Annotated in this window: 56 protein-coding genes and 1 riboswitch (1 of these 57 cut by a window edge); of the genes, 16 read left to right on the forward strand and 40 right to left on the reverse strand. The window is 55.1% G+C overall.

Going from position 1 to position 56,968, the window contains the following annotated elements:
- The first annotated feature begins 545 nt into the window (after positions 1-545).
- Positions 546-2,135 (forward strand): bifunctional phosphoribosylaminoimidazolecarboxamide formyltransferase/IMP cyclohydrolase, encoded by a 1,590-nt coding sequence (purH, locus tag INT84_RS14125; protein WP_194207299.1) that lies wholly within the window; start codon positions 546-548, stop codon positions 2,133-2,135.
- Between the two features lie 15 nt (positions 2,136-2,150).
- Positions 2,151-3,440, forward strand: coding sequence for a phosphoribosylamine--glycine ligase (gene purD, locus INT84_RS14130; RefSeq protein WP_194207300.1), 1,290 nt, complete (start codon positions 2,151-2,153; stop codon positions 3,438-3,440).
- Between the two features lie 67 nt (positions 3,441-3,507).
- Here purD and INT84_RS14135 read toward each other — a convergent pair whose 3' ends face one another.
- The 6 genes from INT84_RS14135 to nudC form a co-directional block, all read right to left on the reverse strand.
- Positions 3,508-4,206, reverse strand: a complete 699-nt coding sequence (locus INT84_RS14135; protein ID WP_194207301.1) for a DUF1481 domain-containing protein — start codon at positions 4,204-4,206, stop codon at positions 3,508-3,510.
- 6 nt (positions 4,207-4,212) lie between these two features.
- Positions 4,213-4,485, reverse strand: a complete 273-nt coding sequence (hupA, locus tag INT84_RS14140; RefSeq protein ID WP_159762011.1) for a nucleoid-associated protein HU-alpha — start codon at positions 4,483-4,485, stop codon at positions 4,213-4,215.
- A gap of 186 nt (positions 4,486-4,671) precedes the next feature.
- A complete protein-coding gene (locus tag INT84_RS14145; protein WP_176916979.1) occupies positions 4,672-5,262 on the reverse strand; it encodes a YjaG family protein in 591 nt (196 codons plus the stop codon).
- 42 nt (positions 5,263-5,304) lie between these two features.
- The gene (gene nfi, locus INT84_RS14150) at positions 5,305-5,976 is read right to left on the reverse strand and encodes a deoxyribonuclease V (RefSeq protein WP_176916980.1); all 672 of its coding nucleotides are present in this window, start codon (positions 5,974-5,976) and stop codon (positions 5,305-5,307) included.
- Between the two features lie 9 nt (positions 5,977-5,985).
- A complete protein-coding gene (gene hemE, locus INT84_RS14155; RefSeq protein WP_194207709.1) occupies positions 5,986-7,050 on the reverse strand; it encodes a uroporphyrinogen decarboxylase in 1,065 nt (354 codons plus the stop codon).
- A gap of 41 nt (positions 7,051-7,091) precedes the next feature.
- Entirely contained in the window at positions 7,092-7,865 is a 774-nt protein-coding gene (gene nudC / locus INT84_RS14160) for an NAD(+) diphosphatase (RefSeq protein WP_176916995.1), read from the reverse strand.
- 98 nt (positions 7,866-7,963) lie between these two features.
- On the opposite strand from nudC, the gene rsd reads away from it, so the two are divergent.
- The 7 genes from rsd to thiH all read left to right on the forward strand — a co-directional run bounded on the left by rsd (position 7,964) and on the right by thiH (position 14,069).
- Positions 7,964-8,467, forward strand: coding sequence for a sigma D regulator (gene rsd / locus INT84_RS14165; RefSeq protein WP_176916981.1), 504 nt, complete (start codon positions 7,964-7,966; stop codon positions 8,465-8,467).
- Positions 8,468-8,519: 52 nt separating this feature from the next.
- Positions 8,520-8,629, forward strand: a riboswitch (TPP riboswitch).
- A gap of 81 nt (positions 8,630-8,710) precedes the next feature.
- Positions 8,711-10,606, forward strand: coding sequence for a phosphomethylpyrimidine synthase ThiC (gene thiC, locus INT84_RS14170; RefSeq protein ID WP_194207302.1), 1,896 nt, complete (start codon positions 8,711-8,713; stop codon positions 10,604-10,606).
- The gene (thiE, locus tag INT84_RS14175) at positions 10,603-11,247 is read left to right on the forward strand and encodes a thiamine phosphate synthase (RefSeq protein ID WP_194207303.1); all 645 of its coding nucleotides are present in this window, start codon (positions 10,603-10,605) and stop codon (positions 11,245-11,247) included. The genes thiC and thiE overlap by 4 nt, the downstream gene beginning before the upstream one ends.
- The gene (gene thiF / locus INT84_RS14180) at positions 11,234-11,989 is read left to right on the forward strand and encodes a thiazole biosynthesis adenylyltransferase ThiF (RefSeq protein WP_194207304.1); all 756 of its coding nucleotides are present in this window, start codon (positions 11,234-11,236) and stop codon (positions 11,987-11,989) included. Before thiE ends, thiF begins: the two co-directional genes overlap by 14 nt.
- Positions 11,973-12,173 carry a sulfur carrier protein ThiS gene (thiS, locus tag INT84_RS14185; RefSeq protein ID WP_194207305.1) on the forward strand — a complete coding sequence of 67 codons (201 nt, stop codon included), beginning with the start codon at positions 11,973-11,975 and terminating at the stop codon, positions 12,171-12,173. Before thiF ends, thiS begins: the two co-directional genes overlap by 17 nt.
- A gap of 1 nt (position 12,174) precedes the next feature.
- The gene (gene thiG / locus INT84_RS14190) at positions 12,175-12,945 is read left to right on the forward strand and encodes a thiazole synthase (RefSeq protein WP_194207306.1); all 771 of its coding nucleotides are present in this window, start codon (positions 12,175-12,177) and stop codon (positions 12,943-12,945) included.
- Positions 12,942-14,069 carry a 2-iminoacetate synthase ThiH gene (gene thiH, locus INT84_RS14195; RefSeq protein ID WP_194207307.1) on the forward strand — a complete coding sequence of 376 codons (1,128 nt, stop codon included), beginning with the start codon at positions 12,942-12,944 and terminating at the stop codon, positions 14,067-14,069. The genes thiG and thiH overlap by 4 nt, the downstream gene beginning before the upstream one ends.
- A 159-nt stretch (positions 14,070-14,228) precedes the next feature.
- Here thiH and INT84_RS14200 read toward each other — a convergent pair whose 3' ends face one another.
- Positions 14,229-15,374, reverse strand: coding sequence for an SIS domain-containing protein (locus INT84_RS14200; RefSeq protein ID WP_194207308.1), 1,146 nt, complete (start codon positions 15,372-15,374; stop codon positions 14,229-14,231).
- Position 15,375: 1 nt separating this feature from the next.
- Between INT84_RS14200 and INT84_RS14205 the strand changes: the two genes are divergently transcribed.
- Positions 15,376-16,200: a GntR family transcriptional regulator gene (locus INT84_RS14205; protein ID WP_194207309.1), complete on the forward strand. Its 825-nt coding sequence runs from the start codon at positions 15,376-15,378 to the stop codon at positions 16,198-16,200.
- Here INT84_RS14205 and INT84_RS14210 read toward each other — a convergent pair.
- On the reverse strand, positions 16,190-17,503 hold the full coding sequence (locus tag INT84_RS14210) for a 6-phospho-beta-glucosidase (RefSeq protein WP_194207310.1): 1,314 nt from the start codon (positions 17,501-17,503) through the stop codon (positions 16,190-16,192). The genes INT84_RS14205 and INT84_RS14210 overlap by 11 nt on opposite strands.
- Positions 17,503-18,843: a PTS sugar transporter subunit IIC gene (locus tag INT84_RS14215; protein WP_194207311.1), complete on the reverse strand. Its 1,341-nt coding sequence runs from the start codon at positions 18,841-18,843 to the stop codon at positions 17,503-17,505. The genes INT84_RS14210 and INT84_RS14215 overlap by 1 nt, the downstream gene beginning before the upstream one ends.
- 331 nt (positions 18,844-19,174) lie before the next feature.
- On the opposite strand from INT84_RS14215, the gene INT84_RS14220 reads away from it, so the two are divergent.
- On the forward strand, positions 19,175-19,480 hold the full coding sequence (locus tag INT84_RS14220) for a PTS sugar transporter subunit IIB (protein WP_049842128.1): 306 nt from the start codon (positions 19,175-19,177) through the stop codon (positions 19,478-19,480).
- A gap of 4 nt (positions 19,481-19,484) precedes the next feature.
- Positions 19,485-19,802 carry a PTS lactose/cellobiose transporter subunit IIA gene (locus INT84_RS14225; RefSeq protein WP_194207312.1) on the forward strand — a complete coding sequence of 106 codons (318 nt, stop codon included), beginning with the start codon at positions 19,485-19,487 and terminating at the stop codon, positions 19,800-19,802.
- Positions 19,803-19,924: 122 nt separating this feature from the next.
- On the opposite strand, the gene rpoC is transcribed toward INT84_RS14225, so the two are convergent.
- From rpoC to fkpA, 17 genes are all read right to left on the reverse strand, one after another.
- Complete coding sequence (rpoC, locus tag INT84_RS14230; RefSeq protein WP_176916992.1) at positions 19,925-24,148, reverse strand: DNA-directed RNA polymerase subunit beta'; 4,224 nt, start codon at positions 24,146-24,148, stop codon at positions 19,925-19,927.
- Positions 24,149-24,223: 75 nt separating this feature from the next.
- Positions 24,224-28,252: a DNA-directed RNA polymerase subunit beta gene (gene rpoB / locus INT84_RS14235; RefSeq protein WP_194207313.1), complete on the reverse strand. Its 4,029-nt coding sequence runs from the start codon at positions 28,250-28,252 to the stop codon at positions 24,224-24,226.
- Between the two features lie 321 nt (positions 28,253-28,573).
- A complete protein-coding gene (gene rplL / locus INT84_RS14240) occupies positions 28,574-28,939 on the reverse strand; it encodes a 50S ribosomal protein L7/L12 (RefSeq protein ID WP_049842133.1) in 366 nt (121 codons plus the stop codon).
- Positions 28,940-29,005: 66 nt separating this feature from the next.
- Positions 29,006-29,503 carry a 50S ribosomal protein L10 gene (gene rplJ, locus INT84_RS14245; protein WP_015966390.1) on the reverse strand — a complete coding sequence of 166 codons (498 nt, stop codon included), beginning with the start codon at positions 29,501-29,503 and terminating at the stop codon, positions 29,006-29,008.
- 293 nt (positions 29,504-29,796) lie between these two features.
- Positions 29,797-30,501 carry a 50S ribosomal protein L1 gene (gene rplA, locus INT84_RS14250; protein ID WP_194207314.1) on the reverse strand — a complete coding sequence of 235 codons (705 nt, stop codon included), beginning with the start codon at positions 30,499-30,501 and terminating at the stop codon, positions 29,797-29,799.
- Between the two features lie 3 nt (positions 30,502-30,504).
- Positions 30,505-30,933: a 50S ribosomal protein L11 gene (gene rplK, locus INT84_RS14255; protein ID WP_176919487.1), complete on the reverse strand. Its 429-nt coding sequence runs from the start codon at positions 30,931-30,933 to the stop codon at positions 30,505-30,507.
- A gap of 157 nt (positions 30,934-31,090) precedes the next feature.
- The gene (nusG, locus tag INT84_RS14260) at positions 31,091-31,636 is read right to left on the reverse strand and encodes a transcription termination/antitermination protein NusG (protein ID WP_002438628.1); all 546 of its coding nucleotides are present in this window, start codon (positions 31,634-31,636) and stop codon (positions 31,091-31,093) included.
- Position 31,637: 1 nt separating this feature from the next.
- Positions 31,638-32,021 (reverse strand): preprotein translocase subunit SecE, encoded by a 384-nt coding sequence (secE, locus tag INT84_RS14265; protein WP_003033128.1) that lies wholly within the window; start codon positions 32,019-32,021, stop codon positions 31,638-31,640.
- Positions 32,022-32,264: 243 nt separating this feature from the next.
- Positions 32,265-33,449: an elongation factor Tu gene (gene tuf, locus INT84_RS14270; protein WP_194207315.1), complete on the reverse strand. Its 1,185-nt coding sequence runs from the start codon at positions 33,447-33,449 to the stop codon at positions 32,265-32,267.
- 68 nt (positions 33,450-33,517) lie between these two features.
- The gene (gene fusA, locus INT84_RS14275; protein WP_176916734.1) at positions 33,518-35,632 is read right to left on the reverse strand and encodes an elongation factor G; all 2,115 of its coding nucleotides are present in this window, start codon (positions 35,630-35,632) and stop codon (positions 33,518-33,520) included.
- 95 nt (positions 35,633-35,727) lie between these two features.
- Positions 35,728-36,198 carry a 30S ribosomal protein S7 gene (gene rpsG / locus INT84_RS14280; protein WP_004106370.1) on the reverse strand — a complete coding sequence of 157 codons (471 nt, stop codon included), beginning with the start codon at positions 36,196-36,198 and terminating at the stop codon, positions 35,728-35,730.
- A 95-nt stretch (positions 36,199-36,293) separates the two neighbouring features.
- Positions 36,294-36,668 carry a 30S ribosomal protein S12 gene (gene rpsL, locus INT84_RS14285; protein WP_003023654.1) on the reverse strand — a complete coding sequence of 125 codons (375 nt, stop codon included), beginning with the start codon at positions 36,666-36,668 and terminating at the stop codon, positions 36,294-36,296.
- 125 nt (positions 36,669-36,793) lie between these two features.
- Entirely contained in the window at positions 36,794-37,081 is a 288-nt protein-coding gene (tusB, locus tag INT84_RS14290) for a sulfurtransferase complex subunit TusB (RefSeq protein WP_194207316.1), read from the reverse strand.
- A 7-nt stretch (positions 37,082-37,088) separates the two neighbouring features.
- Positions 37,089-37,448: a sulfurtransferase complex subunit TusC gene (tusC, locus tag INT84_RS14295; protein WP_194207317.1), complete on the reverse strand. Its 360-nt coding sequence runs from the start codon at positions 37,446-37,448 to the stop codon at positions 37,089-37,091.
- Positions 37,448-37,834 carry a sulfurtransferase complex subunit TusD gene (tusD, locus tag INT84_RS14300; RefSeq protein ID WP_194207318.1) on the reverse strand — a complete coding sequence of 129 codons (387 nt, stop codon included), beginning with the start codon at positions 37,832-37,834 and terminating at the stop codon, positions 37,448-37,450. Before tusD ends, tusC begins: the two co-directional genes overlap by 1 nt.
- The gene (locus INT84_RS14305; RefSeq protein WP_176916738.1) at positions 37,834-38,556 is read right to left on the reverse strand and encodes a transcriptional regulator; all 723 of its coding nucleotides are present in this window, start codon (positions 38,554-38,556) and stop codon (positions 37,834-37,836) included. Before INT84_RS14305 ends, tusD begins: the two co-directional genes overlap by 1 nt.
- Before the next feature lie 253 nt (positions 38,557-38,809).
- The gene (gene fkpA / locus INT84_RS14310) at positions 38,810-39,658 is read right to left on the reverse strand and encodes an FKBP-type peptidyl-prolyl cis-trans isomerase (protein ID WP_194207319.1); all 849 of its coding nucleotides are present in this window, start codon (positions 39,656-39,658) and stop codon (positions 38,810-38,812) included.
- A 230-nt stretch (positions 39,659-39,888) separates the two neighbouring features.
- Here fkpA and INT84_RS14315 point away from each other — a divergent pair, with 230 nt between their 5' ends.
- Complete coding sequence (locus INT84_RS14315; protein ID WP_176916740.1) at positions 39,889-40,107, forward strand: protein SlyX; 219 nt, start codon at positions 39,889-39,891, stop codon at positions 40,105-40,107.
- Positions 40,108-40,281: 174 nt separating this feature from the next.
- Here INT84_RS14315 and slyD read toward each other — a convergent pair whose 3' ends face one another.
- The 4 genes from slyD to kefG all read right to left on the reverse strand — a co-directional run bounded on the left by slyD (position 40,282) and on the right by kefG (position 43,521).
- Positions 40,282-40,860, reverse strand: a complete 579-nt coding sequence (gene slyD / locus INT84_RS14320; protein ID WP_194207320.1) for a peptidylprolyl isomerase — start codon at positions 40,858-40,860, stop codon at positions 40,282-40,284.
- 94 nt (positions 40,861-40,954) lie between these two features.
- Positions 40,955-41,155, reverse strand: a complete 201-nt coding sequence (locus tag INT84_RS14325; protein ID WP_103677285.1) for a YheV family putative zinc ribbon protein — start codon at positions 41,153-41,155, stop codon at positions 40,955-40,957.
- Between the two features lie 3 nt (positions 41,156-41,158).
- The gene (kefB, locus tag INT84_RS14330) at positions 41,159-42,970 is read right to left on the reverse strand and encodes a glutathione-regulated potassium-efflux system protein KefB (protein ID WP_194207321.1); all 1,812 of its coding nucleotides are present in this window, start codon (positions 42,968-42,970) and stop codon (positions 41,159-41,161) included.
- The gene (gene kefG, locus INT84_RS14335; RefSeq protein ID WP_176916768.1) at positions 42,970-43,521 is read right to left on the reverse strand and encodes a glutathione-regulated potassium-efflux system ancillary protein KefG; all 552 of its coding nucleotides are present in this window, start codon (positions 43,519-43,521) and stop codon (positions 42,970-42,972) included. Before kefG ends, kefB begins: the two co-directional genes overlap by 1 nt.
- Before the next feature lie 170 nt (positions 43,522-43,691).
- Here kefG and INT84_RS14340 point away from each other — a divergent pair, with 170 nt between their 5' ends.
- A complete protein-coding gene (locus INT84_RS14340; RefSeq protein WP_194207322.1) occupies positions 43,692-45,596 on the forward strand; it encodes an ABC transporter ATP-binding protein in 1,905 nt (634 codons plus the stop codon).
- Between the two features lie 25 nt (positions 45,597-45,621).
- Positions 45,622-46,554 carry a LysR family transcriptional regulator gene (locus INT84_RS14345; RefSeq protein ID WP_194207323.1) on the forward strand — a complete coding sequence of 311 codons (933 nt, stop codon included), beginning with the start codon at positions 45,622-45,624 and terminating at the stop codon, positions 46,552-46,554.
- A 159-nt stretch (positions 46,555-46,713) separates the two neighbouring features.
- Here INT84_RS14345 and mdcH read toward each other — a convergent pair whose 3' ends face one another.
- From mdcH to prs, 10 genes are all read right to left on the reverse strand, one after another.
- Positions 46,714-47,616, reverse strand: a complete 903-nt coding sequence (gene mdcH / locus INT84_RS14350; RefSeq protein WP_194207324.1) for a malonate decarboxylase subunit epsilon — start codon at positions 47,614-47,616, stop codon at positions 46,714-46,716.
- Complete coding sequence (locus INT84_RS14355) at positions 47,613-48,233, reverse strand: malonate decarboxylase holo-ACP synthase (protein WP_194207325.1); 621 nt, start codon at positions 48,231-48,233, stop codon at positions 47,613-47,615. The genes mdcH and INT84_RS14355 overlap by 4 nt, the downstream gene beginning before the upstream one ends.
- Before the next feature lies 1 nt (position 48,234).
- Positions 48,235-49,194 carry an AEC family transporter gene (locus INT84_RS14360; RefSeq protein ID WP_194207326.1) on the reverse strand — a complete coding sequence of 320 codons (960 nt, stop codon included), beginning with the start codon at positions 49,192-49,194 and terminating at the stop codon, positions 48,235-48,237.
- Between the two features lie 163 nt (positions 49,195-49,357).
- Entirely contained in the window at positions 49,358-50,158 is an 801-nt protein-coding gene (mdcE, locus tag INT84_RS14365; protein WP_176916769.1) for a biotin-independent malonate decarboxylase subunit gamma, read from the reverse strand.
- Positions 50,158-50,991 (reverse strand): biotin-independent malonate decarboxylase subunit beta, encoded by an 834-nt coding sequence (locus INT84_RS14370; RefSeq protein WP_194207327.1) that lies wholly within the window; start codon positions 50,989-50,991, stop codon positions 50,158-50,160. The genes mdcE and INT84_RS14370 overlap by 1 nt, the downstream gene beginning before the upstream one ends.
- Positions 50,984-51,283 carry a malonate decarboxylase acyl carrier protein gene (gene mdcC / locus INT84_RS14375; protein WP_176916749.1) on the reverse strand — a complete coding sequence of 100 codons (300 nt, stop codon included), beginning with the start codon at positions 51,281-51,283 and terminating at the stop codon, positions 50,984-50,986. The genes INT84_RS14370 and mdcC overlap by 8 nt, the downstream gene beginning before the upstream one ends.
- A 9-nt stretch (positions 51,284-51,292) precedes the next feature.
- Complete coding sequence (locus tag INT84_RS14380) at positions 51,293-52,147, reverse strand: triphosphoribosyl-dephospho-CoA synthase (RefSeq protein WP_194207328.1); 855 nt, start codon at positions 52,145-52,147, stop codon at positions 51,293-51,295.
- Positions 52,147-53,802: a malonate decarboxylase subunit alpha gene (gene mdcA / locus INT84_RS14385; protein WP_176916751.1), complete on the reverse strand. Its 1,656-nt coding sequence runs from the start codon at positions 53,800-53,802 to the stop codon at positions 52,147-52,149. Before mdcA ends, INT84_RS14380 begins: the two co-directional genes overlap by 1 nt.
- A 403-nt stretch (positions 53,803-54,205) precedes the next feature.
- Positions 54,206-55,696 (reverse strand): nicotinate phosphoribosyltransferase, encoded by a 1,491-nt coding sequence (locus INT84_RS14390; protein ID WP_194207329.1) that lies wholly within the window; start codon positions 55,694-55,696, stop codon positions 54,206-54,208.
- Between the two features lie 12 nt (positions 55,697-55,708).
- Positions 55,709-56,569 (reverse strand): ribose-phosphate diphosphokinase, encoded by an 861-nt coding sequence (gene prs / locus INT84_RS14395; protein ID WP_194207330.1) that lies wholly within the window; start codon positions 56,567-56,569, stop codon positions 55,709-55,711.
- A 199-nt stretch (positions 56,570-56,768) separates the two neighbouring features.
- On the opposite strand from prs, the gene INT84_RS14400 reads away from it, so the two are divergent.
- Positions 56,769-56,968: the start of an NUDIX hydrolase gene (locus INT84_RS14400; protein ID WP_194207331.1), read on the forward strand. Its footprint extends 520 nt past the window's final position; the window shows 200 of its 720 coding nt (coding positions 1-200); it begins with the start codon at positions 56,769-56,771; its stop codon lies beyond the right edge, outside the window.

Raw genomic sequence — 56,968 nt, forward strand, 5'->3', positions numbered from 1 at the left:
GAATTAAACTTCGTAATGAATTACGTGTTCACTCTTGAGACTTGGTATTCATTTTTGCCTTTCGGCATTTAAGAATCCGTATCTTCGAGTGCCCACACAGATTGTCTGATAAATTGTTAAAGAGCAGTTGCGACGCGGCTTACAGCTCACCGTCGCGAGGTGGCGTATATTACGCTTTCCTCTTTCAGAGTCAACCCCGAATTTCAGGATTTTTCTCTTCAACCGGACCGGCTGTTTGTGTGAAGTGATTCACATCCGCCGTGTCGATGGAGGCGCATTATAGGGAGTTCTCGAGCGCCCGCAACCCCTAAATTACACAAAAATGACTGACTGCTGCATTCCACAGCAAAACCCCTGGTTATACCCATTTACACACAGAATTATCCACAGATCGTTAAAAGGACGAAAATTCGCGAGCGTTGCGCAAACGTTTTCGTTACAATGCTCGCGCAAAATGAAGGATGCCCCGCCTGGGGCGTTAGCTGAGTTTTTACGAGAAAATTCACCTAACGCTCTCTGTAATTTGCAAATCCAGGGGATTTACCATGCAACAACGTCGTCCAGTCCGCCGCGCTCTGCTCAGTGTTTCTGATAAAGCCGGTATCGTCGAATTCGCCCAGGCACTTTCCGCACGCGGTGTGGAGCTACTGTCTACAGGGGGTACCGCCCGGCTGTTAGCAGAGAAAGGTCTGCCGGTGACTGAAGTTTCCGATTACACCGGTTTCCCGGAAATGATGGATGGACGCGTAAAGACCCTGCATCCAAAAGTACACGGCGGTATCCTTGGCCGTCGCGGTCAGGATGATGGCATTATGGAAAAACACGGGATCGCGCCTATTGATATGGTGGTCGTTAACCTTTATCCGTTTGCCGAGACCGTTGCTCGTGAAGGGTGTTCACTGGAAGACGCCGTAGAGAATATTGATATCGGCGGCCCGACCATGGTGCGCTCCGCTGCCAAGAACCATAAAGATGTCACTATCGTGGTGAAGAGCAGCGACTACGAGGCCATTATTCATGAGATGGACAGTAATGAGGGTTCATTAACCCTTGATACCCGTTTCGACCTCGCTATCAAAGCCTTCGAACACACTGCCGCCTACGACAGTATGATTGCCAATTACTTCGGCAGCATGGTTCCGGCCTATCATGGCGACAGCAAAGAAGCATCAGGCCGTTTCCCGCGCACCCTGAATCTGAACTTCATTAAGAAGCAGGATATGCGCTACGGCGAGAATAGCCATCAGCAGGCTGCCTTCTATATAGAAGAGAGTGTCAAAGAGGCCTCCGTGGCGACCGCGCAGCAGGTGCAGGGTAAGGCACTCTCCTATAACAATATTGCTGATACCGACGCGGCGCTGGAGTGCGTCAAAGAATTCAACGAGCCTGCCTGTGTCATCGTTAAGCACGCCAACCCGTGCGGCGTGGCGGTCAGCACCTCTATTCTGGATGCTTACGATCGCGCGTACAAAACCGACCCGACCTCGGCGTTCGGCGGCATCATCGCGTTCAACCGCGAGCTGGATGCCGACACGGCGCAGGCCATCATCTCCCGTCAGTTTGTGGAAGTGATCATTGCCCCTTCGGCTACCGACGAGGCGCTGAAAATCACCGCCGCCAAACAAAACGTGCGCGTCTTGACCTGCGGTCAGTGGGCGGAGCGTGTGCCAGGCCTGGATTTCAAACGTGTTAACGGCGGTTTACTGGTTCAGGATCGCGATCTGGGTATGGTGAGCGAAGGCGAACTGCGCGTAGTCACCAAACGCCAGCCGACCGAACAAGAGCTGCGCGATGCGCTGTTCTGCTGGAAGGTGGCGAAGTTCGTTAAATCCAATGCCATTGTTTACGCTAAAGAGAAGATGACCATCGGCATCGGCGCAGGCCAGATGAGCCGCGTCTACTCTGCGAAAATCGCCGGAATTAAAGCCGCCGATGAAGGTCTGGAGGTGAAAGGTTCCGCCATGGCCTCTGATGCCTTCTTCCCGTTCCGCGATGGTATTGATGCCGCGGCGGCCGTAGGCGTAAGTTGCGTGATCCAGCCTGGCGGCTCTATCCGTGATGAAGAGGTGATTGCCGCCGCCGATGAACACGGCATAGCGATGATCTTTACCGATATGCGCCATTTCCGCCATTAATCCACGGAGCAGACGATGAAAGTATTAGTAATTGGTAACGGCGGACGCGAGCACGCGCTGGCGTGGAAAGCAGCGCAGTCGCCGCTGGTTGAAACCGTATTCGTTGCGCCGGGCAATGCGGGCACGGCGCTTGAGCCAGTGCTGCAAAATGTCGCCGTCAGCGCGACGGATATTCCTGAACTGCTGAATTTCGCGCAAAACGAGAAAATTGATCTGACCATCGTCGGCCCGGAAGCGCCGCTGGTGATCGGCGTAGTCGACGCCTTCCGCGCCGCCGGTCTGAAGATCTTTGGCCCAACCGAGGGTGCCGCCCAACTGGAAGGCTCCAAAGCCTTTACCAAGGATTTCCTCGCCCGTCATGCTATCCCGACGGCGGAATATCAGAACTTCACCGACATTGAGCCTGCGCTGGCGTACCTGCGTGAAAAAGGCGCGCCGATCGTGATTAAAGCTGACGGTCTGGCGGCAGGGAAAGGCGTTATCGTTGCAATGACGCTTGAAGAAGCGGAAGCCGCCGTTCACGACATGCTGGCAGGCAACGCGTTTGGCGACGCCGGCCACCGGATCGTGATCGAAGAGTTCCTTGATGGCGAAGAGGCCAGCTTCATCGTGATGGTTGACGGCGAGCACGTGTTGCCGATGGCCACCAGCCAGGATCACAAGCGCGTGGGCGATGGCGATACTGGTCCCAATACTGGCGGCATGGGAGCCTACTCTCCCGCGCCGGTGGTGACCAGCGACGTTTACCAGCGCACCATGGAACGGATCATCTGGCCAACGGTGAAAGGCATGGCGGCGGAAGGCAATACCTACACCGGCTTCCTCTACGCCGGGCTGATGATCGACAAGCAGGGCAACCCGAAAGTTATCGAATTTAACTGTCGCTTTGGCGATCCGGAAACCCAGCCCATCATGCTGCGTATGAAGTCCGATCTGGTGGAACTCTGCCTTGCAGCCTGCGAAGGCAATCTGGACGAGAAAACCTCAGAGTGGGATGAACGCGCTTCGCTGGGCGTGGTGATCGCGGCGGGTGGCTATCCGGGTGATTATCGCACCGGCGATGTGATCCACGGTCTGCCGCTGGAAGAAGTGGCCGACGGCAAAGTCTTCCATGCCGGAACGAAGCTTGCGGATAACGATCAGGTTCTGACCAGCGGTGGGCGCGTGCTGTGCGTCACGGCGCTGGGCCATACCGTCGCCGAAGCCCAGAAACAAGCGTACAAGCTGATGGCGGATATCCACTGGGACGGCAGTTTTAGCCGTCAGGATATTGGCTATCGGGCGATTGCTCGCGAACAGCAATAATACTCTTCCAGGCTCCCCTCCTCCGTCCGGCGGGGAGCTTTTCAGCTACGTTTACCTGTCCTTTAGCTCAGAACTCATCTTCTTTCGGCTGCCACGTGCAGAAGTCTTCATTTGCCACCAGCAGTAGCTGAGAGCCTTCCGGTGCTTCCAGCCACGCCACGCTCACGTCAACGGATGAATGGCTCTGGCGGCGCTCAATATGGCGTAGCGCCCGCGCGTCAAAGTCTGGCTTAATCGTCTCGCCCGCGCAGGTGGTAATGGTGTGGTTCTGATGCCAGCGCCCCTGATACAGCATGACGCGCCCCTGACGCAGCGCATCGCTGGTCTGGCGAATTTGCTGAGCGCGGTAGCGATACAGCTCAATGCGGTCACTGGAGAGCTGCTGTTTCTCGCCATTCACTTCATGCTGCATAAAGCTGAGTTCACCGCGATCGTCAAAGCGGACCCGAATATGTTCGGCAGGCGTGTCATACAGATTGAGTTCAATCAGCGCCAGGGTATCGCCCTGCCAGCGATACTCGCTGGTAGACGTCGTCCCACTGCGCCACGGGCTGAATACGGAAAGGAGATGCACCTCCCCGTCGATATCTTTGCGCCATATTCGCACCGCGCCCCGGTCGTCAGCGTAGCCGCTGGCGGTGAACGGAGGCAGGGACGAATGATGACCGCAGGCCGACAGCAACAGCACGCCTGCCAGCGTCAGGACCCGACGCCAGACAGACAAAAGGGGCGAGAACGCCCCTTCGTTAAAACTGTTCGCTGTCACGCAATATTACTTAACTGCGTCTTTCAGAGCTTTACCAGAGACAAACGCCGGCACGTTAGCTGCGGCAATTTTGATCTCGTTACCGGTCTGCGGGTTGCGGCCAGTACGCTCAGCGCGGTGGTTTACCTTAAAGGTACCGAAACCAACCAGTTGTACAGCATCACCTTCTTTCAGAGACTCAGTAATAGCAGCCAGGGTGGATTCCAGAGCAGATTTTGCCTGTGCCTTAGACAGATCAGCCTTGTCCGCAATTACATCAATCAGTTGAGTCTTGTTCATAAGTTATCCTTACAATGTGTTTATCGCTTGCTAAGCATCGAGTGCGATGGAAATGCCTGAAAAGCACTCTCCTGCATACACGCACCGATAGCCACTTTTTTTCGCCCTCCAAATGTAGACCAGACGGGGGGCTAATGGGAAGCCTCCAGGCATGACAAATCAGGCGTTAAATCACGTTTTATTGTCTCATTGCTGCAAATTTATACCGATATTGCTCTCACCCGCCTCTCGCAGGTCCGCACGCAGCCCTTTTATCAGCTCAATGTCGCGCTCTTCGCAGTCGGCCAGAAGGCGGAAAATCTCCCACTGAATGTCCCATTCCTGTTCCACTGCCGGGTTCACTCTCAACTCTTCATCGGTCATTTCCCGACCGGCCTGAGACATTTCCAGCATCGCAACGGTAGTGATTGAGGCCTTGCTGACCTCAATGGCATGTTCCAGCGTTTCACCGCTCAGACGGGAATGAATGAGTTCGCTCAGGGCAACACAGGCATCAATCGCCGGATAGACACCGTAAAGGTCAAAGTCGTCTGCCGACGGGATCGCCTCTTCCAGCTTCTCCAGTTGGCTGTCGAAATTCACCTTCGCATCTTTTACCGTCAGCGTTTCCCAGATGAGGTCGACAATACGGCGGTAAAGCTGCGGGTCGGCAAACTCGGTTTGCTGGCAGAACATGGCGTAGTTAGGGTACATACGCTCGCACAGACAGGCCATAAAGGTGGTGTGCTGCCAGCTTTCCAGCTTCTCCAGCCGCAGATGGATCGGGTTTTGTAGCATGATGAGATCTCAAATTCGGAAATTAGCCGCAGTTTACCTGAATCAGCCGTTAATTTCCTGCCATCGCACAAAGGCGGTGCGCCGTGACGCGACGGCATCTGCCCAACGGGTTGGCTCCGGCAGGCGGTAGCCCTTCATACAGCGCTGTACCCACGCCAGGGCGGTATCCGTGCTAACCCGGTGGCCGGTGGCCACAAACAATGGGTTGCAGCGCGTCTTACTGCGCCACACCCAGGCAAGCTGCTCGCCTTTGTCCATCAGCGGAGCCAGCGCGCCCGGTTCGTCGGAGAGCGGCTCAAATTTGCCGCACAGCCGCTTTTTCGCCACGCCAATGGTCGGCACGTCTACCAGCAGGCCAAAGTGGCTGGCAACGCCCAGACGGCGCGGATGCGAAATGCCGTGACCGTCGACAAACAGCAGGTCGGGCTTCTGCGACAGCATCTCCCACGCCGCCATCAGCGCGGGATACTCGCGAAACGAGAGAAAACCGGGAATGTACGGCATGGTGGTAGGGATGCGCGCGATCTGGTGCTCGACCAGTTCCAGCGAGGGATATTTCAACAACACCATCGCTGCCCGCGTTACTTCGCCACCCTGCTCGAATCCGACATCCGCCCCGGCGATCAGCTGAGGCGGATCTCTGTCCAGGCGATCCTCGCGGATCACTGATGAAGCCAGTTCAAATTGTTGAGCGCGTAGCGATGCAAGATCCATAACAACTCCTTACAGATGGTAAGGCGCAGAGAGACGATGAACCGCCTCGACAAATACGCCTGCATGTTCCGGTGGGACATCCTGATGGATGCCGTGACCAAGGTTGAAGACGTGGCCTTCACCCTGGCCGAAACCTGCAAGTATAGTCGCCACTTCCTCTTCGATGCGTTCAGGCGCGGCATAAAGCATTGACGGATCCATATTACCCTGTAGCGCGACTTTATCGCCGACCCGTCGACGCGCGTCGGCAATATCGGTGGTCCAGTCGAGGCCCAGCGCGTCGCAGCCGGTCTCCGCGATAGCTTCCAGCCACTGACCGCCGCCCTTGGTGAATAATGTCACCGGCACGCGACGGCCGTCGTTTTCACGCAGCAGGCCATCAACGATTTTATGCATGTAGTAGAGCGAGAATTGCTGATAATCGCGCCCGGTCAGCACGCCGCCCCAGGTATCAAAAATCATCACTGACTGCGCGCCCGCACGAATTTGCGCGTTCAGATAGAGCGTCACACTTTTCGCCAGCTTATCCAGCAGCGTATGCAGGGTTTGCGGCTCGGCATACATCATCTTTTTGATGACGGTAAAGGCTTTGCTGCTGCCGCCTTCCACCATATAGGTCGCCAGCGTCCACGGGCTGCCGGAGAAGCCAATTAACGGGACTTCGCCTTTCAGCTCGCGGCGAATGGTGCGCACGGCGTTCATCACATAGCCCAGCTCCAGTTCCGGATCGGGAACCGGCAGTTTATCGACGTCCGCTTTGCAGGTAATCGGGGAGGTAAAGCGCGGACCTTCTCCGGCTTCAAAGTAGAGGCCCAGCCCCATCGCATCAGGGATGGTCAGGATGTCAGAGAAGAGGATCGCCGCATCCAGCGCATAACGACGCAGCGGCTGCAATGTGACTTCACAGGCCAGTTCGGCGTTTTTGCACAGCGACATGAAATCGCCCGCTTGGGCGCGCGTCGCTTTGTATTCCGGCAAGTAGCGCCCGGCCTGTCTCATCATCCAGACAGGGGTGACATCCACAGGCTGACGCTGTAGCGCGCGCAGGTAACGATCGTTCTTCAATTCGGTCATCATGATTTCCTTTTACGTTATGCCCGACAGTATATAGGAAATTACGCGTCCTCTGCCCGACACAAGGCAACAGTATCTTCAATCAGTCGTCGTGCCACGGTACCTGCTTCCGGTAACAGCGGCAGGTTGTCGTAGCGATACCAGCCCGCATCCAGCAGCTCTTTCGGGTCGATGACAATCTCGCCGCTGTCGTACTCCGCCATAAACGCGGTCATCAGCGACTGGGGGAACGGCCACGGCTGGGAGGTGACATAGCGCAGATTTTTTACCGTAATCCCGCTCTCTTCCATCACTTCACGAGCTACCGTCTGCTCAAGGGTCTCGCCGACTTCAGTGAAGCCTGCCAGTACGGTATATACACCGTTACGGTGACGGGTGTGCTGTGCCAGCAGGATCGAATCGCCGCGGCGGATGGCGACGATAATGCACGGCGCAATTTGCGGGTAGTAACGTTCACGACAGTGGCTACAGAGCATCGCCCACTCGGTCTTGCTTGGATGCATGGTATGGCCGCAGTAGCCGCAGAATTTATGTGAGCGATAGAATTCGGCTAGCTGAACGCCACGCCCGGCGAGCTGGAATAATCCGGCATCCTGGGTAATGACCTGGCGCACCGATCCCATCTCCCGGTGACGCTGTTGCTGCACTAACCAGACCGGTTCGCCTTCCCATTCGCCGATGTGGAGTGCGCTCTGCCCCACAAGATCAAAATTTACCGCCTCGCCATGTGGTAATTCCCCAGCGGGCAGCCATAATTTTTGTTCATGGCTGACGATCCACCAGCCACGATCGGACTTCTCAATAATACGGACCATAATCACTTGCACAACCTTAGTTTCACTGGCATGTTGATAACATTATTTTTACATTTTTAGTGAACAATTTTTCTAATCTACATTTTACGGGGTCATTTATGCTAAACCACCTGGAAAGACTGACAGAGCGCGTTGGAGGAAGTAATGAGCTCGTCGATCGCTGGCTACAGGTGCGCAAGCAGCTGCTGGTGGCTTACTACAATCTTGTTGGCCTCAAGCCGGGTAAAGAATCAGTTACCCAGCTTGACGAAAAAGCCCTTGATAACTTTTGCCATAGCCTGGTTGAGTACCTTTCTGCCGGTCATTTCAGTATTTATGAACGCATTACCAGTGAAATGGAAGGGGCAAGTCCACTTATCGCCGCGACTAAACTTTATCCGCTGCTGGAAGCCAATACTCAGGATATTATGGCTTATTACGATTCCAGCCTGGAAAATGCCATCGACCATGATAATTATCTCGAATTCCAGCAGGCGCTTTCCGGTATCGGCGAGTCGCTGGCCGCACGCTTTACGCTGGAAGACAATTTGATTCAGCTTGCTTTTGAAAACAATCTCAAAGATAGCGCCAATGACGAAGCTAACGTTGCGCGCCCGGCTTGAGTTCTTAACGATTAGCGCGTAATTTATTCACATTGCCCCTCTGCGGAGGGGTTACATCTTGTCGGAGTGCCTTGTGTGAAAGCACAGGCTGAGACCGTTAATTCGGGATCCGCGGAACCTGATCAGGCTAATACCTGCGAAGGGAACAAGAGTAATTCTGCTTTTGACCTGCCGTTACGGGCACGTTCATCCATTACTCCATCCGTCGTCTGACAAGCCACGTCCTTACTTTTGGAATGAGCTATGTCTGAACCTAAAATGACCCACCGCGAACAACGCGAGCACGCACAACGCTTTATCGACACTCTCGAAGGCACCGCCTTCCCGAACTCAAAACGCATCTACATCACTGGTTCTCAACCGAATATCCGCATTCCGATGCGCGAGATCCAGCTGAGTCCGACGCTTATCGGCGGCAGTAAAGAAAATCCTCAGTTTGAAGACAACGACGCGGTGCCGGTGTATGACACGTCCGGTCCGTATGGCGATCCTGCGGTCAAAATCAACGTCCAGCAGGGTCTGGCGAAGCTTCGACAACCGTGGATCGACGCGCGCAACGACAACGAAGCGTTGCCTGAGCGCAGCTCAGCGTATACCAAAGAACGTCTGGCGGATGATGGACTGGACGACCTGCGTTTTACCGGCCTGCTGACGCCGAAGCGGGCGAAAAGCGGGAAGCGCGTGACGCAGCTGCACTATGCGCGTAATGGCATCGTGACGCCGGAGATGGAATTTATCGCCATCCGGGAAAACATGGGCCGCGAGCGCATCCGCAGTGAAGTGCTGCGCCAGCAGCATCCGGGCCAGGGTTTTGGCGCACGCCTGCCGGAAAATATTACCCCGGAGTTTGTGCGTGATGAAGTTGCCGCCGGGCGCGCCATTATTCCCGCCAATATTAACCACCCTGAGTCGGAACCGATGATCATTGGCCGCAACTTTCTGGTCAAGGTGAACGCCAATATCGGCAACTCGGCGGTCACCTCCTCCATTGAAGAAGAGGTGGAAAAGCTGGTGTGGTCGACCCGCTGGGGGGCGGACACGGTGATGGATCTCTCCACCGGACGCTATATTCACGAGACCCGCGAATGGATCCTGCGCAATAGTCCGGTGCCCATCGGCACGGTGCCGATCTATCAGGCGCTGGAGAAAGTGAATGGGATCGCTGAAGATCTGACCTGGGAAGCCTTCCGCGATACGCTGCTGGAACAGGCGGAACAGGGCGTGGACTACTTTACCATTCACGCGGGCGTGCTGCTGCGCTATGTGCCGATGACCGCCAGGCGTCTGACGGGAATTGTCTCGCGCGGCGGCTCGATTATGGCGAAATGGTGCCTCTCCCATCACAAAGAAAACTTCCTCTACGAACGCTTCCGTGAGATCTGCGAAATCTGCGCCGCTTACGACGTCTCGCTCTCCCTCGGCGACGGCCTGCGTCCCGGATCTATTCAGGATGCCAATGACGAAGCCCAGTTCGCTGAACTGCATACGCTGGGCGAGCTGACCAAAATCGCCTGGGAGTATGACGTACAGGTGATGATCGAAGGCCCCGGCCACGTGCCGATGCAGATGATCCGCCGCAACATGACCGAAGAACTGGAGCACTGCCACGAAGCGCCGTTCTATACGCTGGGGCCGTTGACTACCGATATCGCGCCGGGTTACGACCACTTCACTTCAGGCATCGGCGCGGCGATGATCGGCTGGTTTGGCTGTGCGATGCTCTGCTACGTCACGCCGAAAGAGCACCTCGGTCTGCCGAACAAAGAAGATGTCAAACAGGGGCTGATTACCTACAAAATCGCCGCTCACGCCGCCGACCTGGCGAAGGGCCATCCGGGCGCACAAATTCGCGATAACGCCATGTCGAAGGCACGCTTCGAGTTCCGCTGGGAAGATCAGTTCAACCTGGCGCTCGATCCGTTCACCGCCCGCGCGTATCACGATGAAACCCTGCCGCAGGAATCCGGCAAAGTGGCACACTTCTGCTCCATGTGCGGGCCGAAATTCTGCTCGATGAAAATTAGCCAGGAAGTGCGCGATTTCGCGGCGAAGCAGGAAGTGGAATCCGGCATGGCGGACATGTCCAGTAGCTTTCGGGCTAAAGGCGGCGAGATCTACCTGCGCCAGGAGGAAGTATGAGTTATCAGCCTGATTTCCCCCCGGTCCCCTTCCGTCTGGGGCTGTACCCGGTCGTCGATAGCGTGGCGTGGATCGCCCGCCTGCTGGATGCGGGCGTGCGCACGCTGCAACTGCGTATTAAAGATAAACAGGATGAAGAGGTCGAAGCTGACGTCGTGGCGGCTATTGAGCTGGGACGCCGCTATGATGCACGATTGTTCATCAACGACTACTGGCGGCTGGCGATTAAACACAGCGCTTACGGCGCACATCTGGGTCAGGAGGATTTAGAAACCACCGACCTGAAAGCCATTCAGACTGCCGGGTTACGTCTCGGCGTCTCCACCCACGATAATATGGAAATCGATATCGCGCTGGCGGCACGGCCTTCCTATATCGCTCTCGGTCACGTTTTCCCCACCCAAACCAAACAGATGCCTTCCGCGCCGCAGGGGCTGGACCAGCTTGCCCGCCATGTTCAGCGGCTTGCGGATTACCCGACCGTCGCCATCGGCGGCATCAGTCTTGAACGCGCTCCGGACGTGCTGGCAACCGGCGTGGGCAGTATTGCCGTGGTAAGCGCCATTACCCAGGCGGCGGACTGGCGGGCGGCCACGGCGCAGTTACTTCATCTTGCGGGGGTGGGCGATGAACGATCGTGATTTTATGCGCTACAGCCGACAAATTTTGCTGGAGGATATTGCCATTGACGGCCAGCAAAAATTGCTCGACAGCCGGGTACTGATTGTCGGGCTTGGCGGCTTAGGCGCGCCTGCCGCGCTTTATCTGGCGGGCGCGGGCGTCGGTACACTGGTACTGGCGGACGATGACGAGGTTCATCTGAGTAACCTGCAACGCCAGATCGCCTTTACTACCGACGATATCGCCCGTCCGAAAGCACAGGTGACGCAACAGCGTCTGTCGCGGCTTAATCCGGATATCGAACTGGTAGCCCTGGAACAACGGCTCACCGGCGACGCGCTCAACCACGCGGTAGCGCAGGCCGATGTGGTGCTCGACTGTACGGATAATATGGCAACCCGTCAGGCCATTAACGCGGCCTGCGTCAAAAATAGCACGCCGCTCATTACCGCCAGCGCCGTCGGCTTTGGGGGTCAACTGATGGTGCTGACGCCGCCGTGGACCTACGGCTGCTATCGCTGTCTATGGCCCGATGAGCAGGAGCCTGAGCGTAACTGCCGCACCGCGGGCGTGGTGGGTCCGGTGGTTGGGGTGATGGGGTCGCTACAGGCGCTGGAAGCCATTAAGTTACTCAGCGGCATCCGTAGCCGCCAAGGCGAACTGCGGCTCTTTGACGCCAGAGCGAACAGCTGGCGCAGCCTGACCCTGCGCCGCGCCAGCGGCTGCCCGGTGTGCGGAGGTCGTCATGCAGATCCTGTTTAACGACGAACCGATGCAGTGCGCGGACGATCTTACCATCGCCGCTCTGCTCGACAGGCTTCATCAACTCAAACCGGGCGCGGCGCTGGCGCTTAATCAACAGATCCTGCCGCGCGAGCAGTGGGAGCAACAGATCGTGCAGGAAGGCGACCAGATCCTGCTTTTTCAGGTTATCGCCGGAGGCTGACATGCTACGTATTGCTGATAAAACCTTTGATTCCCATCTTTTTACCGGAACCGGTAAATTCGCCTCCTCACAACTGATGGTAGAAGCCATTCGCGCCTCGGGCAGCCAGCTGGTGACGCTGGCGATGAAACGCGTTGATTTACGCCAGCAGAACGATGCGATCCTGGCACCGTTGCTGGAAGCGGGTGTCACACTGCTACCCAATACCTCCGGCGCGAAGACGGCGGAAGAAGCGATATTCGCCGCGCAGCTGGCCCGCGAGGCGCTGGGTACTCGCTGGCTGAAGCTTGAAATCCATCCTGACGCCCGCTGGCTGCTGCCGGACCCTATCGAAACCCTGAAAGCCGCCGACGCGCTGGTGAAGCAGGGTTTTGTTGTACTGCCCTACTGCGGGGCCGATCCGGTGCTGTGCAAACGTCTGGAAGAGGTCGGCTGCGCCGCCGTTATGCCGCTCGGTGCGCCGATTGGCTCGAATCAGGGGCTGGAAACCCGCGCCATGCTGGAGATTATTATCGAGCAGGCAACGGTGCCGGTAGTGGTGGATGCCGGTATCGGTGCCCCCAGCCATGCGGCACAGGCGCTGGAGATGGGCGCTGATGCCGTACTGGTTAATACGGCGATTGCGGTGGCCGACGATCCGGTGATGATGGCGAACGCGTTCCGGCTGGCCGTCGAAGCAGGTGTTCTCGCGCGTCAGGCGGTGCCGGGCGCGCGCAGCAGCCAGGCCGTTGCCACCAGCCCGCTAACCGGCTTTCTGGAGGCCAGCGCATGAAAACCTTTACCGACCACTGGCACACGCTGGACTGGGATGACCTTCGCCTGCGCATCAATGCCAAAACGCCTGCCGATGTGGAACGGGCGCTTAACGCGACGCACCCGACGCGCGACGATATGATGGCTCTGCTCTCACCTGCCGCCAGCAACTATCTGGAGTCGCTGGCGCAGCGGGCACAGCGCCTGACCCGCCAGCGCTTCGGCAACACGGTCAGCTTTTATGTCCCGCTCTACCTCTCCAACCTGTGCGCCAACGACTGCACCTACTGCGGCTTCTCAATGAGCAACCGCATCAAGCGTAAAACGCTGGATGAGGCGGAGATCGCCCGCGAATGCGATGCCATCCGGGAAATGGGATTTGAACATTTGCTGCTGGTCACCGGTGAACATCAGGGTAAGGTCGGCATAGATTACTTTCGCCGTCATCTGCCTGCGATTCGCCGCCGTTTCGCTTCGCTGCAAATGGAAGTACAGCCGCTGGCGCAGGAAGAGTATGCCGAACTGAAAACGCTTGGCCTGGACGGTGTGATGGTCTATCAGGAAACGTACCATGAGGCCGAATACGCCCGGCACCACCTGAAAGGCAAAAAGCAGGATTTCTTCTGGCGGCTGGAAACGCCGGATCGTCTCGGACGGGCGGGGATCGACAAGATCGGCCTTGGCGCGCTGATTGGCCTGTCTGACAGCTGGCGTGTGGATTGCTATATGGTGGCGGAACATTTGCTGTGGCTACAAAAGCACTACTGGCAAAGCCGCTTTTCCATCTCCTTCCCGCGTCTGCGTCCCTGCGCTGGCGGCATTGAGCCTGCCTCGATTATGGATGAGCGTCAGCTGGTACAAACCATCTGTGCATTTCGCCTGCTGGCACCGGAAATTGAGCTGTCGCTGTCAACCCGTGAATCGCCGTGGTTTCGCGATCGGGTGGTGCCGCTGGCGATAAATAATGTCAGCGCGTTCTCCAAAACGCAGCCTGGCGGCTATGCCGATGACCACCCTGAACTGGAGCAGTTTTCACCGCACGACGGACGCCGCCCGCAGGAAGTGGCCGATGCCCTCGCCGCACGTGGCCTGCAACCGGTCTGGAAGGACTGGGACAACTTTCTGGGACGCGTCTCGCAATAATCGCGCAAGCCAGTGTCGGAAGATGAAAAAGCGTCCGTAACGCCTCGCAAAGCGCGCGTCGGGAAGTGGAAACCCATTCCCCGACGCTTTATGCTCTCTCCGTCAGCAAAGGAAGCTGACCAGGGCGGAATGCTTTCCTCTCACCGCCCTGCCTCACGCTCAGTAAACGGTGACTTTTGCGACTTTCGCTACTTTACCGTCGCGTGAAGGATTATCCGGAGTGACGCCGAGTGCGATGGCCCGGTACAGACCCGCCAGCTGAGCAAACAGAACGTAGAGCATGGCGGAAAATGACTCATGGAGCTGGGCCAGTTCCGGACTGGCAAAATGGTAGTAACGATCGCAGACGTCATGGTTGTCAGACAGCGCTTCATGACCAATACCGATAATCTGCGCCTCGGCGCTGCGCTCGCGGGTTAGCTCGCTCATCATGTCCAGATCGTAGCGGCGGATCTCAGGACGCGCAGCGATATAACCCACCACGGTCGCATCGCGATTGACGGTCAGCTTCGGCCCGTGGCGGAATTCCAGCATCGAATGCCAGGCGGTCATGATGCGCCCGTTGCCCATCTCCAGCAGTTTGAGACTGGTTTCGCAGGCGATGGCTTTCAGAGAGAGCGCGCCTACGGCCACCATATTGTCACGCGGTTCTGCGGCCCATTGCTCAATATCTGCGGCGTAGTTGTCGAGGAAGTACGCTGCGCCACGCTGAAGCACAGGCAGCACACGCTCCAGCTCCGGCCAGCGCTCCGGTGCCAGTAGCAGCATGATATACCACATGGGCACGGTAAACTCGGAGGTAGCCGCAAAGCTGCCGTTAGAGGTGCCTTCCGGCACGGCAACAAACAGTCCGTTCGCCTGTTCGCTGGCCAGCTGTGCCAGGCGGCTCTGCGCGTTATTGGTAATAGCAATATGCGGCGTGCCCGGATGCGCCGCCAGCTGCCGCTCCACGACCTTAACGGTTTCCGGCGTATTGCCGGAGCTACTGACTGATACCAGGATGAGATTTCCGCAGGCGATTTCCGGTGCCAGCACCAGATCCGTCGCCGGGATCACTTCCACCTGGCGGGCTAATACGTTGCGTAACCAGTTAATGCTGGCCTGCGCCGCCAGCAGGGACGATCCCGCGCCGGTAATGATAATGCGGCTTTCAGCATCGCACTGTTTCCAGAAGGTGTTGATGTCCTCGCGCTGCGCGTTTACCAGGGCCAGCCCTTCCTGCCACAGACGCGGCTGATTCACTATTGCCGCAGCGGTTAACGCCGCGCCTTTTTCCTGCCACCAGCTTTCGTTATGATTCAGCATAATGATTTTCCAGATTTTGTTATCCTTACGTCTGGCGAACGTGGTGCCATCGCATTCCGACGCCAGTCTTTTAATGAATCTCTCCGGGACCGCCATGAAGCCAGTCTATATTCTGATCCGCGACACGCTCAGGCGTGATATTCAAAACCAGAAGTATCCCGTCGGCGCGCTCATTCCTTCTGAGCGCGAGCTGGCGGAAACGTATCAGGTAACGCGCGCTACGGTTCAGAAAGCCATTGCCCATATGCAACAGGAAGGCCTGGTGAAAAAAATCGTTGGCAAAGGCACGTTTGTTTGCCGGACCTTCGCTCCCCCGGTTTACCTGCTTAACCCGGAAGGGAAAAACAGCGCGCTGGGCGTCACCCAGGAGCTGAGCGAGAAGGCGACCATCACCAGCCAGCTGATTTATCATGTTCAGCAGCCAGCGGGGACACATCTCGCCAGCCAGTTCGGCGTATCACCGGATGAACCGGTTCATGCCATTCGCCGTGTGCGTCTCTTCGATGGCGTCCCGGCCCTGGTCGAAGACAGCTATATCCCGCTGGCGATCGTCGCCACGATTGACGACGACACGTTACAGCACCACTCCCTGTACACTTTTATCGAAAAAGCCTGCCAGCAAAAAATAGGCGGCACGGATTCCGAAGTAGCCGCCAGCCTGTTTGATGCGGAAATGGCGAAACTGCTGAGCGTCCCGGTTAACTCTCCGATGCTGCATATTAAGGAGCGCACGTGGCTGGCCGACGGCACGGTGTTTAACTACTCCTGGAGTTATAACCGTGGCGACCTGTTCCGCATGCGCAGCCATAAAGTGCTTACGCCCTGAAAAACTGCGGCAGATAGTCGCGATGGGCTTCCAGCAGTTCGTCCAGCACAACCTTCGCGACTTTGCCCGACGGCACCAGCGGGTTGAGCGTAAGCGCCTGCAACGCCGCGCCGTAGCTGCCGGTAACGGCTGCCTCAACCGCCATCTCTTCCCAGGATTTCATTACAGACACCAGGCCGGAGACGGTGGACGGCAGCGGATCGTTGTTTAACGGAATCGCACCGTAGCGACCAATCACGCAGGTGGTTTCAATCGCCACGTTATCCGGTAACGAGCGGATCGCGCCGTTATTGCGTACGTTCACCGTCATCAACAAATTCTTGTCGTTGTAGATAGCGCTGATCAGCTCGCAGGCGGCTTCGGAGTAATAGGCCCCGCCGCGCTGCTCAAGCTGTTTTGGCTTTTCATGCAGGTCGGGATTTTTATACAGCTCAAACAATTCATGCTCGACGGCTTTCACCACTTCGCCGCGCGTGCCGTGTTCGGCATACTCATGCAGCTGTTTTTCCAGCACGTCGCTGGTGGTGTAGTAATACTGGTGATACGGGCAGGGAATGACGCCCAGATGCTGAATTTGCTCCTGTAGCCAGGGGATGTCGGGGATATTTTTCGGCTTATGCTCGCTGTCATACTTCAGGTTTTTCAGCACCTCCGGCATCACATCTTTACCGTCCATATAGACATGCGTACCGTATAAGAAGTGGTTCAACCCTACCAGTTGCAACAGGAAGCGGGATTTATCTACGCCGAGGATCTCCGCCACCATCCGCTGCATGGATTGCGAAAGGTTACACAGGCCGACGCATTTAATCCGGCTATGCTTGATGACCGCTTCCGTCACAATGCCGCTTGGATTAGTAAAGTTGATAAGCCACGCATCCGGGCATAGCGCCTCCATATCGCGGCAAATATCCAGGATCACCGGGATAGTGCGCAGCGCTTTTGCCAGCCCGCCCGCACCGTTGGTCTCCTGGCCAATCAGGCCGTGAGAAAGCGGAATACGTTCGTCTTTGATACGCGCATCCAGCTGCCCTACCCGTAGCTGCGTCGTCACAAAGTCGGCATCCTTCAGCGCTGCACGACGGTCAAGCGTAAGATGGATCTGGCAGTCGATGCCCGCCGCTTCCACCATTCGTTTTGCCAGATTGCCGACGATTTCGAGCTTCTCCCGACCGGCCTCCACGTCTACCAGCCAGATCTCGCCAATCGGTAACTCATGATATCGCTGAATAAAACCTTCTATGATTTCTGGGGTATAAGAGCTACCGCCGCCGATAGTGACTATCTTAAGTTTCTTATTCATTATGCGGTCCTTGTAATATTTTGTTCGGATAATTCATCTGTCATTTCTGTTTTCAGGCTAACTTCATCGCGCAAATATTGCCGATCCAGTGTCATCACAAAGGGATAATAAATCGTCATCGCCACGATGAGGTTTATCGCCTGGAATAACATCCCTTTCCAGCCACAGATCAGAAAGCCACTAATAAAAATCGGCGTTGTCCAGGGGATTTCCAGCCCGGAGGTTAACGGCAGAAAACCGCTTGCCATCGCACTATAGGTAATCACGCAAAGCACGACTGGCACGATAATAAAAGGAATAAGCAGTAGCGGGTTAAGTGCAATGGGTACGCCGAAAATAATGGGTTCGTTAATATTAAAAATGGCAGCCGGTGTTGCTAGTTTTGCAATTTCACGCATGCGCTTACTTTTGGCGCGGAACAACATCACCAGTAGCATGGCCAGCGTAAAGCCGGTGCCGCCGCAAATCAGGAACACGTCGCGGAACTGTTGCGTAATGATATTCACAGGCGCTAAACCGGTTTTCATCGCCTGCAAATTTTCCAGGGTCAACGAACGCCAGACCGGCCCCATGATCGCGGTGACGATAGAGTCGCCATGCAGACCAAAGAACCAAAAGAAGCTGATAAAAAATTCAGCGATCATCTGTGAAGGCAGCGTGTTGCCCAGCTTCATCATTGGCGCTTGCAGGACCGTGAAAATCATCTCTTGCACGGTGCCATAGGTCGTGTATTCAAACAGCAGACGTATTAACCAGAAAAACAGCACGATTAATAATGAAGGAATGAGTGAACTGAAGCTATTCGCTACCGCCGGGGGCACGCTATCCGGCATGGTAATCATCAGGCGGGGATGGCTGCACAGACGATAAAGTCTGACCGCGATGAGCGTTACAATAATTGACAGGAATAACCCCTGGGCACCTAAAGCAAAAACCGGGATCACATCGCTGATCGCCCCACCCTGCTCCTGCGGCAGTTTAAAAGGGGTAATAATCATAAAGCAGACCAGCGAAATAAGTGCACACGATATTTCATTGAGTTGCCAGCGTTTCGCCATACTGATACTGATGCTGACAACCACCAACAGCGCCATGATTGAATAGGTCGCATCAAGAATATAATTAAGCTGACTAATGAATTTATCGCCAAAAAAACCAATGATAAAATCGTTGTATCCAGGGAAAGGCAGGTTGGCGATCAGTAAAAAGAAGGAGCCAATAATCAGGAACGGCATAATCCTGATAAAACCATCCTTGATCGCAGAAAGATAATCGTTGCTTTCAATTTTCATTGCCAGTGGCAATAAATTTCTTTCCATCACTTCAGTGAACTTGTTCATATCATTCTCACTGTCCTTGCATTGGCCAAGTGGTATATACCACCATGCCGCGATAATATTTACAGCTGCTTTTTGTGTCAATGGCTGAGGAGATGAACAGTAAGGATTAAACGTGTTTTGTGACTGGAGGCACATTTGAAGATGACCTGCTCCCCGACACGCTTCAGGTCGCCGATCGTATCAGTACGCGCCGATTCAATGACAAAATGTAACCGGTTTCAGTTTTTTGATGATTTCTTTGTGATGCCTTACACACATTCAGCGCAAAAACGTTGTCTGCCGTTCCTTCAAAGGATAATGATTAAGGACCAAGGAACATTGAGGGCTAGTTATGAAGAACATCGTTTTATGCTGCGCTGCCGGTATGTCCACCAGCATGTTGGTTCAACGTATGAAGGATGCAGCTCAGAAGAAAGGGGTCGAGGTGTCGATCAAGGCTGTGCCAGTCGCTGAATTTAATGACAATATTGCCGATGCTGATATCGTTTTGCTGGGGCCACAGGTGAAATACGAGCAGGCAAAATTACAGGCACAGGCCGATCCGCTGGGCAAAAAAGTCGCGGTTATCGATATGATGGATTACGGCATGATGAAAGGTGATGTCGTACTTGAGAAAGCCCTCAAGCTAATGGAGTAATGTTGTGGAAGATTTAGAAACGATCATTATGGAGCTGTTGGTGAACGCTGGCGCGGCACGTAGCCAGGCATTGACGGCGCTACAGCTGGCGCGTAAAGGCGACTTTACCGGCGCAGAGCAGGCGATGGAAGAATCCCGTGAATACGTTAAGCATGCGCATAAAATCCAGACGCAGCTTATCGGTATTGATGAAGGGGCTGGCAAACTGCCGGTCAATCTGATCACCGTCCACTCTCAGGATCACCTGATGAACGCCATGGTGATTCAGGATCTGGCGGGCGATATGATTGAATTGTACCGTCGTTTGCCGCTGGTGAATTAACGACGTAATCAACAGATGTAAAAAAACCCGCCGAGGCGGGTTTTTTGTTATCGAATAACGCTACGCTTCCACAATCTGCAATCATCAGGCCCGGCAGGCAAAAACCCGCCGGGCTTTAACGATTACTCGTTGTCAGAACCGCCCAGACCTGCGTTCAGCAGTTCTGCCAGGCTGGCAGACGCATCTTCCGCAGTCACCTGCGGTGCAGCTGGCAGTTCGCCCGCTGCGCGACGGCGCATACGATCCTGGTGGTACGCATAACCGGTACCCGCCGGGATCAGACGACCCACGATAACGTTCTCTTTCAGGCCACGCAGTTCGTCGCGTTTGCCCGCAACGGCTGCTTCGGTCAGGACACGCGTGGTCTCCTGGAACGATGCGGCAGAGATGAACGATTCGGTTGCCAGAGACGCTTTGGTGATACCCAGCAGATCGCGAGCATAGGTTGCTGCGATTTTGCCATTCGCTTCCAGATCGCGGTTGGCAATCTTGACGCGGGAGTATTCTACCTGCTCGCCTTCCAGGAAGTCGGAGCTACCGGCATTTTCGATGGTCGCTTTACGCAGCATCTGACGAACGATAACTTCAATGTGCTTATCGTTAATCTTAACGCCTTGCAGACGGTAAACGTCCTGTACTTCGTTGGTGATGTAACGCGTTACCGCGTGTACGCCACGAAGACGCAGGATGTCGTGCGGCGCTTCCGGACCGTCGGAAACCACGTCACCACGTTCTACACGTTCACCTTCAAACACGTTGAGCTGACGCCATTTCGGGATCATCTCTTCGTACGGATCGCTACCATCTAACGGGGTGATAACCAGACGACGTTTACCTTTGGTTTCTTTACCGAAGGAGATGATACCGCTGATTTCCGCCAGAATAGCTGGCTCTTTCGGACGACGAGCTTCGAACAGGTCGGCAACGCGTGGCAGACCACCGGTGATGTCCTTGGTACCGCCGGATTCCTGCGGAATACGCGCCAGGGTGTCACCAGAACTGATCTGAACGCCATCTTCCAGCTGCACAATTGCTTTACCCGGCAGGAAGTACTGAGCCGGCATGTCGGTGCCAGGGATCAGAACATCGTTACCGTTAGCATCAACGATTTTCAGCGCCGGACGCAGGTCTTTACCACCTGCGGTACGTTCCGCAGAGTCCAGTACCACCAGCGAAGACAGGCCGGTCAGTTCGTCGGTCTGACGGGTGATGGTCTGACCATCAAGCATGTCAGTGAAACGAATGAAACCTGCTACTTCGGTGATAACCGGCATGGTGTGCGGATCCCAGTTTGCTACGGTCTCGCCGCCAGCAACCTGCTCGCCATCACCCTTCGCCATAACCGCACCGTAAGGTACTTTATAGCTCTCTTTGGTACGACCGAATTCGTCGATCAGTTTCAGCTCGGTGTTACGGGAGGTCACTACCAGTTTACCGCTGGAGTTCACAACCGACTTCGCGTTGCTGAGCTTGATGCTACCTTTGTTTTTCACCTGGATGCTGGATTCAGCAGCCGCACGAGATGCCGCACCACCGATGTGGAACGTACGCATCGTCAGCTGTGTACCCGGCTCACCGATAGACTGTGCCGCGATAACGCCGATAGCCTCACCTTTGTTGATGATGTGGCCACGCGCCAGGTCACGACCATAGCAGTGCGCACAAACACCAAAGTCGGTGTCACAGGATACAACGGAACGCACTTTGACGGAGTCAACGGAGTTCTCTTCCAGCAGGTCACACCACTGTTCGTGCAGCAGCGTGTTGCGTGGAACCAGAATGTCCGCGGTACCCGGCTTCAGAATATCTTCTGCGGTCACACGACCCAGTACGCGATCGCGCAGCGGCTCTTTAACGTCACCACCCTCGATAACCGGGGTCATGGTGATGCCTTCCAGCGTGCCGCAATCGTCTTCGGTCACAACCAGATCCTGCGCAACGTCAACCAGACGACGCGTCAGATAACCGGAGTTCGCGGTTTTCAGTGCGGTATCCGCCAGACCTTTACGCGCACCGTGCGTGGAGATGAAGTACTGGAGTACGTTCAGACCTTCACGGAAGTTCGCGGTGATCGGCGTTTCGATGATGGAGCCATCCGGCTTCGCCATCAGACCACGCATACCTGCCAGCTGACGAATCTGTGCCGCAGAACCACGCGCACCGGAGTCGGCCATCATGTAGATGCTGTTGAAAGAAACCTGCTGCTCTTCTTCACCGTCACGGTTAATCACGGTTTCAGTTTGCAGGTTATCCATCATCGCTTTGGATACACGATCGTTCGCCGCAGCCCAGATATCGATAACTTTGTTGTAACGTTCGCCGGCGGTTACCAGACCAGACTGGAACTGCTCCTGGATCTCAGCAACTTCAGCTTCCGCTTCAGAGATGATCTCGTGTTTTTTCTCCGGGATGACCATGTCATCGATACCAACGGATGCACCTGAACGCGCTGCATAAGCAAAGCCGGTGTACATCGTCTGGTCCGCAAAAATAACGGTCGGTTTCAGGCCCAGAATACGGTAGCAAGTGTTCAGCATTTTGGAGATCGCTTTCTTGCCCAGCGCCTGGTTGACGATGGAGAAAGGCAGACCTTTCGGTACGATCATCCACAGAATCGCACGGCCAACGGTCGTGTCTTTCAGGCTGGTTTTCGCAACGAATTCGCCGTTTTCATCTTTTTCGTATTCAGTGATACGCACTTTTACACGCGCATGCAGAGAGGCCAGGCCAGCGCGATAAATACGCTCAGCTTCTTTCGGGCCAGTCAGCACCATGCCTTCGCCTTTGGCGTTAACACAGTCACGGGTCATGTAGTAGAGACCCAGTACAACGTCCTGAGACGGAACGATGATAGGTTCGCCGTTCGCCGGAGACAGAATGTTGTTGGTAGACATCATCAGCGCACGCGCTTCGAGCTGGGCTTCCAGCGTCAGCGGTACGTGAACAGCCATCTGGTCACCATCGAAGTCGGCGTTATAGGCCGCACACACCAGCGGGTGCAGCTGGATAGCTTTACCTTCGATCAGTACCGGTTCAAATGCCTGGATACCCAGACGGTGCAGTGTTGGTGCACGGTTCAGCAGTACCGGGTGTTCGCGGATCACTTCGTCGAGGATATCCCAAACGACAGCTTCTTCACGCTCAACCATTTTCTTCGCGGCTTTGATAGTGGTGGCGAGGCCACGCAGTTCCAGCTTGCCGTAAATGAACGGTTTGAACAGCTCCAGCGCCATTTTCTTCGGCAGACCGCACTGATGCAGACGCAGGTATGGACCGACGGTGATAACAGAACGACCGGAGTAGTCAACACGCTTACCGAGCAGGTTCTGACGGAAGCGACCCTGTTTACCTTTGATCATGTCGGCCAAAGATTTCAGAGGACGTTTGTTAGAACCAGTGATCGCACGACCGCGACGACCGTTATCCAGCAGGGCGTCAACCGCTTCCTGGAGCATACGTTTTTCGTTGCGTACGATGATGTCCGGCGCAGCCAGATCCAGCAGACGTTTCAGACGGTTGTTACGGTTGATAACGCGACGGTACAGATCGTTCAGATCTGACGTTGCGAAACGACCACCATCCAGCGGAACCAGCGGACGCAGATCTGGCGGCAGAACCGGCAGAACGGTCAGGATCATCCACTCCGGCTTGTTGCCAGACTGTACGAACGCTTCCAGCAGCTTGATACGCTTGGTCAGCTTCTTACGCTTGGTTTCGGAGTTAGTTTCGTTCAGCTCTTCACGCAGCGTTTCACACTCTTGCTCCAGATCCATGCTCTTCAGCAGGGCCTGGATAGCTTCCGCACCCATCTTCGCGTCAAATTCGTCACCGAACTCTTCCAGCGCGTCCAGATACTGCTCTTCAGTCAGGATCTGTTGACGTTCCAGATTGGTCATACCGCCTTCGATAACCACATAAGATTCAAAGTACAGTACGCGTTCGATATCACGCAGCGGCATATCGAGCAGCAGACCGATACGGGACGGCAGCGATTTCAGGAACCAGATGTGCGCAGTCGGAGAGGCCAGCTCGATGTGGCCCATACGCTCACGGCGCACTTTAGTCTGGGTCACTTCAACGCCGCACTTCTCACAGATCACACCGCGGTGTTTCAGGCGCTTGTACTTACCGCACAGGCACTCGTAATCTTTTACTGGCCCAAAAATACGGGCGCAGAAAAGGCCGTCACGCTCAGGTTTGAACGTACGGTAGTTGATGGTTTCTGGCTTTTTAACTTCACCAAAAGACCATGAACGGATCATGTCTGGCGAGGCCAGAGCAATTTTGATCGCATCAAACTCTTCGGTTTTAGTTTGCGCTTTCAGAAACTTTAATAAGTCTTTCACGGATTTGCTCCCGTCGGAGTTAGCACAATCTGGTGCTGGCGGTTACACCAGCACCAGTGACCTGTTGAGCGAGAGTTACTCGTCTTCCAGCTCGATGTTGATACCCAGCGAACGGATCTCTTTCAACAGTACGTTGAAGGATTCCGGCATGCCCGGTTCCATCTGATGGTTGCCGTCCACGATGTTTTTATACATCTTAGTACGACCGTTCACGTCATCAGACTTAACGGTGAGCATTTCCTGCAGGGTGTATGCTGCGCCATAAGCTTCCAGCGCCCACACTTCCATCTCCCCGAAGCGCTGACCACCGAACTGCGCCTTACCACCCAGCGGCTGCTGAGTAACCAGGCTGTAAGAACCGGTAGAACGCGCGTGCATCTTGTCATCAACCAGGTGGTTCAGTTTCAGCATGTACATATAGCCGACGGTAACCTGGCGTTCGAACTGCTCGCCGGTACGACCGTCGAACAGTGTGATCTGACCGGAAGTCGGCAGGCCACCCAGCTGTAACAGTTCCTTGATTTCAGACTCTTTCGCACCGTCGAAGACCGGCGTTGCGATCGGCATGCCTTTTTTCAGGTTTTCAGCCAGACGCAGAACTTCTTCATCGCTGAAGGTGTTCAGGTCAACTTTCTGACGCACATCAGCGCCCAGATCGTAGGCACGCTGGATGAATTCGCGCAGTTTGGCGACTTCCTGCTGCTGTTTGAGCATGGCGTTAATCTTATCGCCGATACCTTTCGCAGCCATACCCAGGTGAGTTTCCAGGATCTGACCGATGTTCATACGAGACGGTACACCCAGCGGGTTCAGCACGATGTCTACCGGCGTACCGTTAGCGTCGTGAGGCATATCTTCGATCGGGTTGATCTTGGAGATAACACCTTTGTTACCGTGACGACCTGCCATCTTGTCACCAGGCTGGATCCGACGTTTAACCGCCAGATAAACCTTAACGATTTTCAGCACGCCCGGTGCCAGATCGTCGCCCTGAGTGATTTTACGGCGTTTCGCTTCGAGTTTTTTCTCGAACTCGTGTTTCAGTTCATCGTACTGCTCAGCCAGCTGTTCCAGCTGATTTTGTTTCTCTTCGTCGGTCAGGCCGAGTTCCAGCCAGCGATCGCGCGGCAGTTTGTCGAGCTTCTCAGCTTCAACGCCACCGGCAACCAGCACCGCGTAGATACGACTGAACAGGCCAGCTTCGAGGATTTGTAGTTCTTCAGACAGGTCTTTTTTGGCCTGTTTGAGCTGCATCTCTTCGATTTCCAGCGCACGTTTGTCTTTTTCCACGCCATCACGGGTAAAGACCTGAACGTCGATGATCGTACCGGAAACACCGTTTGGTACGCGCAGAGAAGAGTCTTTAACGTCAGACGCTTTCTCACCGAAGATTGCACGCAGCAGCTTCTCTTCTGGGGTCAGCTGGGTTTCACCTTTCGGCGTTACCTTACCAACCAGAATGTCGCCACCGGTCACTTCTGCACCAATGTAAACGATACCGGATTCATCCAGTTTGGAGAGCGCAGCTTCACCCACGTTCGGGATATCAGCGGTGATCTCTTCTGGCCCCAGCTTGGTGTCACGGGACACACACGCCAGTTCCTGAATATGGATGGTGGTGAAACGGTCTTCCTGAACAACACGCTCGGATACGAGGATGGAGTCTTCGAAGTTGTAACCGTTCCACGGCATGAACGCCACGCGCATGTTCTGACCCAGCGCCAGTTCACCGAGGTCGGTGGACGGGCCATCTGCCAGCACGTCGCCGCGCTCGATTGGCTCACCCAGAGACACACACGGCATCTGGTTGATACAGGTGTTCTGGTTAGAACGGGTGTATTTGGTCAGGTTATAGATGTCGATACCCGCTTCGCCCGGATACATCTCATCTTCGTTAACTTTGATAACGATACGGGATGCATCGACGTACTGTACGGTACCGCCACGCTTAGCAACTGCCGTAACACCGGAGTCAACGGCAACAGCACGTTCCATACCAGTACCAACCAGCGGCTTATCAGCACGCAGAGTTGGAACGGCCTGACGTTGCATGTTCGCACCCATCAATGCACGGTTGGCGTCATCGTGCTCCAGGAACGGGATCAGGGACGCACCGACGGATACCACCTGCTGAGTGGATACGTCCATGTAGTCAACCTGATCGCGGCTGAACAAGCTGGATTCGCCTTTGCTACGGCAGGTAACCAGATCTTCTACAAAGTGGCCTTCGTCATCCAGGTTGGAGTTCGCCTGAGCGATAACGTAGTTGCCCTCTTCGATAGCAGACAGGTAGTGAATTTCGTCGGTTACGACACCGTCAGTCACTTTACGATACGGAGTCTCGAGGAAACCGTATTCGTTAGTCTGTGCGTACACGGACAGGGAGTTGATCAGACCGATGTTCGGACCTTCAGGCGTTTCGATAGGACATACGCGACCGTAGTGTGTCGGGTGTACGTCTCGAACTTCGAAGCCTGCGCGTTCACGGGTCAGACCGCCTGGGCCGAGTGCGGAGATACGACGTTTGTGCGTAATCTCAGACAGCGGGTTGTTCTGGTCCATAAACTGAGACAGCTGGCTGGAACCAAAGAACTCTTTCACTGCCGCAGAAATCGGTTTGGCGTTGATCATATCCTGAGGCATCAGGGTATCCAGATCGCCTAAAGACAGACGCTCTTTCACCGCACGCTCAACACGTACCAGGCCAACGCGGAACTGGTTTTCCGCCATTTCGCCTACGGAACGGATACGACGGTTGCCGAGGTGGTCGATGTCATCGACTTCGCCGATACCGTTACGGATACCGATGAGTTTTCTCATGACTTCGATGATGTCGTCTTTGCTCAGGATACCAGAGCCTTCGATTTCATCGCGCAGCAGAGAACGGTTGAACTTCATACGACCTACCGCAGACAGATCGTAGCGGTCTTCAGAGAAGAACAGGTTCTCGAACAGGCTTTCAGCGGCTTCACGTGTCGGCGGCTCACCAGGGCGCATCATACGGTAGATTTCTACCAGTGCGCTCAGGCGATCGTTAGTTGGGTCGACGCGAATCGTTTCAGAAATATACGCACCGTGATCCAGATCGTTGGTGAACAGCGTTTCAATACGCTTGTGACCAGCCTGGCTCAGCTTAGCCAGCAGATCGAGGCTTAGCTCCATGTTTGCCGGGCAGATCAGCTCACCAGTGGATTCGTCAACGTAGTCTCTGGCCGCAACTTTACCTGCGATATACTCAACCGGAACTTCGATATGCTTGATATCGTCTTTTTCCAGCTGGCGAATATGGCGCGCAGTAATACGGCGAGCTTTTTCGACGTAGATTTTGCCATTGGCTTCAATGTCAAAGGAGGCGGTTTCGCCGCGCAGGCGTTCCGGCACCAGTTCCATTTGCAGCTTGTTGTCGCGAATTTCGAAGACAACTTTCTCAAAGAACAGGTCAAGGATCTGCTCAGTGGTGTACTGCAATGCACGCAGAATGATGGTTGCAGGCAGTTTACGACGACGGTCGATACGGACAAACAGGTTGTCTTTCGGATCGAATTCGAAGTCCAGCCAGGAACCACGGTAAGGAATGATACGCGCGTTATACAGCACTTTACCCGAAGAGTGGGTTTTGCCTTTGTCGGAGTCAAAGAAGACGCCTGGGCTACGGTGCAACTGAGAAACGATAACACGCTCAGTACCGTTGATAACAAAGGTACCGTTATCGGTCATGAGCGGAATTTCGCCCATGTACACTTCTTGTTCTTTAATATCTTTAACGGTGCCTTCCGGCGCTTCACGCTCGTAGATCACCAGACGCAGTTTTACGCGCAGCGGTGCCGAATAGGTCACGCCACGGATCTGACATTCCTGCACGTCAAATACTGGCTCGCCCAGGCGATAGCTGACGTACTGTAGCTCAGAATTACCGCTATAGCTGGCAATCGGGAATACGGAACGGAAAGCTGCTTCCAGACCATACTGCCCTTCAGGATCTTGCTCGATAAACTTCTGAAACGAGTCAAGCTGGATGGAAAGGAGATAAGGAATGTCCAGAACCTGCGGACGCTTTCCAAAATCCTTACGAATACGTTTTTTCTCGGTATAGGAGTAAACCATTAGGGTTCCTCAGCTCGCTGACAAGTCGACCCACGCTGCCCAGCAAAGGGGCAGTTTATGCAACACTATTTTGTTGACCGGAAAATGGAACACTTTCCGCAATGCCTGTTGCTATCACGCTTAAACCATTTCATTGCGATTTACACAGAACAGACGCTCTGTCGCAGTATATTAAGGCGTCGATAGAAACAAGCATTGTCAGGACAACCAGTAGTCAAACAGTGTGAAATGCTACTAGTGCCTTACAGCGCAAAAAGGCTGGTGACTAAAAAGTCACCAGCCATCAGCCTGATTTCTCAGGCTGCAACCGGAAGGGTTGGCTTATTTAACTTCAACTTCAGCGCCAGCTTCTTCCAGAGATTTTTTCAGTGCTTCAGCGTCATCTTTGCTCACGCCTTCTTTCAGAGCGGCCGGAGCAGATTCTACCAGGTCTTTAGCTTCTTTCAGGCCCAGACCAGTTGCGCCACGTACTGCTTTGATTACTGCAACTTTGTTCGCGCCAATACCTTTCAGAATTACGTCGAACTCAGTTTTTTCTTCAGCAGCTTCAGCCGGGCCAGCAGCTACAGCTACAGCGGCAGCAGCAGAAACACCGAATTTTTCTTCCATTGCAGAGATCAGTTCTACAACGTCCATTACGGACATAGCGGATACTGCTTCAATGATTTGATCTTTAGTGATAGACATTTAAATTGTTCCTGAAAATCAGAATAAGTTTATACGTAAGCAGATGCTTGATAAAGATAGTGGCGATTAGGCCGCTTCTTTCGCATCGCGTACAGCAGCCAGAGTACGAACCAGTTTGCCAGCCGAAGCTTCTTTCATGGTTGCCATCAGGCGTGCAATTGCTTCTTCGTAGGTCGGCAGGGTTGCCAGGCGATCGATTTGCGATGCCGGGATCAACTCACCTTCAAAGGCTGCGGCTTTGACCTCAAATTTTGCATTCGCTTTCGCGAACTCTTTGAACAGACGAGCAGCAGCGCCCGGGTGTTCCATAGAGTATGCAATCAGGGTCGGACCAACAAACGCATCTTTCAGGCACTCGAACTGAGTACCTTCAACAGCACGACGCAGCAGGGTGTTACGAACAACACGCATGTATACGCCAGCTTCGCGACCTGCTTTACGCAGTTCAGTCATTTTGTCTACAGTCACGCCACGGGAATCCGCAACTACTGCAGACAGCGCGCCTTTGGCTACTTCGCTGACTTCAGCAACAATCGCTTGTTTGTCTTGAAGATTTAAAGCCATTAGCTTTGCTCCTGGATGTTTGCCAGAGCTCATGCTCTGGAACTCACTTCACTCTCCCCAACGGAAAGAGCGTCTTAATACGGTGAGCAGAAACAAGCCAGAGTATCAGAAATAATCTTAGCGTTCTGTCACCGTCTACGCAGGGGATTAAGTCTCTTACGAAACTCCTGCGGTCTTCGACGGAGGCCTGGATAGGCCAGGCTCCAACGAACAAATCTGTTGTCCCCTAACCGAGGTTAGAGGAATCGTGGGCGAAGATTGTAGACAAATCCACCGCCCACGTAAAGCTAATCTTAGTTCGCGGAAGCGCTCAGACCAGCTTGATCAACGGCAATGCCAGCACCCATGGTGGTGGAGAGGCTAACTTTCTTGATGTACACGCCTTTCGCCTGAGTCGGTTTGGCTTTTTTCAGCGCAACCAGCAGGGATTCCAGGTTTTCTTTCAGTTTGTCAGCGTCAAAATCCACTTTACCGATGGTGGTGTGGATGATGCCGTTTTTGTCGTTACGATAACGAACCTGACCTGCTTTAGCGTTCTTAACCGCTTCAGCAACGTTCGGGGTTACGGTACCGACTTTCGGGTTAGGCATCAGGCCACGCGGACCCAGAACCTGGCCCAGCTGGCCAACAACGCGCATTGCATCCGGAGAAGCAATAACAACGTCAAAGTTCATTTCGCCTTTTTTGATCTGGTCAGCCAGATCTTCCATACCTACCAGTTCAGCGCCGGCAGCTTTAGCAGCTTCAGCGTTTGCGCCCTGGGCAAATACGGCTACGCGAACGGAACGGCCAGTACCGTGCGGCAGTACAGTTGCACCACGTACGTTCTGGTCAGATTTACGCGCGTCGATGCCGAGGTTAACGGCAACGTCTACGCTTTCTACGAACTTAGCAGTCGCCAGTTCTTTCAGCAGAGAGATAGCTTCATTGATGTCATACTGTTTAGTTACATCAACTTTCTCACGGATCACACGCATGCGCTTGGTCAGTTTAGCCATTTCTTAATCCTCCACTACCAGGCCCATGGAACGTGCAGTACCTTCAATTGAGCGAGTCATCGCTTCAACATCGGCACCAGTCATGTCGGCAGCTTTGGTCTGCGCGATTTCCTGCAACTGAGCGCGGGAAATTTTACCTACTTTGTCTTTGTTCGGCTTGCCGGAACCAGACTTGATACCAGCGGCTTTCTTCAGCAGAACTGCTGCCGGAGGCGTTTTGGTAATGAAGGTGAAAGAACGGTCAGCGTAAACGGTGATAACAACCGGAATCGGCAGACCTTTTTCCATAGAATCTGTTTTTGCGTTGAACGCTTTGCAGAATTCCATGATGTTCACGCCCTGCTGACCCAGTGCTGGACCAACCGGCGGACTCGGGTTTGCCATACCAGCTGCAACCTGCAGCTTGACGTAGGCTTGTACTTTCTTAGCCATTCTAAATTCCTCGAATTGGGTTATAGCGCCTTTATGCAAGGCTCCCCGTGATAAATATCGTTTTACGGGCTATGCCCATAAAAACAAAAGGCGCGAAATTGTATGTCAATTTCGCGCCCTGTGCAACGATTAAATCGTCGCTTTTTTGATCGCCCGCTTACGCTTTTTCGACCTGCGCAAAGTCCAGTTCTACCGGGGTCGCACGACCAAAGATAGAAACGGACACTTTCAGACGAGACTTCTCGTAGTCCACTTCTTCAACCACACCGTTGAAGTCAGCAAACGGACCATCGCTAACCCGAACCATTTCACCCGGCTCGAACAGCGTTTTCGGACGCGGTTTATCGCCAACCTGTTGCAGGCGGTTCATGATCGCATCAACTTCTTTGTCGCTGATTGGCGCAGGACGGTCAGAGGTGCCACCGATGAAACCCATTACGCGCGGTACGCTACGCACCAGGTGCCAGCTCGCGTCGTTCATCACCATCTGGACCAGCACGTAGCCTGGGAAGAATTTGCGCTCGCTTTTGCGACGCTGGCCGCCACGGATTTCGACCACTTCTTCGGTCGGGACCATGACTTCACCAAACAACTCTTCCATATTGTGTAATTTGATATGCTCACGCAGCGAAGTCGCTACGCGGCCTTCAAAACCGGAAAACGCCTGAACGACGTACCAGCGCTTTTTAGGAGCTTCAGACATCTCAGAACCTCAGGCCAGTGATAAAGGATACCAGGCGGACCAGAATACCATCCAGCCCCCACAGGATCAGCGACATGACAGCAGTCACTGCAGCCACGATTAACGTAGTGTGTAACGTTTCCTGACGAGTTGGCCAAATCACCTTACGGACTTCGGTTCTCGCTTCGCGGGCAAAAGCAACGGTCGCCTTGCCTTTCGTTGTCAACAGCGCGACACCACCCGCTGCAGCAATAAGAATTACTACTGCCAGCGCGCGTAGCGGCAGCATCATGTCACGATAAAGATAGTTGCCGACGATAGCTACGAGGAGCAATACAGCAACAACCACCCACTTCATCGCTTCCAGGCCGCGCCCGCTCCCTTGAGCTTCGGTATTCGCACTCATAAACCAACCTGTCATCAGAATTCAGACAAACATTTTCACCCCGCGTAAGCGAGGCGAGCCAAACCGAAATGCGCTGCTGCGTTTCGGTGCTATATACTTCCTCAAACGCCCTCTACAGAGCCTGTCTCAGCAATGATTATGACTTAAAAAATCACTGATGAGCCAGGTTCTGGTTCGAAAGCGTGCAAAAAGGGCATCAAATGATGCCCTTTTATTGCGCATTGCGTCAAATGTTATCAGCAATTAACCGAGAACTTTAGCAACAACGCCCGCGCCAACGGTACGGCCGCCTTCACGGATTGCGAAACGCAGACCGTCGTCCATCGCGATCGGGTGGATCAGGGTAACAACCATTTTGATGTTGTCGCCCGGCATTACCATCTCTACGCCTTCCGGCAGTTCGATGGTGCCAGTCACGTCAGTTGTACGGAAGTAGAACTGCGGACGGTAGCCTTTGAAGAACGGAGTATGACGGCCGCCTTCATCTTTGGACAGGATGTACACTTCGGATTCGAATTTGGTGTGCGGCTTGATTGAACCCGGCTTAGCCAGTACCTGGCCACGCTGGATTTCTTCACGCTTGATACCACGCAGCAGAACACCACAGTTCTCGCCTGCACGACCTTCGTCCAGCAGTTTGCGGAACATTTCAACGCCGGTACAGGTGGATTTCGCAGTATCTTTGATACCAACGATTTCAACTTCTTCACCCACTTTGATGATACCGCGCTCTACACGACCGGTAACAACGGTACCACGGCCGGAGATGGAGAATACGTCTTCGATCGGCAGCAGGAACGGCTTGTCAATCGCACGCTCTGGTTCCGGGATGTAAGAATCCAGGAAGCCTGCCAGTTCGATGATTTTTTCTTCCCACTCTGCTTCGCCTTCCAGCGCTTTCAGAGCAGAACCACGAACGATCGGCGTGTCGTCGCCCGGGAAGTCGTACTGGGACAGAAGTTCACGAACTTCCATTTCTACCAGTTCCAGCAGCTCTTCGTCATCAACCATGTCGCATTTGTTCAGGAACACGATGATGTACGGAACGCCTACCTGACGACCCAGCAGGATGTGCTCACGGGTCTGCGGCATCGGGCCGTCAGTCGCAGCAACAACCAGGATCGCGCCGTCCATCTGCGCAGCACCGGTGATCATGTTTTTAACATAGTCGGCGTGGCCCGGGCAGTCTACGTGCGCGTAGTGGCGAGTCGGGGTGTCATATTCAACGTGAGAAGTGTTGATGGTGATACCACGAGCTTTTTCTTCCGGCGCGTTATCGATCTGGTCGAATGCGCGAGCAGCACCGCCGTAGGTTTTAGCCAGTACGGTGGTGATTGCAGCGGTCAGAGTAGTTTTACCATGGTCAACGTGGCCGATAGTACCGACGTTGACGTGCGGTTTTGTACGTTCAAATTTTTCTTTAGACACGGCTATATTCCTTACTATAGCGCCCCCTCTCTGAGGGGGCACGGGACATTGGTTTTTAACCCCGGGGCTTATTTACCACGGGCTTCGATTACGGCCTGAGCAACGTTGTTCGGTGCGTCATCATACTTCAGGAATTCCATCGTATATGATGCACGACCTTTAGTCAGAGAACGCAGCTGAGTTGCATATCCGAACATTTCAGACAGCGGTACTTCAGCATGGATCTTAACGCCCGTTACTTCAGATTCCTGACCACGCAGCATACCACGACGACGGCTAAGGTCACCGATGACGTCACCAGTGTTCTCTTCCGGCGTTTCTACTTCAACCTTCATGATCGGCTCAAGCAGAACAGGTTTCGCTTTCTTAAAGCCATCTTTAAAGGCGATAGAAGCGGCCAGTTTAAACGCCAGCTCAGAGGAGTCAACGTCATGGTAAGAACCGAAGTGCAGACGCACACCGAGGTCAACTACCGGGTAGCCAGCCAGCGGACCAGATTTAAGCTGTTCCTGGATGCCTTTATCAACGGCCGGGATGTATTCACCAGGAATTACACCACCTTTGATGTCGTTGACGAACTCGTAGCCTTTCGGGTTTGAACCCGGCTCCAGCGGGTACATGTCGATAACAACATGACCGTACTGACCGCGACCACCAGACTGCTTAGCGTGTTTACCTTCGATATCGGTAACTTTCGCGCGAATCGCTTCGCGGTAAGCAACCTGAGGTTTACCGACGTTCGCTTCAACGTTGAATTCGCGTTTCATACGGTCAACGATGATGTCGAGGTGCAGCTCACCCATACCGGCGATAATGGTCTGGTTAGATTCTTCGTCAGTCCATACGCGGAAAGACGGGTCTTCTTTAGCCAGACGGCCCAGAGCCAGACCCATTTTTTCCTGGTCAGCTTTGGTTTTCGGTTCTACAGCGATGGAGATTACCGGCTCAGGGAATTCCATACGCTCCAGAATGATCGGCGCATCCGGGTTACACAGCGTGTCACCAGTGGTTACGTCTTTCAGACCGATCGCAGCAGCGATGTCGCCCGCGCGAACTTCTTTGATCTCTTCACGTTTGTTAGCGTGCATCTGTACGATACGGCCAAAACGTTCACGAGCAGATTTCACAGAGTTCAGTACGGTGTCACCGGAGTTAACCACGCCAGAGTACACGCGGAAGAAGGTCAGGTTACCCACGAACGGGTCGGTAGCGATTTTAAATGCCAGAGCAGCAAACGGCTCTTCATCGCTAGCGTGACGCTCAGCCGGAGTATCTTTACCGTCGTCCAGCATACCGTTGATCGCAGGAACGTCAGTCGGGGACGGCAGGTAATCAATTACCGCATCCAGCATCGCCTGAACACCTTTGTTCTTGAACGCAGAACCACAGGTTACCAGGATGATTTCGTTGTTCAGAACGCGCTGACGAAGAGCAGATTTGATCTCTTCTTCAGTCAGTTCTTCACCACCCAGGTATTTTTCCATCAGCTCTTCAGAAGCTTCAGCTGCGGATTCGATCAGGTTCTGGTGCCATTCTTCAGCCAGGTCCTGCATGTCAGCCGGGATATCTTCGTATTCGAAGGTAACGCCCTGATCTGCATCGTTCCAGTTGATGGCTTTCATTTTCACCAGGTCAACAACACCGGTGAAACCTTCTTCAGCACCAATCGCCAGCTGCAGCGGAACCGGGTTCGCGCCCAGACGGGATTTGATCTGACCAACAACTTTCAGGAAGTTCGCACCCATACGGTCCATTTTGTTAACGAACGCGATACGTGGAACTTTATATTTGTTTGCCTGACGCCATACGGTTTCAGACTGTGGCTGAACACCACCAACTGCGCAGTAAACCATTACCGCACCGTCAAGAACACGCATGGAACGTTCTACTTCGATGGTGAAGTCAACGTGCCCCGGGGTGTCGATGATGTTGACACGATGCGGTTCATACTGCTTAGCCATACCAGACCAGAATGCAGTAGTCGCTGCGGACGTGATGGTGATACCACGTTCCTGCTCCTGCTCCATCCAGTCCATGGTTGCTGCGCCGTCATGAACTTCACCGATTTTGTGGTTCACACCGGTGTAGAACAGAATACGTTCGGTAGTGGTGGTTTTACCGGCGTCGATGTGCGCACTGATACCGATATTACGATAGCGTGCGATGGGTGTTGTACGAGCCATTTGATTCCTCGTTTATTGCATTAGGCGTTCAGATAAGTTTTCCAGTGCGGACGCTTACCTGAAGCGCCCGCCTGTTGACTATGACTCCGAAGGGATTACCAACGGTAGTGTGCGAACGCCTTGTTGGCTTCTGCCATACGGTGAACGTCTTCACGTTTCTTAACTGCTGTACCTTTGTTGTCAGCAGCATCAGAAAGTTCGTTCGCCAGGCGCAGAGCCATGGATTTATCACCGCGTTTACGAGCAGCTTCAACGATCCAACGCATTGCCAGGGCATTACGACGAACCGGACGAACTTCAACTGGAACCTGATAAGTAGAACCACCAACGCGGCGAGACTTAACTTCTACAGTCGGGCGCACGTTGTCGAGAGCGACTTCGAAAGCTTCCAGTTCATTTTTCCCAGAACGCTGAGCCAGGGTCTCCAGCGCGCTGTATACGATTGCTTCTGCAGTAGATTTTTTACCATCTACCATCAGGATATTGACAAATTTAGCCAGCAGTTCTGATCCGAACTTCGGATCCGGCAGAATTTTACGCTGACCAATGACGCGACGACGTGGCATGGAAATACTCCGTTGTTAATTCAGGATTGTCCAAAACTCAAAGAGTTTAGTTTGACATTAAGATAAAACGTTTGGCCTTACTTAACGGAGAACCATTAAGCCTTAGGACGTTTCACGCCATACTTGGAGCGTGATTGCTTACGGTCTTTAACGCCGGAGCAGTCAAGCGCACCACGAACGGTGTGGTAACGAACACCCGGGAGGTCTTTTACACGACCGCCACGGATCAGGATCACGGAGTGTTCCTGTAGGTTGTGACCTTCACCACCGATGTAGGAAGTCACTTCAAAACCGTTAGTTAAACGAACACGGCAAACTTTACGCAGTGCAGAGTTCGGTTTTTTAGGAGTGGTAGTATATACACGAGTACATACGCCACGTTTTTGCGGGCATGCTTCCAGCGCAGGCACGTTGCTTTTTGCAACTTTGCGAGCGCGTGGTTTGCGTACCAGCTGGTTAACTGTTGCCATTAAATAGCTCCTGGTTTTAGCTTTTGCTTCGTAAACACGTAATAAATCGTCCTCATACAATATGAGGACGCAGAATTTTAGGGCTGTGCAGAAAAGGTGTCAAGAAATATACAGCGATCTTGTCATCACCAGGCCAATTGGCCTGAATGTTTTATCGTGAGTCTGACGAAACCAGTATAGTCAACCCTGACGATGCTGGTCGAAATTTGAGCAGAAAAACCACGCGCATTAACGTCTTCTTCAAGCACATAGACTGATATGGGGGCGGCACTCAGCATTTCAAGAAAGCGGTTGCCCTCAACGCCTGCCTGCACGCCGTCGGAGATCAGTAGCAGATCGTCGCCCTCACGCAGCATGCGCAGTAAGGTCGTCATATCACAATGCCAGGGAGAGTGGCGCAAGGTGTGCAGCATGTCAGCCTCAAAACGTCATAATGACGTCGTAGTTATCCAGTTTTTCCCGCAGAGCATCAGGCTCCAGCACCTCAACGTCCAGTACGCGCGGCGTTTCGGCGCTGAATCCGCGCTCACGCAGCGAGGCCGCGCACAGCCAGCAGTTATCGATATCGTACAGCGGGAGCACTTTAAACGTGGCGATATAATCACGCGCCAGGATCGTCGCGGGCTGCTGACCGGCCAGCAGTTGCAGCACACCGTCACCGAGGAAAAAAACGCCCGTGTCGTCAGTCAGTGCCGAGGTAGCCAGCAGTGCATCCAGCCCTTCCCGTCCGGCGGCAGAACCGTGCGGCGCGGAGGTAAAAACAAAAGCGACGCGTTTCATCAGAATTGCACCACTCTGTCACAGGTGAGCGCCGCTTCCGCCAGTGCCCCCAGACCGGTGAGGGAAAATCCCTCTTCAAGGTTTGCACCCGGCAGTGCCAGATGTCCGGATTCGGACTCATCGGTGATCCCACGGCGTAATGCCGCCGCCACACAAATATGCAGCGCCACTCCGTGCTCCTGATGCAAACGCTGCCACGCCCGCACCAGATCAAACTCGTCGCTGGCCGGAGAGGTAAGCTGATTCGCGTTATAAACGCCTTCACGATAGAAGAAGACGCAGGCCAGTTCGTGCCCTTCAGCCAGCAGCGCCTGGGCAAATTGCCACGCGCTCGATGCCTGTTGAGTCCCGTAAGCCGGGCCTGTCACCAGCAGGGCAAAACGCATTACTTATCCTGCCCCAGAAAATCGCCGCTTTTGAACTGGCGGATGTAAAGATAAACGGTGTGCTTGGAAATGTTCAGACGGTCGGCAACCTGGTTAATCGCATCTTTAATATCAAAAATGCCTTTTTCATAGAGATTCAGCACGATCTGGCGGTTCTTGGCGTTATTCGACACGTTGCGATCGGCGTTCACCTCTTCAATCGTGAACTCAAGGGTTTGCGCGACCAAATCATCCACTGAGGAAGCGAAGTTAACCGATGACCCCACGTCCGGCGTTTCCGGGGGGATAAAGGTATTCATGATCTGTGAGAACGGCACGTCAAGGTTCATGTTGATGCACAGCAGGCCGATCACCCGCTGATCGCGGTTGCGTATCGCGATAGTCAGCGACTTCATCAGTACGCCGCTCTTGGCGCGGGTGAAGTAGCATTTCGACACGCTGCTGTCTGCGCCGGTCATATCATGCAGCATTCGCAGCGCAAGGTCGGTGATAGGAGAACCAATTTGTCGCCCGGTATGCTCGCCGTTGGCGATACGAATGGCGGAACACTTTAGATCTTGTAGAGAGTGCAGCACGATTTCGCAATGGGAACCAATAAGCATCGCTAACCCGTCCACTACCGCTTCGTAGGATTTCAGGATATCGAAGTCGGTCTGATCGAATGGACGTTGATCCAGTAAATCAAGTTCGCTGGTTTCGTTGGTTAAAAGCGACCTGGACATGAAAGAAAGCACTCCTTTTCAGGAACCTGTCGTTATGTTTTCAGGGCAGGCTCGATTAACACCAATAACTATACGCAAAATCATTCAGGATGCGTCAAGGGAGAGCTTATAGGCGGGCGAGTGTAGCCAACGCAGAGGCAGCCTGAAGAATGACGAGTATAAACTAATACAGCGGAGGTTCCGCTGACCAGATTTAATTATACCGTCATGCAATAAAAAAACCGCCGCCTGAGGCGGCGGCGATTATCATTTTTTATTTTTTAGCAGCATCTGCGGCTTTATCATCGGCGGCAGCGGCTGGGGCATCCGCGCTGGCAGGGGTTGCCGGTTTGATGTCCAGCAGTTCTACGTCAAAGACCAGCGTAGAGTTGGCCGGGATACCCGGAACGCCGTTTTTGCCGTACGCCAGTTCTGGTGGGATAACCAGTTTGATCTTACCGCCTTTCTTGATGTTTTTCAGGCCTTCAGTCCAGCCCGGGATCACACCATCCAGACGGAAAGAGAGCGGCTCGCCACGGGTGTAAGAGTTATCGAACTCTTTACCGTCCGTCAGCGTACCTTTGTAGTTTACAACCACGGTATCGCTGTCTTTAGGCGCGTCACCGCTACCCGCTTTTTCTACTTTATACAGCAGACCGGTAGAGGATTTTTTCACCCCCTTCTCTTTGGCGAAAGCATCGCGGAAGGCTTTACCTTTGGCTTCGCTTTCAGCCGCGTCTTTTTCCATCTTCGCCTGAGCGGAGGCTTTTACGCGGGTTTCAAACGCTTGCAGAGTCTGTTCGATTTCCTGATCGGAGAGTTTGCTCTTGTCAGCAAAGGCATCCTGAACACCGGCGATCAGCTGGTCTTTATCCAGTTTAATGCCCAGTTTTTCTTGTTCTTTCAGGGAGTTTTCCATGTAACGGCCCAGCGATGCACCCAGCGCGTAAGCAGACTTCTGGTCGTCATTTTTGAACACAGCTTTGCTGTCAGCGGCCGGAGCAGCCTTGCTGTCAGTAGCCGGTGCAGCGGTAGTTGCAGTTTCTGCGGCAAAGGTCAGCGGCGCGTTCAGCGCGACAGCCATTGTCGTCGCCAGCAGAGTAACTTTAAACAGTGATTTCATCCATATCTCCAGGGCCGGGGCATCTCACCCCAGGTTAACTTTCAAATTAGAAACGTACTATAAAGCGTTGCAGAAGAAATCTACAGACGGACTCTCCCTAATTACGGATCTTTTCAGACTATTTTTGTTTAAATTAGTTTCCTCGAAAAAGAGGTCAGTGCTGCATGGCACGTCAAAGTTGGGTAGAATCCGCCCGCCAGCAACCACTAGCCGCAGAGAAGAGGTGAATCATGCAGGATAAATCATTGGAAGCACGTCTGGCGGAACTGGAAAGCCGACTGGCGTTTCAGGAGATCACGATTGAGGATCTTAACCAGACGGTAACCGCACACGAAATGGAAATGGCGAAACTGCGGGAACACGTGCGCCTGATGGCGGAAAAACTGAAAGCCAGCCAGCCGTCGCACATGGCATCGCCTTCAGAAGAAACGCCGCCGCCCCATTATTAAGGCGTAAAAAAAGCGGGTTGCCCCGCTTTCAGATGGTTGGCAAAGAGGCTTATCAGGGGAAACGCCGGGATTGGGTTCCCGGAGGGAGGCCCAACCCGGTGGTCGCCCCGATATCCACAGCCGGTTTTCCATCAACCACAAACGGGTTGCCCCGCTTTAGTATGATAACGACAATTAATGACAGCCGCAGCCGCCGTGACCGCCGCAACCACCTTTACCATGATCGTGGTCATGGCCGTGACCGCCGCAGCAGCCGTCGTGACCATGGTCGTGGTCATGATGGTCGTGCGCGCCGTGTACGTGACCGTGCTCCAGCTCTTCAGCCGTTGCTTCACGAATCGCAACCACTTCCACGCTGAATTTCAGGTTCTGGCCTGCCAGCATGTGGTTACCGTCAACCACGACGTGATCGTCTTCAACGCCAGTGATTTCAACCGGTACCGGACCCTGATCGGTTTCCGCCAGGAAACGCATGCCGACTTGCAGTTCATCAACGCCCATAAAGACGTCTTTCGGCACGCGCTGAACCAGGTTTTCATCGTACTGGCCGTAAGCGTCATTCGCTTCGACAGCAACGTCAAATTTATCGCCTGGTTCATGGCCTTCCAGCGCATTTTCCAGACCAGAAATCAGGGAGCCGTGACCATGCAGATAGTCCAGCGGCGCACTTACCGGAGACTCATCAACTAATACACCGTCTTCTGTACGTACCTGATAGGCCAGGCTGACCACCAGGTCTTTTGCTACTTTCATGATATCTCCTGAGCAAGGGAAGAATAGTGGCGCAGATTGTAGCGGAATTCTGCACGCGTGTACCCTTTAGCTTAAAAAAACCTGCGGCATCTCGCTAGTCCGGATGAAAAATGCCGATCACCTGCTCTTCTTTGCGCACATGATCGCGGGCCTCTTTATCGGCCTCGCGCATCTGATGACCGCACTTAACGCATTCAACTATATCGACATTATTTTCCCGCCACATGGCCAGCGTGTCCTGCGCCTGGCAGGAGGGACATTTTGCACCTGCAATAAAACGTTTACGGACTGGCATAATTTACTCCTGATCTGAGCCATCCCAGCCGTCAAGCTGGTGACGCTCCTGATGCATTTCACGCTGGAAAATCTCTTCCAGCTCGCGCCGCGCTTCCTGTACGCGAGAAATCTGTACCGTGTCGGTGTGTACCGGCATAAGTTCACGCAGCATTCGCATATCCAGACGGCGAAAATGAAGCTGCGCGCGGTGCGCCTGGTGCGGATGCACGCCTAACGAAATCAGCGCCTTACGCCCCAGCTCCAGGGCGCTGGAAAAGGTTTCACGGGAGAACTGAGTAACCCCCGCCTGGAGCAATTCGTGGGCCTCCACGCGGCCTCTTGCTCGCGCCATAATCTTCAACTGCGGAAAATGCTGCTGACAGATTTCCACCAGCTTCATGGTATCTTCCGGCTCATTACAGGTGATAACGATCGACTGCGCCTCTGCCGCGCCCGCTGCATGCAGCAAATCCACCTGGGTAGCGTCGCCGTAATACACTTTATAGCCGTATTTGCGCATCAGGCCCACCGCGCTAATATCGCGCTCCAGCACCGTAATACGCATTTTATTCGCCATCAGTAAGCGCCCGATCACCTGACCAAAACGGCCAAACCCGACGATAATGACCTGCGGTTTGTCGTCATCTACCCACGGTTTTTCATCTTCGTCATCCGGGCCGTTAAACTGCCGCGCCAGCCGTTTATCGATGGCTTTCATCAACAGCGGCGTGGTCATCATCGACAGCGTCACCGTCACCAGCAGCAGCGCCATCTGATCGTTCTGAAATAGCTTTTGCGACGAGGCCGTAGAGAACAGCACAAAGGCAAACTCACCGCCCTGACTGAGCACCCCGGCAAACTGCAACCGCTCAGAGCTTCGCAGTCCATACACGCGCGCCAGCAGATACAGCACCAGCATTTTGACTGCCACCAGCGCAAACACGCTAAATGCCACCCACAGCAGATGCGTATAGAGCACGCCCAGGTTGAGCGACATGCCGACCGAAATAAAAAACAGCCCCAGCAGCAAGCCTTTAAACGGATCGATGGACGATTCCAGCTCGTGCCGGTATTCGCTTTCCGCCAGCAATATCCCGGCGATAAAAGTGCCGAGGGCCATCGACAGCCCCAGCGCATCCATAAACAGCGCCGAGCCGAGCACCAGCAGCAGCGTGGCGGCAGTAAACACTTCGCGCACGCCGGAGGCGGCGATAAAACGGAACACCGGACGCAGTAAATAACGTCCGCCAATCAGCATCCCGGCAAACGCCAGCACTTTCATGCCGATTTTGATCCAGTCAAAGTGATCGTCACCGGACCCCGCCAGCAGTGGCACCAGCGCCAGCGCCGGGATCACCGCCAGATCCTGAAACAACAGCACCGAAAAGCCGAGCTGCCCGGATTCGCTGCGGTTCATCCCCTTCTCACGCATAAGCTGAAGCGCCATCGCCGTCGAGGACATGGCAAGGCCAATCCCACCGACCACCGCCGCCTGCCACGAAAACTGCGTCAACATCAGCAGCCCACCGAGGATCGCCGCGCTGAAGATCACCTGCGCCGCACCGACGCCAAAAATCGAGCGCCGCAACTCCCAGAGCTTACCGGGGTTCAGTTCCAGCCCGATGATAAACATCAGGAACACCACGCCCAGCTCCGAGAAGTGCAGGATCTCGTCGACGTCGCTGATAAACCCCAGCCCCCACGGGCCGATGGCAATCCCCGCCAGCAGATAGCCCAGCACCGCGCCGATACCCAGACGCGCCGCCAGCGGCACCGCAACGACCGCCGCAAAAAGAAACAGGACGCCAGCCAGTAACAGATTGGATCCCTCCATTACTGACCTCCATTATTAAGCGGTGACGCCAGCCACTCACCGTAAGCTTTGGCCCGACTGGCCAGCTCCTGCGGCGTTTGTCGTCTGGCCCAGTAGACAATAATCGGGTTAAGCCAGTGCATACGGCACATGGCGGCGGTTAACTCAAAAGGGCGCAGAACATCGCTCATCGGGTAGCGATTCAGCGCGTCATGCCGATAGGCGCTCTCCGGCTCACCGGTGGTGATCACGCTCCGCCAGTACTTTCCCGCCAGTTGGTTCCCTCCCGGACCGCTGGAGAAACCCCGGCTCAACACGCGATCCAGCCACTCTTTCAGCAGCGCCGGGCAGCTATAGGTATACAGCGGATGCTGAAACACGATGACATCGTGCTCCAACAACAGCGCCTGTTCGCGCGGAATATCAATAAAAAAATCGGGATACTGCGCATAGAGATCGTGCACGGTAACATTTTGCAGCTGCGTGGCCGGCTTAAGCAAAACCCGGTTGGCTACCGAGTCCTGTGATTCCGGATGGGCATACAGCAGCAGTACTTTCGCTGTCTGCGACATCATTCCCCTCCCGGGTTTGTCGTTCTGTCTCGTTCGGGCCATATTGCTGCCAGAATGATTTTGTCTATCGTCTTCATTATGGGCTACCATTGCGCCCCGGTGCGGCATTTTGCCAGCAACCTTACATTATCATAATGACAAATTAACATAGTCTGAACATACGGCACCTTATGATTGTTTTCTCCTCGTTACAAATTCGCCGCGGCGTGCATGTCCTGCTGGATAACGCCACGGCCACCATTAATCCGGGCCAGAAAGTCGGCCTGGTGGGTAAAAACGGCTGCGGTAAATCCACCCTGCTGGCGCTGCTGAAAAATGAGCTGAGTGCCGATGCCGGTAGCTTTACGTTTCCCGGCACCTGGCAGCTCGCCTGGGTGAATCAGGAAACGCCCGCCCTGCCGCAACCGGCTCTGGATTATGTTATCGACGGGGATCGTGAATTTCGCCAGCTCGAAGCGCAATTACAGGCGGCGAATGACGCCAATGATGGACACGCGATTGCGACCATCCACGGCAAACTGGATGCGGTTGATGCCTGGACCATTCGTTCACGCGCGTCCAGCCTGCTGCACGGCCTTGGCTTTTCTAACGAACAGCTGGAGCGCCCGGTCAGCGACTTCTCCGGCGGCTGGCGGATGCGTCTTAACCTGGCGCAGGCGCTGATTTGCCGCTCCGACCTGCTGTTGCTGGATGAACCGACCAACCACCTCGACCTTGATGCGGTGATCTGGCTGGAGCGCTGGCTGAAAAGCTATCAGGGCACGCTGATCCTGATTTCTCACGACCGCGACTTTCTCGATCCGGTGGTGGATAAAATCATTCATATCGAACAGCAGTCGATGTTTGAATACACCGGTAACTACAGCTCGTTTGAGATACAGCGAGCCACGCGCCTGTCGCAGCAACAGGCGACGTATGAAAGCCAGCAGCTACGCGTGGCGCATCTGCAAAGCTTTATCGACCGCTTCAAAGCCAAAGCCAGTAAGGCAAAGCAGGCGCAAAGCCGCGTGAAGATGCTGGAACGTATGGAGCTTATCGCGCCGGCGCACGTTGATAACCCGTTCCACTTCAGCTTCCGTGTCCCGGAAAGCCTGCCTAATCCGCTGTTGAAAATGGAAAAAGTGAGTGCCGGCTATGGCGAGCGTACCATTCTCGACTCCATTAAATTGAACCTGGTTCCCGGTTCGCGCATTGGCCTTCTCGGTCGCAACGGCGCAGGGAAATCGACGCTAATCAAGTTACTGGCAGGTGAACTGGCCCCGACGCACGGCGAAATCGGCCTGGCGAAAGGGATCAAACTGGGTTATTTCGCTCAGCACCAGCTGGAATTTTTACGCGCTGACGAGTCCCCGTTACAGCATATGGCGCGGCTGGCACCGCAAGAGCTGGAGCAGAAGCTGCGCGACTACCTTGGCGGCTTTGGCTTCCGGGGCGATAAAGTCACCGAGCGAACAGAACGCTTCTCCGGCGGTGAAAAAGCGCGTCTGGTGCTGGCGTTAATTGTCTGGCAGCGCCCGAACCTGCTGCTGCTCGATGAACCCACCAACCACCTCGACCTCGACATGCGCCAGGCGCTGACCGAAGCGCTGATTGAGTTTGAAGGCGCGCTGGTGGTGGTGTCGCATGACCGTCACCTGCTGCGTTCCACTACCGACGACCTTTATCTGGTCCACGATGGCAAAGTCGAGCCGTTTGACGGCGATCTGGAAGATTACCAGAAGTGGCTGAGCGACATTCAGAAGCAGGAAAGCCAGCCTGACGATACGGCGAAAGACAACGCCAACAGCGCTCAGGCGCGTAAAGATCAGAAGCGTCGTGAAGCGGAACTGCGTAATCTGACCCAGCCGCTGCGCAAAGAGATTGCCCGTCTGGAAAAAGAGATGGAAAAACTTAACGCGCAACTGGCGAAAGCAGAAGAGAAGCTGGGCGACAGCGAGTTGTACGATCAGAGTCGTAAAGCCGAACTGACCGACTGTCTGCAACAGCAGGCCAGCGCGAAAGCGGGTCTGGAGGAGTGCGAAATGGCCTGGCTGGACGCACACGAACAGCTGGAAGCCATGACCCAGGGCGACTAATTCTTCTCATACGGAGCAGCCAAAGATGATCCCGGATATCGCCAGCGACATTACCTTTCGCAAACTCGCCATCTTCATGACGTTTATGGAGAAAGGAAATATCGCCCGCACCGCCGAGGCGCTGGCGTTAAGTGGCGTCAGCGTACATCGCGCGTTGCATACCCTGGAAGAGAATGTGCGCTGCCCGCTGTTCATTCACAAAGGCCGCAATCTGATGGCGCTGCCAGCCGCCGTGACGCTGCTGGAGTATTGCCAGGAAGTCACGCAACTGATGGCGCGCGGCCTGGAAGAGACGCGCAAAACCGCTGGCGTGGGGCAGGGTCGTTTACGCGTCGGTACGCTCTATTCACTGACGCTGGAGACCGTACCGCGCCTGATTATGGGGATGAAACTGCGTCGTCCGGATCTGGAAATGGATCTGACGATGGGATCCAACGACGCGCTGCTGCGAATGCTGGAAGACGGCATCCTTGATGCGATCCTGATTTCGATTTCTGAAAGCGAGATCGACTATAACAGTCTTGAAGTGCTGCCGCTGTTTCACGACGACATTTACCTTGCCGCGCCCGCCAGCGCATCGCTGGATACAACAAAACTGGCTGACCTGCGAGACTACCGCGATCAGAAATTTGTCTCGCTGGCAGAAGGTTTTGCCACCTACGTGGGGTTCCAGGAAGCGTTTCATATTGCCGGTTTTGAGCCGGAAATCGTCACCCGGGTTAACGATATTTTTTCGATGCTCAGTCTGGTGCAGGCCGGCGTTGGTTTTACCCTGATGCCGGGCCGAATGAAGAAGATGTACGAAGGATCGGTAAAATTGCAGAAGCTCTCGCAGCCGTATCAGATGCAGCAGCTTATTGCCATTGTCTTCGCCCGCAACCGCGAGATGGACCCGAACCTGCTGGCGCTGGCGGCGGAAGGTCGCATGTATGCCCGCAGTTTGCAGGAAAACGCCTGAGTGATATGACGCCGTGGCACGGTGTATGCTGTCCGACACCCTCACCCCAACCCTCTGGGAGCGGTCCGTACACGCGGTTAAGCCGGATGCCGTATCGTAGGCCCGGTAAGCGCAGCGCCACCGGGCAACGTGGTACAGTGCCAACAACCGCATCGGTCATCAATCCTGCGCTCGTAGCCGTTTCGCCAGATGTACCGCAACCTCTACCCCGCTGCGGTCCAGCGAGAGGGATTCCCCTTCCCACGCGGCCTGCCGCGTCAGACAGGTTAAAATGCCGCCCGGCGGCATCTCGATTGCCAGTCGCGCCTCGCGTTCATTAGCGGCAATCACCGCCTCCTGCCAGCGCACCGTGCGTGCCATATTCATCGCCAGATCGTCGGCGATCTTTTCCGGTTGCCACAGTACGCGTCCGGTGCTGCCACTCAGATAAGCGCAGCGCGGACGGGAAAGCGTCACATTGTTGAAAGCTGCCACCAGCTTTTGCGCCGGTTCCGCCAGCAGTGCGCAGTGCGACGGCACGCTTACCGCCAGACGATGCGCCTTGCTGGCCCCTTTTTCCAGCGCCCGCCGTGCCACTTCCGCCATTGCTTCATCGGACCCGGCAATTACAATCTGCGTTTCGGCGTTGAGATTCGCGATGTAAGCTCCGCTACCTTCAAGCAGCGCTTCCACCTGGCTGAGCGTCAGGCCCATAATCGCCGTCAGCCCGTAGCCGTGAGGATACGCCTGCTCCATCAAATCGCCGCGCAGGGCGACCAGTTTTAACGCATCGGCAAAATCCAGCGCTCCGGCAATAACCGCGGCGGGATACGCACCGATAGAAAGCCCGCTGACGATATCCGGCTCAACGTCGCGGCGCTGTAACTCCCGGCCCCAGGCAACGCCGGCGATCAACAGCGCCAGCTGCACCGCGCGGGTATGACGTAACGCTTCGGGTGAATCCAGCGTGTCGGCCTCATCGCCCAGCACCGTACGCGCCTGCTCCATCTCATCACCGGGAAGCTGTTGCAGCATGCCGGGACGCTGCGTTCCCTGCCCCGGAAAGGTAAACAGAATTTTCATGACTCCTCCCTGCGCCACGGGTCGCGTACCAGACGCGGCCCCCGGCTGGTTTTCAGCAATACTTTGCCGTCGCGTAACCACTCCGCCAGCGCGAAGCCGCCATAAGGCGTCTCCAGCTGGGTGTCCGCACGGCAAAGGACTGTCGTTAATGATTGCTGCCAGCGTTCAAGTTGCGCGGGTGCCAGCGGCTGCGGCGCACGGATCAGCAAGTCCAGATCGCTCTGGGCATGAATAACCGGAATACCGGTTGCCAGCGCGTACCCTACGCTGCCAGTCACTCCCCACTGCCACGGCCACGCCAGTTGGGCAAGCTGAAGTGCCACCTGTACCGGCGGCTGCGAGATAAACGGCGAACGTAGCAGCGTCTGTGGCTCGACCAGATCGTCCGGCGCGACCACGCGTACGACGTGCTCAGGACGAACCCAGCCCGCCGCCCGCTGGTCACGACGCATCCCGCGAACGCCTACCGGAATGCGCCCTTGCGCATCAACATCACGCCGCACCACCACCGGCAGGCCGGTATGCCACACGTCATCCACCCAGGACTCCGTGATACCGTCCAGCGCGTCACGCGCGGTTAGCCAGATAAGATCGTGCGGGCGTAATGTTGAGGTCATCTTAGAGTCCTGAAGTCAGCGAGATAAACAGCGGCAGCGACAGGATACACAATACGGAACTGAGCAGCAGCACGGCTTCGGCATCCGGCGACTGCACGCCAAAGCGGTTACCAAAGACCACGCCGAAGAAGCCTGCCGCCAGCGCAATCATCAGGATCGCGGTGATGGCTACCGAACCATGCAGGCCAAACGCCAGCACCAGACCCCATGCAATAACCGGCTGGATCAACAGCTTGGTGATGGTCGCGCTGATCACCATGGTGTTGATTTGTAGCTTACGGGCAGAGAGGATCACCCCGGTCAGGAACAGCGCGGCAGCCGTCGCCGACAGTCCCAGCGGTTTAATCGCCGCCAGCACCAGCTCCGGCATTTTGATGCCGATAGCGGAGAGGATCACCCCCAGCAGCGGCCCCATCACGATAGGTTTTTTCAGCGAACGCCACATCAGCACCGGCAGCATCGCCAGCGTGGAGCCGGTGTTATTACCCTCCGCACGCGCTTTTTCACGTTCCAGAATCAGCAGGCAGAACGGCGTCATCAGCACGGAACCACAGGCAATCGACACGGCGACGGAAAGCGATGTTGCCGCCCCTTCGCCCAGCACGCTACCCAGAATCGGCAGGCCGAGCGCCGCGTAGTTCGGCAGGGCCACGGTCAATGTCAGCACCGCAGCATCCTGTGGCGATTTTTTGAAGACTTTAGTCGCCAGGAAATAAATGGCAGCGTAGGTGATCCACATTGCCAGAGTCAGTACCAGCACCAGCGGTGACTGCGCAAGAATACCGGTCCACGGCGTCTGTACCGTCGCGCTGAACAGCGTCGCCGGTAACGCAAAATCCATCACAAAGATGTTAAGCAGGGAAACATTCTTGTTATCCACCATTTTGGCCTTCCCGGCCCAGAACCCCAGCAGCATGATGATAAAAATCGGTGCAAGAGCATGAACAATCACATAAGTCATAAATCACCTGTAGTTAAAAAGAAAATCACGTCATCCTTCAGGCGGCCGCTCCCTGAGCTGGCTGAAGCACGTTGTGGTTAGTACTGGCGCGATGATTATTATTTTTCAGTTGCCTGCTCAGCGCGTCGCCGCGCGGCAGGCAATCCGGCAGGTCTCTTGTTGCTTACCAGCTCGCCTTCATACGTTCGCGCACGAGGGCAGAGCTGCGGCGGTTGTCAGCACCCAGACGGCTTTTCAGCGTCGGATCCTGACGAGCGTCGTTGATGGCCCGTTGCAGCGTGGTTAACACCAGCGTCAGATCGTTTGCAGACGGAGCATCCGGGTTGCTGATATCCAGCAGATCGGCGAGCAGTCCCAGGGTGGCGTAGTTATCGATGTCATACGCCATTGGCGGAATAGTCGCCGCCAGTTTCTCCAGCGATTCAACGCTACGCAGGGTGATACGTGCGGCGGATTCTTTGCCCATCGCATGAATCAGCACGCCGTTATCGTTGAAGGCAATCAGACGGTTTGCCTGGTAGCCGTGCGCCAGAAACGCGCCGGACATCGCTTTACCGACGATCAGACCAATCACCGGATGCCCCGCCAGACGCGCGTTGGCATAGGCTGCCGCCGCACCGGCCAGCGCCTGATGAATACCAAAACCTTCTTCACGACGACCGTAGGCCTGGCTTGGCACGTCGATCACTGCCACAATCGGGCGTTTGACGGCTTTCTCTGCGTCGGCGGCGATGGTTTCACTGACCACTTTCGCCAGCGTCCAGCCTTCCAGCAGCCCCACTTCGCCTTTGGCGGCGCGCGGGTAATGGTTGTTCGCATCCGGCACCACGGCAATAAAGCGCACCGTTTCACCATTCAGTTCACCGTCAGCGGCCTGTACAGACGGGCACAGCCCTTCCAGACGTTTCGCATTCGGTACGAGAGTTTCCAGCCATAATTCGCCACGGCTTATTGAAGTGCTCATCATTTCACCTCCCGGGCAAAGAGCGCGTTAATCTGTTCGGTATCGGCCTGTTTACGGGTGTCGAAGTTGGTCAGACGGTTAAGATAATCGTCGTAGTTGTCGGTGCGATGTTTCGCCGGAACGCCTTTCGCCAGCGCGTCGTTCATCGCCTCTTTCACTGCATTTATGCCGTCGCCCACTAATGCATCCACCAGCCCGCTTTGATAGCGCACTTCACCACCGGTCATGCTCCAGATAAACGGACGGTCGCGGGAGTCGTACTCTTCAATCCCCGCTTCCTGTTCGATCACCTGCGGGCCGTTCAGACCCAGACGCGCTTCACGGGTGACAATCAGATAGCTGCACAGCGCGGCGGCGATGGACATCCCGCCGAAACAGCCCACGGTCCCGGCCACGATACCGACCACCGGGGTATAGCGACGCAGATCGACAATCGCCGCGTGGATATCAGCAATCGCCGCCAGACCGAGGTTCGCTTCCTGTAAGCGCACGCCGCCGGTTTCGAGGCACAGTACTGCCTGAGTAGGAATACCGTTGCGGTTATCTTCCGCCGCCAGTTCCAGCGCTGCCGCCATTTTGGCCCCGGACACTTCGCCCATGCTGCCGCCCTGAAACGCGCCTTCAATGGCAACCACAACCGAAGGTTCGCCGTTGATGGTGCCTTTAGCGACCACCATGCCATCGTCGGCCTGCGGGACGATGCCCTGAGCGCCCAGCCACGGAGAGACAATCCCTTCAAACGGGTCGAGCAGTTCGCGATAGCTGCCGTCATCCAGCAGCGCCTGCGCGCGCTGGCGCGCTTTCAATTCAATAAAACTGCGATCGTCACGCATAGCTCACCTCTTCAAATACCTGTTCGATACGGATACGCGCCACGCCGGGCGTTGCGCCGAAATCGTGGATCGTCAGTTTCCCGGCAGGCAGGCTGCTGACCGTTTCTAAACGGCTGAACAGCGCTTCCCAGCGGCTACGGCTGTTATCGACAGAAGTGGTGATATCAATGGTTAACGTCTGGCCCTGGTCGGCGGTGAATAACACCTCCATATCCCCGGAGCCCACAACGCCAGCCAGCGCTTTACCGCTTAAGGTGCGGCTGGCCGGTACGGTTAACGTAATGTGTTCCATAACATCCTCTTAATGCGTTAAATAAGGCGACTCAATGCGATCGAGAAACAGGGTGGCGGCGAGCAAGTCTGCGGCCCCGCCCGGCGAGGCGTTCAGTGCCAGCATGTGCCTGTCGAGTGCGGCTAATGCCATCTGGCCTTCCGGATGAGCGCTGCCGCCGGCGTTAAGCACTGCGCGGGCACCGTTCTGCATCGCGTCCAGCCCTTCCAGCCCGGCGCGGGAGAGCACGCAGGTGTCGGTCAGCGAGGTCATGATGGCCATCAGGGCATCCAGCCGGGCATGCGTTTCGCTGCCATGCTGTCGGCTTAAGCGCAACTGCGGCAACGCCCGCTGCATAATGTGCGGAAACGCCTGCTGCGCCTCTTCACGCGCGCCCGGTACCCGGTAGCGGTGCGTGGCGCGAAGCCCTTTACTGAAGAGCCTGGGCGCGGCGTCATCCGGCAGTTTTGCCAGTTCGGCGGCGGTGTTCGCCACCTGCTGTGCGCTACCTACGCCCCCGTGCATTGCCACGGCACTCACCAACAGTCCCAGCGCCCAAATCGCGCCGCGATGGGTGTTTACGCCGTCGGTGGCCGCCATCATCTGCTGCTCGCCTTCGCGACCGAGTCGCCCTATGGTTTGTCTGAGCGCAATGTCAGCGGGCCGCAGCCAGCTTTGTTGCGCCAGCGCCTGAAACGTGGGGGTGAGGCTGTGCGCGGAGCGCTCCATCAGCGCGAGTGATAAATCGTGGTGCGCGCCGTTCCCCCGACTGTCCACCAGACCGGGTTTCGGGCTTAATCGCGCTTCGTCAATCAGACACTGCGTGGCGGCTCGCGCCAGCCATTCGGCACCGCCTTCAACCTGGATCCGGGGCAGAAGTTTCATTACCAGCTCCGGAATTTCGCAGGTGGGTTGTAGAGACCGCCGGACCATTCAACCAGATCCGATACGCTACCAGCCGCCAGCAGAGAACGGGTGGCGTCGGTGCGACGAATACCCATATCTTCCGGGTAAACCACTTTTCCACTCTGGCGCAGCGCGGCAACGCGTTTAGCGTCCACGCCCAGCCCGATGTCGGTGATACCCGCGACCGCCGCGACCATCGCGCGACGCTCTTCAAGACTTTCGGCACGATAGAGATAGGCGATACCCTCTTCGGTCAGGACATGGGTCACGTCATCGCCGTAGATCATCACCGGAGCCAGCGGCATCCCGGAGGTTTTTGCCACTTCAATAGCATCGAGTTTTTCGACGAAGGTCGGTTTCACGCCTGCCTGGAAGGTTTCGACCATCTGGACGACCAGTTTTTTCCCGCGCTGCATTGGGTCCGGTTCGGTGATCATATTCAGCCATGCCGGGGTGGCATGACGACGCCCATGCGGATCGTGGCCCATATTTGGCGCACCGCCGAAGCCGGAAAGACGACCACGGGTCACGGTTGAGGAGTTGGCATAACCATCGACCTGCAAGGTGGAGCCGATAAACATATCCACCGCGTACTGACCGGCCAGCTGGCAGAAGGCGCGGTTAGAACGCATGGAGCCATCAGCCCCGGTAAAGAACACGTCAGGACGGGCGCGGATGTACTCTTCCATCCCCAGCTCGCCGCCGAAGCAGTGCACGCTCTCCACCCAGCCACTTTCAATGGCCGGGATCAGCGTCGGATGCGGGTTCAGGGTCCAGTGTTTACAGATTTTACCTTTCAGGCCGAGCTGTTCGCCGTAGGTCGGCAGCAGCAGTTCGATAGCGGCGGTATTAAAGCCGATGCCGTGGTTCAGCGACTGCACCTGATGCTCCGCGTAGATGCCCTTGATGGCCATCATCGCCATCAGGATATGCTCCTGTTTGATCAGGCGCGGGTCGCGGGTAAACAGCGGTTCGATAAAGAACGGTTTGTCGGCGACCACCACGTAGTCAATCCACGAACCGGGGATATCAACGCGTGGCAGGTCACACTCGTCATCGACCAGTTCATTAACCTGAGCGATAACAATGCCGTCATGGAACGCAGCCGCTTCAACCAGTGCTGGGGTATCTTCAGTGCTCGCCCCGGTATAGAGGTTACCTTTACGGTCGGCTTTAAAACCGGCAATGAGCGCCACGTTCGGCGAGAGATCGACATACAGGCGGGAGTAAAGCTCAATGTACGTATGGATAGCACCGATTTCCAGCAGGCCATCTTCCAGCAACTGCGAGATGCGCAGGCTTTGGGTGCCGGAGAAGGAGAAGTCCAGCTTGCGGGCGATACCTTTTTCAAAGATATCCAGATGCTCGCTACGCCCGACGCTTGGCATGATCATATGCAGGTCATGCACAATCTGCGGGTTGACCTCAGCCAGCATGCGGGACAAGAAATCAGCCTGCTTCTGGTTGTTCCCCTCAAGAACCACGCGGTCACCCGGCGCGATCAGTTTTTCCAGCATCGCGGTGAGATCTGCGGTTGGCAGTACCTTACCCTGCACGGGTACGGAAGCCAGACGCCGCTGTTTTTCAGTGCGGCGGGTATTCCAGACGCGTGCTGGCGTTTGCCCAGATAACATTATGAACCTCCTGATTCAGCAATCAGTTTGATTGGCTTAACACTGGGAAGAGTCTGAGCTTTGGTGAGAAATGCATCAATTAAGCGGCGAGCAGAATCATTAGCCTGAGAGTAATGATTAGAATTGACGTTATGTGATGGGGATCAATTTAGGTCGGGAAAAATGGATTTAATGGATCGCGGCGTCAGGCGCGATAAGCTTAGCAATGGTATGCTGCCTGCCCGGTGGCGCTGCGCTTACCGGGCCTACAATGATCGTAACACTTTGATATGTAGTATTAAACGTAGGCCGGGTAAGGCGAAGCCGCCACCCGGCAGGTTACGGGAACAATTAACGTTGTGCCACACGTATTAAACGTAGGCCGGGTAAGGCGAAGCCGCCACCCGGCATGTCAGGAAGGAAATTAACGTTGTGCCGCCAGACGCTGACGGATCTGTTCGAAATGTTCACGGTTAAAAAGCTGACCATCGAGGAAACGGGTTTTCAGCTCGCCTTCCTGCTCCTGTGCCCAGGTTTGCTCGTCATGAAGCACCAGCTCTCCCTGCGCATCACGTTCAACGCGCAGCAGGCCGCGGGCGGAACGCTTCATGCCGTTATCGGTTTTCGGTTCTTTAAAAATGGTGCGCCCTTCACCGTTCACCTGTCCCCAGGTGGCTTTCATCGCAAAGCCGAAAGTATCACGCGTGTTGTACTGGTAGGTGAAGGAGCCAATGCCAAACACCACGTTAGAACTGGCAAAACCTTTTGCTTCCAGCCGGCGCAGGATCTCATTGGCCCGCTCAAGGGTAATGGAATCGCCGTAAATCAGTCCCACGTGCGGGTCGAGGACTTTATACCCCTTCTCATTCACCGTGCCGCCAAAAATCTCCCACAGCACTTCCACCGACCCTTTTTCTTCCGGGCTACGCTCAGCACGCGTATCGTCATCTGCCCCGGTGCCACAAAGAATATCTACCGGGTCGCCGCTGTCAGGACGAAATACCACGCGCCCTTCCCGGCTCATAATCAACGACTTCAGTTCGCGGGTATATTCGGTCAGCACGCGCCAGTAGTCCCAGGTATCCGAAACGATTGAAACGAATCCCTGCGGGTAGAGGTCGGCAATCAGACGACGAAACGTCTCAATCTCGCCTTCATGCTGGCCCATGCACATCACGCTGTGTTCCGTCGCCGGGATGCTCGCGCCGATAAAGTACTCTTCGCCTTCGGTGTAGTAATCCCGCGCATACAGAATAGACGGAATGCTGTCGGTGCCTTTAAAGCTCAACAGATGGCCGCTGCCCGCCTGCATGGTGTCCTGTAAACCGGCCATCCCGCGGAAAGAAAAGTCGTGGCACTGAAAATCCAGATGAGTGAGATCGCTACAGGTTTTTGCCGCCCATTTTTCGCAAATCTTGCGGTAGTGGTGCGCAATCGTGGCATTGGTCGACGCTTTCCACAGTTCGGCGGAGAGCACCGTCTCCAGATAGTTCACCAGCCAGAACGCATCGTCGCGGGTGTTCGTGATCGTCAGGACCGGCACCTTCATCGGTACTTTGCTGCCTTCATCCAGCGCTTTAATGTGCAGCGGAAGATAGCCGGTACGGTGCAGCGTGCGGATGTGGTCGACCGCCACCGCGTCGCGCCCCAGATAGCTGTCCATCACCTGTTTGTACTCATTCACCACCTCATCTTCCGGACGGGAGAAAAAGGCATCGTTAAACAGATCGACCAGGAACCACTGCATAAAGCCCTGTAAACCGAAAAATACCAGCTTGCCATCGGCAAGCGGAGACTGAAAAAAGCGATCGCTGCGCGGCGTAAAGTTGGAGTAAACCTTCGTGGTGCCCTGCGGATACTGCACGCGGTGCGACACTTTGTAGCCATCGATAGCCAGAATAGGATTCATTTTCATGATGTTTCTCCGTTAAGCGCCGTAAATAGCAGCGATATCAATCAGTTCAAGGTTCGGATGCGCAAGCGCGGGTGAAGTAAACGAGGTGGTGGTGTAAATTGCGTCGATGCCGTTTGAAAGCAGATTTTCCACGCCTTTAGAAAAGATACCGTGCGTGACGTACAGGCTGACGCTGCGAGCGCCTGCATCGCGCAACACCTGGGCGGAGCCAATAAACGTCCCTCCGGCATCACACAAGTCATCAACAATTAGCACATCCCTGCCTTTCACATCACCGGAAACCAGCGCGAAACCGGTCAGGTTGCCGCTCGCCACATCGCGCTTTTTCGTTAATACCGCGTATTCAGATGCCCCTGTCGCTCTGGCAACCGCGTCAATTTTTTTCAGCGCGCCCGCATCCGGGGCGACCAGCATTAACGCCTGCTGCTGAAACTGACGTGCCAGCGTGGGGCTATGCAGCAGACAGACTTCCTGCGGGACAGTGACAAAATTATCAATCGCTGCCCCCGCCGCATCGCTGTGCGGGTCGAGCACCTTAACTTTATCGAAACCCAGGGCGTTGAGATGACGGGCGAAAACCTTCAGCGCAAAGCTGTCGCCTGCGACCATATGGCGGTCCTGACGCGCCCAGGGTAGCCACGGAAGCTCAAGGTGGCTGACCAGCACATCGGTAACATGGCGCACGGCGTCAACCAGTTGAGCCAGCAACATGAAATCATTCATATCACGCATGGCAGCGGCGCGAACACGCATCAGTTGTGCGCGTTCTGGCAGTTTGCCTGTCACCTTCAGCCATACCGCACCGTCAGGGAAAATGCCGGTTGTTAAGGCAATCTCTTGATTATCAATGAATAACTGCAACCGTTTTTCCATTTCTTCGCCCTCTCGCTTAATTAGTGTCCCTGTGACAATTTAATAATGTCCCTAAGACACATATTATGCAAGTTATTTTTTGAACAAAAAGCAAAATAACGTTAATTGCCTGATAACAGAAATAAAAAAAGCGTATGTATTGTGCAGGCTCGGGCTGGTAAACTGGGTTTTTCCTGCCATTACGAGTTGCCACGGTAAAATGACGACAGAAGCGGAATACCTGAAAAATTACGACGCCAGCCGTTTTCCTTCGCCGCTGGTAACGGTCGACAGCGTGCTTTTTACCCTTCATCAGGGCGAACTTTGCGTGCTGCTGGTGGAGCGAGCCAGTCAGCCGCAACAGGGCTGCTGGGGATTACCGGGGGGGTTTATTGATATTGCTCGCGATACCTCCACGCG

Source organism: Superficieibacter sp. 1612_C1 (assembly GCF_015234305.1).
In the GTDB taxonomy this organism is placed as follows: Bacteria; Pseudomonadota; Gammaproteobacteria; order Enterobacterales; family Enterobacteriaceae; genus Superficieibacter.

What these genes read in the sequence shown, in the direction of transcription:
- slyD (WP_194207320.1), bottom strand. Translation starts at nt 40,860, where the DNA reads ATGAAAGTAGCAAAAGACCTGGTGGTCAGCCTGGCCTATCAGGTACGT.
- INT84_RS14200 (WP_194207308.1), bottom strand. Translation starts at nt 15,374, where the DNA reads ATGCTGAATCATAACGAAAGCTGGTGGCAGGAAAAAGGCGCGGCGTTA.
- INT84_RS14205 (WP_194207309.1), top strand. Translation starts at nt 15,376, where the DNA reads ATGATTTTCCAGATTTTGTTATCCTTACGTCTGGCGAACGTGGTGCCA.
- tusB (WP_194207316.1), bottom strand. Translation starts at nt 37,081, where the DNA reads ATGCTGCACACCTTGCGCCACTCTCCCTGGCATTGTGATATGACGACC.
- nusG (WP_002438628.1), bottom strand. Translation starts at nt 31,636, where the DNA reads ATGTCTGAAGCTCCTAAAAAGCGCTGGTACGTCGTTCAGGCGTTTTCC.
- thiE (WP_194207303.1), top strand. Translation starts at nt 10,603, where the DNA reads ATGAGTTATCAGCCTGATTTCCCCCCGGTCCCCTTCCGTCTGGGGCTG.
- thiF (WP_194207304.1), top strand. Translation starts at nt 11,234, where the DNA reads ATGAACGATCGTGATTTTATGCGCTACAGCCGACAAATTTTGCTGGAG.
- INT84_RS14380 (WP_194207328.1), bottom strand. Translation starts at nt 52,147, where the DNA reads ATGAAACTTCTGCCCCGGATCCAGGTTGAAGGCGGTGCCGAATGGCTG.
- nfi (WP_176916980.1), bottom strand. Translation starts at nt 5,976, where the DNA reads ATGGATCTTGCATCGCTACGCGCTCAACAATTTGAACTGGCTTCATCA.
- rpsG (WP_004106370.1), bottom strand. Translation starts at nt 36,198, where the DNA reads ATGCCACGTCGTCGCGTCATTGGTCAGCGTAAAATTCTGCCGGATCCG.
- nudC (WP_176916995.1), bottom strand. Translation starts at nt 7,865, where the DNA reads ATGGTCCGTATTATTGAGAAGTCCGATCGTGGCTGGTGGATCGTCAGC.
- INT84_RS14220 (WP_049842128.1), top strand. Translation starts at nt 19,175, where the DNA reads ATGAAGAACATCGTTTTATGCTGCGCTGCCGGTATGTCCACCAGCATG.
- INT84_RS14340 (WP_194207322.1), top strand. Translation starts at nt 43,692, where the DNA reads ATGATTGTTTTCTCCTCGTTACAAATTCGCCGCGGCGTGCATGTCCTG.
- rpsL (WP_003023654.1), bottom strand. Translation starts at nt 36,668, where the DNA reads ATGGCAACAGTTAACCAGCTGGTACGCAAACCACGCGCTCGCAAAGTT.
- mdcA (WP_176916751.1), bottom strand. Translation starts at nt 53,802, where the DNA reads ATGTTATCTGGGCAAACGCCAGCACGCGTCTGGAATACCCGCCGCACT.
- rplK (WP_176919487.1), bottom strand. Translation starts at nt 30,933, where the DNA reads ATGGCTAAGAAAGTACAAGCCTACGTCAAGCTGCAGGTTGCAGCTGGT.
- INT84_RS14360 (WP_194207326.1), bottom strand. Translation starts at nt 49,194, where the DNA reads ATGACTTATGTGATTGTTCATGCTCTTGCACCGATTTTTATCATCATG.
- hupA (WP_159762011.1), bottom strand. Translation starts at nt 4,485, where the DNA reads ATGAACAAGACTCAACTGATTGATGTAATTGCGGACAAGGCTGATCTG.
- tusD (WP_194207318.1), bottom strand. Translation starts at nt 37,834, where the DNA reads ATGCGTTTTGCCCTGCTGGTGACAGGCCCGGCTTACGGGACTCAACAG.
- INT84_RS14315 (WP_176916740.1), top strand. Translation starts at nt 39,889, where the DNA reads ATGCAGGATAAATCATTGGAAGCACGTCTGGCGGAACTGGAAAGCCGA.
- fusA (WP_176916734.1), bottom strand. Translation starts at nt 35,632, where the DNA reads ATGGCTCGTACAACACCCATCGCACGCTATCGTAATATCGGTATCAGT.
- kefG (WP_176916768.1), bottom strand. Translation starts at nt 43,521, where the DNA reads ATGTCGCAGACAGCGAAAGTACTGCTGCTGTATGCCCATCCGGAATCA.
- thiG (WP_194207306.1), top strand. Translation starts at nt 12,175, where the DNA reads ATGCTACGTATTGCTGATAAAACCTTTGATTCCCATCTTTTTACCGGA.
- tusC (WP_194207317.1), bottom strand. Translation starts at nt 37,448, where the DNA reads ATGAAACGCGTCGCTTTTGTTTTTACCTCCGCGCCGCACGGTTCTGCC.
- rplJ (WP_015966390.1), bottom strand. Translation starts at nt 29,503, where the DNA reads ATGGCTTTAAATCTTCAAGACAAACAAGCGATTGTTGCTGAAGTCAGC.
- thiC (WP_194207302.1), top strand. Translation starts at nt 8,711, where the DNA reads ATGTCTGAACCTAAAATGACCCACCGCGAACAACGCGAGCACGCACAA.
- purH (WP_194207299.1), top strand. Translation starts at nt 546, where the DNA reads ATGCAACAACGTCGTCCAGTCCGCCGCGCTCTGCTCAGTGTTTCTGAT.
- rpoB (WP_194207313.1), bottom strand. Translation starts at nt 28,252, where the DNA reads ATGGTTTACTCCTATACCGAGAAAAAACGTATTCGTAAGGATTTTGGA.
- INT84_RS14345 (WP_194207323.1), top strand. Translation starts at nt 45,622, where the DNA reads ATGATCCCGGATATCGCCAGCGACATTACCTTTCGCAAACTCGCCATC.
- INT84_RS14390 (WP_194207329.1), bottom strand. Translation starts at nt 55,696, where the DNA reads ATGAAAATGAATCCTATTCTGGCTATCGATGGCTACAAAGTGTCGCAC.
- fkpA (WP_194207319.1), bottom strand. Translation starts at nt 39,658, where the DNA reads ATGAAATCACTGTTTAAAGTTACTCTGCTGGCGACGACAATGGCTGTC.
- thiH (WP_194207307.1), top strand. Translation starts at nt 12,942, where the DNA reads ATGAAAACCTTTACCGACCACTGGCACACGCTGGACTGGGATGACCTT.
- prs (WP_194207330.1), bottom strand. Translation starts at nt 56,569, where the DNA reads ATGGAAAAACGGTTGCAGTTATTCATTGATAATCAAGAGATTGCCTTA.
- thiS (WP_194207305.1), top strand. Translation starts at nt 11,973, where the DNA reads ATGCAGATCCTGTTTAACGACGAACCGATGCAGTGCGCGGACGATCTT.
- purD (WP_194207300.1), top strand. Translation starts at nt 2,151, where the DNA reads ATGAAAGTATTAGTAATTGGTAACGGCGGACGCGAGCACGCGCTGGCG.
- INT84_RS14370 (WP_194207327.1), bottom strand. Translation starts at nt 50,991, where the DNA reads ATGCGTGACGATCGCAGTTTTATTGAATTGAAAGCGCGCCAGCGCGCG.
- INT84_RS14305 (WP_176916738.1), bottom strand. Translation starts at nt 38,556, where the DNA reads ATGTCCAGGTCGCTTTTAACCAACGAAACCAGCGAACTTGATTTACTG.
- INT84_RS14145 (WP_176916979.1), bottom strand. Translation starts at nt 5,262, where the DNA reads ATGCTACAAAACCCGATCCATCTGCGGCTGGAGAAGCTGGAAAGCTGG.
- kefB (WP_194207321.1), bottom strand. Translation starts at nt 42,970, where the DNA reads ATGGAGGGATCCAATCTGTTACTGGCTGGCGTCCTGTTTCTTTTTGCG.
- INT84_RS14215 (WP_194207311.1), bottom strand. Translation starts at nt 18,843, where the DNA reads ATGAACAAGTTCACTGAAGTGATGGAAAGAAATTTATTGCCACTGGCA.
- rplA (WP_194207314.1), bottom strand. Translation starts at nt 30,501, where the DNA reads ATGGCTAAACTGACCAAGCGCATGCGTGTGATCCGTGAGAAAGTTGAT.
- mdcC (WP_176916749.1), bottom strand. Translation starts at nt 51,283, where the DNA reads ATGGAACACATTACGTTAACCGTACCGGCCAGCCGCACCTTAAGCGGT.
- INT84_RS14210 (WP_194207310.1), bottom strand. Translation starts at nt 17,503, where the DNA reads ATGAATAAGAAACTTAAGATAGTCACTATCGGCGGCGGTAGCTCTTAT.
- rplL (WP_049842133.1), bottom strand. Translation starts at nt 28,939, where the DNA reads ATGTCTATCACTAAAGATCAAATCATTGAAGCAGTATCCGCTATGTCC.
- secE (WP_003033128.1), bottom strand. Translation starts at nt 32,021, where the DNA reads ATGAGTGCGAATACCGAAGCTCAAGGGAGCGGGCGCGGCCTGGAAGCG.
- INT84_RS14325 (WP_103677285.1), bottom strand. Translation starts at nt 41,155, where the DNA reads ATGCCAGTCCGTAAACGTTTTATTGCAGGTGCAAAATGTCCCTCCTGC.
- mdcH (WP_194207324.1), bottom strand. Translation starts at nt 47,616, where the DNA reads ATGAAAATTCTGTTTACCTTTCCGGGGCAGGGAACGCAGCGTCCCGGC.
- rsd (WP_176916981.1), top strand. Translation starts at nt 7,964, where the DNA reads ATGCTAAACCACCTGGAAAGACTGACAGAGCGCGTTGGAGGAAGTAAT.
- hemE (WP_194207709.1), bottom strand. Translation starts at nt 7,050, where the DNA reads ATGACCGAATTGAAGAACGATCGTTACCTGCGCGCGCTACAGCGTCAG.
- INT84_RS14355 (WP_194207325.1), bottom strand. Translation starts at nt 48,233, where the DNA reads ATGACCTCAACATTACGCCCGCACGATCTTATCTGGCTAACCGCGCGT.
- mdcE (WP_176916769.1), bottom strand. Translation starts at nt 50,158, where the DNA reads ATGAGCACTTCAATAAGCCGTGGCGAATTATGGCTGGAAACTCTCGTA.